This window comes from Chromohalobacter marismortui (genome assembly GCF_004364315.1).
Lineage (GTDB): Bacteria > Pseudomonadota > Gammaproteobacteria > Pseudomonadales > Halomonadaceae > Chromohalobacter > Chromohalobacter marismortui.
The window spans coordinates 519,044-576,714 of the sequence record NZ_SOBR01000002.1; the positions used below are offsets into that span (position 1 = coordinate 519,044).

Below are 57,671 nucleotides of genomic sequence, written 5' to 3' on the forward strand. Positions count from 1 at the left end.
ATCGTAGACCTCGCTTCTCGCCGGCAAGGTGGTACGCCGCTCGAAGCCCGCACGCCTGGCATGCACGGCATTCATGGTCATGAATGCCAGCGCCAGCAGCAGGCCCGGCACCACGCCGCCCAGGAACAATTGCCCGACCGAGGTGTTGGTCTGCGCACTATAGAGAATCATGAAGATGCTCGGCGGAATGATCGGGCCGATCAGTGAACTACCGGCGGTCAACCCGGCAGCGAAGGCAGTGGAATAGCCCTCGCGCGTCATCGCCGGTACCAGCAACGCCCCCATCGCCGACGCATCGGCAGCTGCCGAGCCGTTGATACCGGACATGAACACGCTTCCCACCACGTTGACGTGCCCGATACCACCGCGCAGATGGCCGACCAAAAGGCGCGCAACGCGCATCAGTCGCTCGGTCAAACCACAGGCGTTCATCAGATTACCGGCGAGGATGAACAACGGAATCGCCATCAGCGAAAAGCTATTGAGACCACCGAAGAACTGCTGCGGCATCATCCGCGCAATCATCCCAGGATCGACGAACGCGAACCCCATCAGGGCGGTCACGGTCAGCGTCAAGAAAAGTGGAATACCCAGTAAGGTATTGACCAGCAAGGTCGCGAACATCGCGGCAACCATCATGATGACGCCTCCGACACCGTGTCCGCATCATCGATACCAGGCTGCGGCAGCGGGCGTGGTCCGTAGATCAGCACCTGCAGTGCCAGCAACCCGAAGCCAATGGGCATGGCCAGCATGGGGATGGTACGGCTGATGCCCAGCCCCTGGGAGGTGAAATAACTCACCGACAAAGCGTAGTGCCAGCTCCACCAGGTCATCGCCAACGCCAGGCCCAGGGTCAGCAGCCACTGGTAGGCCAGCAGCACGCGCCGGGCGGTCGCGCCGAGATGCCGCTCGAGCAGCGCCACGCGCATGTGTTCGCCGCGCACCCAGACGTTGCCGGCAATCAGCAACGCCGAGGCGATCAAGCAGTAACGCGCAAGTTCATCGCTCCAGATCGGCGCCTGCCCGACCAGGTAGCGGGTAACGACGCCGTAGAGGATGTCGATCAGGGTCATCATGAGCGCCAGGCCGCCGAGGCCGGTGGTAAGCCGCCCCAGCAGCGTCAACAGGGTATCTCGAAACATGGACATATCATGCTCATGGCCGACTGCATGCCGGCCATGAAACACGCCTCGTCAAGTGAATGAAGAGCGCTCAATCGGCGAGCAGATCGCTCTGTCCGGCATCTTCGAGGGCCATCTTTATCCACTCGTCGCCGATGCCCTGTTCGCGCAACCAGTCGATATACGCCGGCTGTCCCTGCTCACGAAAAGCGGCCATGTCCTCGCTGGAGGGTTCGATCACCTGCATGCCATTATCGGCAAGGAACTGGATACGCTCGTCGACCCGCTTTTCGACACTCTCACGATTGAGTTCACTGGCCTTCTTCACGGCCGCATCAAGCGCCTGGCGGTTCTCCTCGGAAAGCCCCTCATACCAATCGCCGTTGGCGATCAGGAACTGATCCGAGTACTGCACATTGGCCAGTGTCAGATACTTCTGCACCTCGTAGAGGCTACCCATGATGATGTACATCGGTGGGTTCATCTGACCATCGGCGACGTTGGTCTTGAGTGCCATGTAGGTATCGGTCCAGGGGATCGGCGTGCCGGAGGCGCCGAAAGCCTCGTAGAGCGCCACCTGGCTGGGGTCCATGGCGCGAAAGCGCAACCCCTCGAAATCTTCCGGGTTACTGATGGGACGCTTCGAGTTGGTGAAATCCAGGAAACCACCCTCTTCGACCACCCCGAGCAGCTCGGCGCCGGTACGCTTCTTGAGAGTATCCTCGACCTTGTTCCAATAATCGCCCTCGTCGAAAAACTGATGGGCGGCTTCATAGTCGTCGAACAGGAAGGGGATCGCGCTGACGTAGATTTCAGGCACGATCGGCGACAAGCCGGCGAACGAAGCGATGTTCAAACTCGGCGTATTGATCACCTGCTCCATACGCGCCTGTTCTTCGCCGAGCATGGAGTTGGGATACAGCTTGAGCTGGATATCGCCGTCGGTTTTCTGCTCGACGAGCCGCTTGAGATTGGACGCAAACAGATGGACCGCGTTCTTGTCGGCATCAGGCGGTCCGTTATAGCTCAGATTCACGGTGGTGGCGGCATTCGCCAGGCTTGTCATTGCCAGCAAGCCACTCGCGACGGTGGCCAGCAAGACGGGACGCAACATTGAAGTACGCATGAAAGGCTCCTTGTTGTTATCGGCACGCGAGACGAGTCGCGCAAGGATCAGCCGTTGTTACTCGATCGCAAGTTTCCCTGGTCACAAGTTTCAAGCGGCGTCCCATGACGCTAATCGTTGCGCTGTTGACCTTTCAAGCGCACTAGCGTTGCCTTAAAGGCAACGTCCGTGCATCCAAGACGCGCGGTGCGTCGGCGCTGAAGAAACGCATGCTGTATCGCAAATGCTTGATGAAAGCTTGAGCAGCCACCGTCAAAGGCCGTTCGGCCTGACTGACGATGCGTGCCTGCGCCTGACACAGTACCTCGGCATCCACCTCACGCGTGACGATGCTCCCTTCATGGATTTCTTCCAGAACACTGAGCTCAGGCATGAACGTCACCCCCAACCCGGAGCGCACGAAATTCTTGAGCACCGATACCGAATTGGTCTTCATGCGCGGTCGGTAAGACAGCGTGGCCGTCCGCAATGCCATATCGACCAACTGCCCCATGCCGGTTTGTCCATCGATCAGCGCCAAGGAGTGCGCACCGATCTCGGTCAGCGTCAGCGGTGCCGTCGCACGCGCCAACGCATGTTCGGCAGGCACGATCAGATCCAGCGGTTGGCAGCGATCGACGTGCGATACCAATTGCTGATCGTCGGGTGGCGCATACAGCAGTGCCAGGTCGACCGTACCGTCCTTGACCAGTGCCATCGCATCGGTGAGCCCAGCCATGTGCACTTCGATTTCCAACCCCGGATAGGTGGCCAGAAAATTCTGCAAGGGCGCCGAGACCAGATCCGCGATGAACCCCTCGCCGACGGCGATGTGTACCTCGCCGTGTTCGAGGTTCTGCATGGCCTGCAACTGAGACAGTGTCGCCCGCTCGGCGGCACGCCGATCGCGATAGTGGCGCAGCATCAATTCACCGGCAGGGGTCAAACCGACCCGCGGTGAACGCACCAGCAGCGTGACACCCAGCTCTTCCTCGAGCGCGCGTAGTTGTCTGCTAAGTGCCGACGGATTGACCTCCAGGTGCGAGGCGGCTCGACGCAGCGAGCCATAGCATACGACAGCATCGAGATATTCAAGCGCGCGGGATTTGAATGGCGTCATGGCAAGCTCGATCAGTAGTCCGGTAAAGAGGCATCATCATACGAAAGGCCATGGGGATAGGATTGATTCCAATCCGCAACCGGCGTAGCGTGGAAGCGTCGAATTCATAGGAGACTGGATCATGGCGGAAGCCAAGAGTGTCATCAAACGTGTCTACGTTCCGACCTACGTCCGCGATCTGCCCAATGGCGAGCGCGTGACGGTGCCTGGACATTACAAGAAGACACCCACGCACTCACGCTGACGCTGGTGATTGGGTCGCGCCCGCCCGCTTGGCGGGTCATGCAAGAAACCGTGAACGCTCTGCAATCGGCAGGGCGTTTGTCATGGTACGCATACATCACGCGTCAACGGCTCAGATTGACTTCTCGCGTCTGGCCGGCGCCGATCTCGATCTGCTTGAGGATCAGCGGGCTGCGCGAGCCATCCGGCAAGCGCACGCTTCCGGCCACATAGAAGACGCCTGCAGGGAGGCCGGTAGCCTCGAAATACCCGTTGTCGTCGGTCTGGGCATAATGCGTGTATGCTCGGGCCCGTGGATCCGCCGGCTCGATACGCTTACCCGCCAATGCAACCTCGGCGGCTTCGGCGGAATAGCGCGTCGCCGGCGCGATCGACACGGTCTCCCCTTTGCCCGCCACCATGCCATATTGCGATGAGTCATATCGTAGCCGTCCCTTGACGACAGCGGTGCCGTGCTTGTTCAGCTTGGCATATTCTTCGGCAGGAAACGCGACCTGGCGCTCGACGGCGCCTACCGAGGCATCTTGGCCGGCTTCCTCGATCTCGACGGACTGCGTCGGCCCTCCCGTAGGAAACATCTCGCAGCCACTCAGCATCAGCCCCACCAGGGCCAGCCACCATCCCATGCGTTTATGTCTCATTCCATGCGCCACCTTATGCATGAACTTACCGCGTAAGTTCTGGATTGAGCGTGTAGGTCCCCATCACGCTGGCTTGCTCGATGATATGCCCCTGCATGGCGTCGAGCACCTCATCGCCGGTGAACTCGCCCTGCAAACCCAGTGACGCGATATCCAGCGCATAGACGGTGAAGTGGTAGCGATGTATCAAGGCATCGTTCCACGGTGGGCATGGCCCATCATAGCCCCCGTAGATACCTTCGAGTTGCTCGTCGTCGACGAAGAAGTCCGTGTAGCTATTGATGCCGCGTACTCCCTTGCCGGTTTCACCCGGTGCCTTGCCCATGAGCACGACACCGTCAGCATCTTCACCTTCGTCGATGCCGTTCACGTCCGCCGGGATATCGATCAATACCCAGTGATAGAAATCGGCGCGCGGCAGGTCGGCGGGCACGCTGCGGCCTTCCTGATTGACGTCGCTGGGGTCCGTGGGTGCATCCACATCGACCACCAACAGCGCAAGGCTGCGCGTCCCGACGGGGACATCATTCCACCGCACACACGGATTACGGTTGTCGCTGAAACGCAGATGTTGCTGGGAATCGGAAACGGCGAACGCAAAGCGTTCGGGGATGGGGCCCCCCTCGATGACGTCCTGCACGTCGATGCGCATGCGGCTTTCTCCTGATAAAACGTAGTGAAGATGGCACGTTCCTGAGTTTGGCACATTCATGAGCCGATGCGCATAGGACCAACGGCGTCCAGCATCGGTCGCGAACATCAGCCGTGAAGGGCCGATCCTCCTGTGAGGAATGTGAATTTGACCGATACTGTACGCACCCTCGATCCGAAAGGAGAATCATCATGCCACGCTGGATCCCGCTCGCCTTCATCGCTGGCTTCTTCGCCGTCCTGTGCTTTCATCAACCCATGGCGGGCTTGCTGCATGCCTACGCCATCATCCCGTTCGCCCCCTATGGCACGTCACCCGTTCCCCCCCTGGGGGTCCCTCAGTGGCTGTCGGCAAGCTTCTGGGGGGGTGTATGGGGGATCGTCATGCTGTGGGTATTCACACGTTTCCACGTCACGACCGGGCTATGGTGGAAAAGCATAGTGTTCGGCGGTATCGCCTTGACACTCGTGGCACTGTTCATCGTTTTTCCGCTCAAGGGACGCGGCCTCAACCTCGCCGGGTTTCCCATCGGCTTCCTGGTCAATGGCGCCTGGGGGATCGGTTTCTGGGTCTTCGCACGCTGCTTCGGGCTCTGGAAGACCGCGTCGCGACCGACGTCATCAACCCCATAGCAGGGTCACCAGCAAGGCCAAGGCCCCTACGCTCAAGGCGGTGAGCACAGCGACACTCACCAGCCGATCCAGCCAGATATCGACACGGCGTCTGGAGCGGCTCGCAGGGGCCGCTCTCCGGCGACGCGTGGCACCTTGACGTTGTCGTCTGATGGCTTTGGCCACTTGGGGCATTCCTCACTCCCGTGCATGCAATATCGCTTACCATAAGGGGTGACGCGCATTTCCACCAGCGTCAACGCAAAACGCCCGGCCGAGACCGGGCGTTACACCTAGCGTCACGTGAGACGCTATCCGCCTTCACGTGTATTGATGCGCCGGTTGACCACGTTCGGGGCACGCCGATAACGCTCGGCTTCTGCCAGCGTTTCCGCTTCGAAGGCGTCGGCACCGACCGGGGTTTCACCATGACGGTGATAAAGCGACGTCAGCATGGCCTTGCGGTCCGCCCGTAATTCCTTCACCAGCACGATGATCATGCCGTAGAGAATGAAGGTGAACGGCAATGCCGACAGCACTGCAGCGGATTGCAACCCGTTCAAACCTCCGGCAACCAGCAAGGTGAGACAGATCGCGGCGATCAACACACCCCAGATGATCCGTTTTAACAGCGGCGGGTTCAACGAGCCGCCATCGGTCATCTGTGACACGATGTACGTCGCCGAGTCCGCGGACGTCACCAGGAAGATGAAAATCAGAAACAGCGCCACCACCGACAGCACATTGGAGAATGGCATCAGATTGAACATCTGGAACAGTGCACCGGTGATGTTATCGGCCGTCGCCTGGGCCAGGCCGACATCGCCGGTCAGCTCCATATTGAGCGCCGCGCCGCCGAACACGCCGATCCACAGGCAGGCCAGTAACGGGGGCACGATCAGCACCCCGAACACGTATTCCTTGATCGTGCGGCCACGCGAGACACGTGCCACGAAGGTCCCCACGAACGGCGACCAGGCGATGACCCAGGCCCAGTAGAAGATCGTCCAGTTGCTGGCCCAGGTGCTGTCGCTATAGGGCGCGACCCGCAGGCTCATGCCCACGATATTCTGCAGATAATCGCCGATGCCCAAGGTGATGGTTTCGAGAATGGCAATGGTGGGCCCCGTGAACAGCACGTAAAACATCAGCGCGAAGCATAGCACCATGTTGAGATTGGAAAGGCGCTTGATGCCCTTGTCCAGTCCCGACCAGGTGGAGGCCATGTAACACAGGAACATGGCGCCCATGATGATGAATTGCCACTTGACGCCTTTCTCGACGCCGAACACCTCATGCAGGCCGCCATTGATCTGCAAGACCGCCAAACCGATGGACGTCGCCACCCCCATCACGGTAGCGACCACGGCGAACACATCCAGCGCCGGCCCCACCTTGCGCAACTTGGGCCGCTTGGCGGTCATGCTCGACAACACATTGGAAACCAATCCCGCCTGGCCCTTGCGAAACTGGTAATAGGCGATGATCAGACCGACCACGGAGAACGCCGCCCACTGGTGGATTCCCCAGTTGAAGAAACTGTATTGGATGGCGTAGCGTGCCGCCTCTTCGGTGCCGCCTTCAATATCACCGTAAGGCGGTTTCAAGAAGTGCGTCATGGGCTCGGCCATGCCATAGAACACCAGACCGACGCCAAACCCCGCCGCCAGCAACATACTGACCCACGAGAAGAAACTGTAGGAGGGTGAACTATCTTGGGGCCCCAGACGAATCTTGCCGTACTTGCTAAAGGCTAGCGTCAGCAAGAACACGACGAATCCGAAGACCGAGAATAGGTAGAACCACCCAAAGTAGTGTGAAATGGTGGATAATGCCGCCGATGCCGCCTCACCGAACTGATTGGGGAAGGCCGCGCCAATGGCGACCAGAACCGCAACGATCAGGGCGGAGACGATAAATACGTATTGCCTTCCAATATTGGCCATGCAGCTATCCCTCTTAGTCTCCGACGATACGGTGCCTCATGCACCTCCCGGGTTCTTATCACCGAGCTCGGCATGTCTGCAATGATCCAGGGAACCAAAGCCCGTGACATGAGACCAATCGATAACAGTGACAGAATCATGCCCGCATGGCTATAACCGTGTTTTATATTTAAGCAGTTCAATCATTAAATTTCACAAAGATCCCTCTATGCCACCACCAACCCGCCTGGCATCCGCCACCGCTTGGCTCGAGCGACTTTCGCATTCGCGACACGCCCTGACGCTTTTGTTTTTCGCCTCGGTGATGGAAACGCTACTGGTACCCATTCCCATCGAAACCATCCTGATTCCCTGGATGCTGGCTCAGCCGCGTCGCAAATGGCGACTGGCAGGGGTGGCGCTAGCCGGTAACCTGGCTGCTGCCTGCCTCGGCTACGTACTGGGTGCATGGGCGTTGAATACCTGGGGGACGACGCTCATTCCCTTGTTCGGTGGCCAGGACGCCTATAACGCCTTTCAGGCACGCATGGCCAGCGACGGTTTCATGGCGGTACTCGCGGTGGGCATCATCCCCATTCCCTTTCAGATCGCCATGCTCGCTGCCGGATCGACGGGGTATCCTTTTCCCTTGTTTCTACTGGCGTCCTTTTTTGCACGCAGCGTGCGCTATTTCGGCCTTGCTGTACTGGTGCATCTCGCCGGCGACGCGGCCCTGTCTCTATGGCAACGCCATGCGCGCCCCATCGGCTTGCTGGGGGTGGCGCTCTTCGGCGTCTGGGCCTTCCTGCAGGTCGCGGCATAAATGCCCTTCGATGCCGGAAAATCGTACATGGTGTTAAGCAAGCGTTAAGCGTGACGATGCAACGCTACCCTCGACTTCCTTCGTCGAGGGTAGAAAGTGATGCACGAACCACGCAGCCCCCGTTTCACCAGCGTCGCGCGACCGCCCCACGTCTGGCGCGAGGCCGATATCGCCGAGCGCACCACGCTGGAGGCCTTCATCGCCGATGGCTATGCCCGCCAGCATGGCGCCACCCTGACCCACTTTCAGCCGCGCCTTTTCGGCCTCTGGTGCGACGAGGAGCTCCAGGCCGCACTGGGGCTCTGCCATGCCGGCCATGCCTCGCTCTTCCTGGAGCGCTACCTCGAGGCCCCCATCGAACGGCGCCTCGCCGAGGTAGCGGGCGTCCCCTGCATCGCACGTCACCAAGTGATCGAAGTCGGCAACCTCGTCACGCTACGCCCCGGCCTGCTGCGTCCGCTGATCGTCATGCTGATCGGCACCCTGATCGACGAAGGGATGCAGTGGCTGACCTTTACCGCCACCATACAAGTCCGCAATGCGTTTCACCGGCTCGGCCTGGAAGCGTGGCCGCTGGCCGAGGCCGACCCGGCGCGACTGGGCCAGCAACGTCACGCCTGGGGCCGTTATTACACCCACGCACCGCAGGTCATGGGCGGTGATCTGCGTCGGGCCTGGCAACTGCTCGGCAGTGGCGCGCCCAACCAGGCCATCGTGACGCCACCCCCGGCACGCTGGACAGGCATGCGCTCGGGCGAGACGTCCGTCTCCATCGCGCAGGCACGGGGATGAACGCGACCATGACGGAACGCTTTCATCGTCACCTGGCGACCCTGGCGCACTCATGGCCGTCACCAGTGGCCCTGGAAAACGCACAACAACGACTCACCTATGCCGACTTGCATGATGCAGTCGAGAGCCGTGCCAGCCGACTGCGTGCCGTGGGCGCCAGGCGCGTCGGCCTGGCGCTGGACAACGGTATCGACTGGGCGCTGTGGGACTTGGCACTGCTGTTCGCCGGCAGCATCAACGTCCCGCTACCCGGGTTCTTCTCGGCATCGCAACAGGCACACATCGTCGAGCGCGCCGGGCTTGATGCGCTGATCGGCCCCCCCGAACTCGGTCAGGCGCTGGGCTTTGATCGCGGGCCGGACGCGACGCTGTGGCACCGACGCATCGACAGCGCACCGCCGGTGCCAGACGGCACCGCCAAGATCACCTTCACTTCGGGGACCAGTGGTACCCCCAAGGGCGTCTGCCTGAACGCCGAGGTGCAACTGCGTACCGCCGAAAGTCTGGCCGAGGTCGCCGCCGGATGCGGTGTGACGCGCCATCTCGCCATACTGCCGCTGGCCACCCTGCTGGAAAACATCGGCGGTCTCTACGCGCCGCTGTGGCTGGGCGGGCACAGCGTACTGCCCGGGCTGACCGCGCTCGGCTGGCAGGGCGCCAGCGGTTTCGATGTCGCCCGGGCCCGATGCCAGCTCGAGGCATACCGGCCCCACAGTCTGATCCTGGTGCCACGGTTGCTGGAAGCGCTGCTCGCCACCTCACGCCTTTCCCCGCCTCCAGAGGCGCGTTTCATCGCCGTGGGCGGCGCCCGGGTCTCGCCGCATCTTCTCGAGGCCTCGCACGACGCCGGCTGGCCGGTCTACGAAGGGTACGGCCTCTCCGAGTGCGCCTCGGTGGTGACCCTCAATCGCCCCGGCGACAACCGCCCCGGCAGTGTGGGCCGACCGCTGCCCCATGCGCGCCTGACGCTCGACGCGGATGGCGAGATCCATGTCGCCGGCACAACGATGCTCGGTTATCTCGGCGATGCCGCGCCGCCCCCCACGCTCTGGCCCACCGGCGACCTGGGGCGCTGGGAAGACGGACGTCTGGTCCTGACCGGGCGACGCCATCAACGCTTCATTACCGCCTATGGGCGCAACGTCGACCCCGCCTGGGTCGAGGCTGAACTCACCGCCGAGCCGGCCATCGCCCAGGCCTGGGTCCACGGCGAGGCACTGCCCGCCAACCGCGCCCTGCTGGTGCCGGCGCATGCCGATAGCGACGCTGCGCAACTCGAGGATGCCGTCGCCGCCGCCAATGCCCGCTTGCCCGACTACGCGCGCATCACGCACTGGCGCCGTGCCGCCCCCTTCACTGCCCCCGAGGGCCTGACCACCGCCAATGGCCGGCTGCGTCGCGAGGCGCTGGCGGCGCGCCATCGCGACTGGCTCGAGGCCCCGCTCGACAGTATCGCCACCCCCGTTCCCATCCATCACTCCCCGAAGGAGACACCATGAGCGCCTATCGCCATCTCCAGCAGGCCACCGCCGAGTCGCGCACCTGGCTGCTCGACACCCCGATCATCCAGCGCGCCCTGGACGGGCGCATCAGTCGCGACGAATACCTGGCCTTTCTCGGTCAGGCGTACCACCACGTCAAGCACACCGTGCCGCTGATGATGGCCTGCGGTGCGCGGCTTCCCGAGCGCCTTGAGTGGCTGCGCGGCGCCCTGGTCGAGTACATCGAAGAGGAGTACGGCCATCAGCGCTGGATCCTCGACGACATTCACGCCGCCGGCGGCGATCCCGAACGCGCCGCCGCCAGCCGACCGGCGCCGGCCACCGAGCTGATGGTGCGTTACGTGCGCGATGTCATCGGCCACGACAATCCGGTGGGGTTCTTCGGCATGGTCTTCGTTCTCGAGGGCACCAGCACCGCACTGGCCACCCGCGCCGCAGGGGCGATCCGCGAAGGCCTCGGGCTGTCCCAGGACGCGTTTCATTATCTCGAGTCCCACGGCGATCTCGATATCGGCCATCTGGCGTTCTTCGAGGGCCTGATCGATCGTCTCGACGACGAGGCCGATCTGCAGGCGGTGATCGACACCGCCCACATGGTCTACCAGCTTTACGGGGCGATGTTTCGCGGGCTGGAGACCAGCGAAGGCCCTGCCACGGAGGCATTCGCCCATGCACTGGTCTGAACGGCGCATCCTTCTCACGGGAGCCAGCGGCGGGATCGGCCGTGCCCTGGCGCTGGCCCTGGCGCGCCGGGGCGCGCGACTGCTGCTGGCAGGTCGCAAGCCGGTGGCACTGCAGGCACTGGCCGACGCGCTGCCGGTGCCCGCCGAGTGGCGAGCCATCGACCTGTGCGATACCGACGCCCGCCAGCGCCTGGTCGAAGCCGCCCGCGAGCTCGACATCGACATGCTGATCAACGCCGCCGGCGTCAATCACTTCGGATTGTTCGACGCTCAGTCTCCAGAGAGCGTGAGCGAGCTGATCGCGCTCAACGTGACCGCCACCCTGCAGCTCACCCAGGCCATGCTGCCGTTGCTCAAGGTCGCCGACGAGGCTTGGATCGTCAATCTCGGCTCGACCTTCGGCGCCATCGGCTACCCCGGCTACGCAAGCTACTGCACCAGCAAGGCCGCACTGCGCGGTTTCTCGCAGGCCCTGCGTCGCGAGCTCGCCGACACACGGGTCCACGTGCACTACGTCGCTCCGCGGGCCACCCGCACGGCGATGAACGACGTCACGGTCGATGCCCTCAACGCCGAACTGGGCAACGCCATGGACAGCCCGGCGCAGGTCGCCGACGCAGTCCTCCGCGCGGTCGAGCGGCGTGCCGTCGAGCGCCACCTGGGCTGGCCGGAGCGACTCTTCGTGCGTCTCAATGCCGTGGTACCCGGCGTCGTCGACCGGGCACTGCGGCGCCAGCTTGCCACCATCCAACGCTTCGCCGACCGCGCCTGACGCGCGGCAACAACTCCCGGAGACCGCTCATGTCCGCGACTTCCCGAATGGCCCGTCACGCGCGTCGCTATGCGACCATCATCTTCCTCATCGGCCTGACATCGACGCTCTCGTCCACCGCGTCGGCGATGAGCGGTGCCGTCGCCGGCGGTGTCCACGAACTGCAGAGCCGCTGGGCGCAGATCCAGTACCAGACGCCGGAGCGCCGACGTGCCGACGGCTTCGACCAGCTCTACCAACGCGCCCGGGCGTTGATCGACGCCCACCCCGAGGCCGCCGAACTCTACATCTGGGCGGGGATCATCCGCAGCAGCGAAGCCGGCGCCAAGGGCGGACTGGGCGCGCTGTCACTGGCCAAGGAGGCCAAGAGCGACCTGGAGAAGGCATTGGCAATGGACGATACCGCCCTCGACGGCTCGGCCTATACCAGTCTCGGGGCGCTCTACTATCAGGTCCCCGGCTGGCCGATCGGCTTCGGTGACGACGACAAGGCGAGAGCCATGCTGCAAAAGGCCCTGACCATCGACCCCGACGGCATCGACCCGCTCTATTTGTGGGGCGACTTCCTGCACGCGCAGGGCCACGACGCCGCAGCCCGCCAGGCGCTGGAGAAGGCCATGAAAGCCCCGTCCCGACCCGGCCGGGAGACCGCCGACCAGGGACGGCGCGAGCAGATCCGTCAACGTCTCGACGCGCTGGAATGACCGCAGTGTGGCCGGGGTTGAGTTGTCTCGTCCGTGCCCCAAGAGTGGATGAATATTGAGCCGACTAACGACTCACTCATTTCTCCCTCGAGGTTCCCATGAGCCGACTCTCGCAAATCCCTCTCTCCGTTCTCGATCTGGCGCCGATCACCCGCGACGGTACCGCCGCCGAGACGTTCGAGCGCACGGTCGATCTCGCCCAGCTCGCCGATACCCTGGGCTACAATCGCTACTGGCTGGCCGAGCATCACAACATCGACGGCATCGCCAGTGCCGCCACCTCGTTGCTGATCGGTCATGTCGCCGGGAAGACACAGCGCATCCGCGTGGGCTCCGGCGGCATCATGCTGCCCAACCATCCACCGCTGGTGGTTGCCGAACAGTTCGGCACCCTGGAAACGCTCTATCCCGGACGCATCGATCTCGGCCTGGGACGTGCCCCCGGTTCCGACGGCGTGACCATGCAGGCCATGCGTCGCAACCCACGTGCCGGGGTCAACGACTTTCCCGACCGCCTGGCCGAACTGCGTGGCTACCTCGCCGACGCCCTGCCCGATCAGCGTGTCAAGGCGATTCCCGGCCAGGGAACGCACGTGCCGATCTGGCTGCTGGGCTCCAGCGACTTCAGCGCCCGGCTCGCCGCGCAGCTGGGGCTGCCGTTCGCCTTCGCCGGCCAGTTCGCCCCCGGCTACATGTTGGAAGCCGTGAACCTCTATCGGCAGACGTTCCAGCCTTCCGAGGTACTGGACGCCCCCTACGTGATGCTCGGCATCCCCCTGGTCGCCGCCGACAACGACGCCCATGCGCACTACCTGGCCACCACCCAGCAGCAGAAGTTCCTCAACCTGATACGCGGCAAGAGCACGCGCACCCTGCCGCCTGTCGAGTCGCTCGACTGGTCGCCGCAGGAACGCGCCATGGTCAGCCAGAATCTCGGCGCCTCAATCGTCGGCGGTCCCGAGACGATCCGGGACGAACTCGAGAACCTGCTCGCGCACACCCAGGCCGACGAATTGATGATCAACGGCGATTTCTACGACCATGAAGACCGTCGCCGTTCGTATGAAATTCTCGCCGATGTCTGGAAAGGCTGAATCTCACGTCCCCGCCTCCCCAAACGCCAAAGGCCGGCATTCGCCGGCCTTTGGCATTCACGCGCTGTGAAGGTATTTTGATGCTCACCCCAGCCGTGCGGCGAGTTTTTCCTCCAGCGTCGCCTGATCGTCGGCGAAACGGCGAATACCTTCGGCGAGCTTCTCGGTGGCCATGGCGTCCTGATTGAGCCCCCAACGGAACTCGGCTTCATCGATCGGCGCGAGGCGCTCACGGGCGTCCCCGACATCGCTGATCTTGCGTTCGATGTCGCCTTCCTGGCTCTCGAGTTCCTCGAGCAGCGCCGGTGAAATGGTCAGGCGGTTGCAGCCGGCCAGTCCCAGGATCTGCCCTTGGGTACGGAAGCTGGCGCCCATGACCACCGTGTCGTAGCGGTAGCGGCTGGCGATGTCGCATACCTCACGCACGAACACCACGCCCGGATCTTCCTCCGGTGCGTACTCCTGCCCGGTTTTCTGCTTGTACCAGTCGGTGACGCGGCCCACGAAGGGCGAGATGAGATACACCCCGGCGTCGAAACAGGCCCGGGCCTGCGCCTTGGAGAACAACAGCGTCAGATTACACTGAATGCCTTCTTGCTCGAGCTGTTCGGCGGCACGGATGCCCTCCCAGGTGGAGGCCAGCTTGATCAGCACGCGTTCACGGCCGATCCCGTGCTGCTCGTAAAGCTCGATGAGACGATGCGCCTTCTTGATGCTCGCCTCGCGATCGAAGGACAGCTTGGCAGCCACTTCCGTGGACACGCGCCCGGGGATCAGTTGCGTGATCTCGCTACCAATGGCGACGGATAACCGATCCACCGCTTCGTCGACACGGGCCTGGGGGTCGGCGATATCGGCCTTGACCTGCGCCAGCGTCTCGTCGATCAGCGTTTGATAGCCGGGCAGCTCGAAGGCCTTGAGGATCAGTGAAGGATTGGTCGTGGCATCGTGCGGCTGATAGCGCCTGATCGCCTCGAGATCGCCGGTATCGGCGACCACCATCGAAAGTTGCTTGAGAGCCTCGAGTTGCGTCATGGCAAATATCCTGTAACGAAAAGGGTCATGGGTCGCGGCTCATGGCGCGACGTCGTAGCGTTCGGCCAGCGCCTGACGGTAACGCTGGTAGAGTTCCTGGTAACGGCGCACCGGCTCACCACGGGGGCGAGTCAGGGTGTCGAGATCCACTTCGACGAGCCGTTCGGTCAATGCCGCCAACGATTCACCCCGCCCACGCGTCTGGGTATCGCACCAGGCAGCCTGAATCGCCCCGCCCAGAGCGGCGGCTTCGGTGAGCCGTGGGCAGATCACATCGACATCCAGCACATCGGCAACGATCTGTCGCCATACCGAGCTCTTGGCGCCACCGCCGACCAGACGAACCTGACTCGCCTGTGATGCCAGCTCGCCCAAGCGTTCGAACCCATAGCGTAGCCCGAACGTCGTCCCTTCGACTACCGCGCGACACAGATTGTCCGCGGTCGTGTTGAGGCTCGTCATGCCCTCGAAGCTGGCCGTCGCATGCGGCAGCGCCGGCACCCGCTCGCCATTGAAAAAAGGCAACGCCATGATGCCCTCGGCGCCCAGCGGGGCGCTGGCCACTCGCTCGCCGAAAGTCGTCAGATCGAAACCGAACAACTCGCGCACCTTGGTCGTCGCCGAGGTCACGTTCATGGTGCAGATGAGCGGCAACCACCCGCCGTGACTGGCGCAGAAATTGGCGACCTGAGCGTCTTCAGCCTCCATCGGGACGTCTGAATGTGCGTATACAGTGCCCGAGGTGCCCAGGCTCAGAGTCACCATGCCGGGCGCGATGTTGCCGGTGCCGATGGCCGCCATCATATTGTCGCCACCACCGCTGGACACTAGCACGTCATCGCCGAGACCCAGCAGGCGTGCGACGTCGGAGCGTACCGTGCCCACCGGCGCATGAGAGTCGATCAAACGCGGCAATACCGCCTCCGGCGAGAGTTCGGGCGCCATGGCTTGGAACACGTCATGACGCCAGCTGCGCGTACGGGTATCGAAATACCCGGTGCCGGAAGCATCGCCACATTCGGCGACGCGCTCCCCGGTCAGCCAGAAATTCAGATAATCGTGAGGCAGCAGCAACGTGGCGATACGCTGGTAGGCGTCCGGGTGCGTATCACGCAACCAGGCAACCTTCGACGCCGTATAGCCGGTTTGCAGCACCAGGCCCAGCTTGTCCAGGCAGCCTACCCGACCGCCCAGGCGCTCGATCAACGCCTCGTTGTGCAGCGCCGTTTCGGTATCGCACCACAGCTTGGCGGGATGCAGCGGCTGGCCGTCGGCATCCAGCGCGACCATGCCGTGCTGTTGCCCCGAGACGCCAATCGCGCGAATCTCGCGCGCATCGATGCGTGCCTCGCCTACCGCCTCATGGAACGCCTCGGTCAACGCCGCGATCCATTCACTCACGTCCTGCTCTCGTTTGCCGTTGTCGCCTTCGATCAAATGATGCGGGCGACTCGCCTCACCCAGAATCGCCGCCTGATCGATATCGACCACCACGACCTTGGTGCTCTGCGTTCCACAATCCACGCCAACGTACATGCTCTCTCCTTCGGCTGCACCGCATTCTCCGACGGGGGATCGCGTATCTCCCCTTGGTCATGTCATGACATACGCCCCTCGACCAAGGCATGCAAGGTCGCGCGTGCTCCATCGGCATGCAAGGACGCCAGCGCCTGGAGATAAGCGTCGCGGAAACGTGCCTCTTTCGCCAGATCGCCGAACAGGGCGTGCTGCTCGATGAACGCCGCTGGATGGTCGCGATGGTTGCCGGCGACCGCCATCAAACGCTCCTTGAGCCGATCGACGATCTCGATCGGCTGGCCCTGCTCGTCGACGCCTTCTGCATAGCGCGCCCAGCTGGCCACTACGGCAGCACTACGCTGGATCTCACCGCCTCGCTCGAGTTGTTCGCGAATCACCGGCAGCAGCCACTTGGGAATGCGGTCCGAGCTTTCCGCACACAGCCGCGCCAGGGTGTCCTTGATCTCGGGATTGGCGAAGCGCTCGATCAGCGTGTGCTTGTAAGCGGCAAGGTCTACCCCCGGTACCGGCGCCAGCGTCGGCGTGGCCTCACGGTTCATGTAAGCGAGCAGAAAGTCGACGAACAGCGGGTCCTGGCATACCTCATGGGCGTAACGATAGCCGGCGAGGTAACCGAAATAGGTCAGCGCCTGATGGCTGGCGTTGAGCAAGCGCAGCTTCATCAGTTCATAGGGCACCACGTCGTCGACCATCTGCACGTCGACGCGTTCGTAGGGCGGACGTCCTTCCGGGAAGCGATCCTCAAGCACCCATTGAGTGAAGGGCTCGCAGACTACCGGCCATTGGTCCTCGACACCGAAACGTGTAGCGAGCGCGGCGATATCACCGGGGGTCGTCACCGGCGTGATGCGATCGACCATGGCATTGGGGAAGCATACGTCGGTCTCGACCCAGTTGCCCAGCTCGCTATCCAGGGCACGCGCATGGGCCGTGAACATCTTGCGGGCGACATCGCCATTGCCTTCGATGTTATCGCAGGACATCACCGTGAACGGCGCGATACCGCGCTCGCGACGTCGCTTGAGTGCCGCGACGACCAGCCCGAACGTGGTGCGTGGCACCTCGGGGGTCGCCAGATCCTGGCGTACCTCGGGGGTCGTCAGATCATACTCGCCGGTGACGTGATCGACGTTGTAACCGCCTTCGGTCACCGTCAACGAGACAATGCGAATCGCCGGGTCACTCATGGCCTCGATGACCACGTCAGGGGCCTCGGGCGCGTACAGATAATCGATGAGCGAGCCGATCACCCGCGCATCGTACTGCCCGTCGGGGTGCTTGACCATCAGCGTGTAGAGGTGGTCCTGCGCCGCCAGCGCATCGCGCATACGCACATCGCCCGGCATCAAACCCACGCCGATGATCCCCCAGTCCAGTGCCTCGCCACGGTTCATGAGCGTATCGAGATACATGGCCTGATGAGCACGGTGGAACCCGCCGACACCGATGTGCACGATGCCCGGCGTCACGCTATCGCGATCATAGGCGGGCACGGCAATATCGGATGTCAAGTGGTGCAGGGTGTCGTTATTGAGTCGCGTCATGGGTCTCTCCTGCCGTAGACGGCGAGTGCTTCGCCTGAAGGTCTTGAAAGGGTCAGTCGCTTACGGACCAGCGCAGATCGGCAGCGACGGAGTCGGTCTTGATCAAGCGGGCATTGAGCATGTCCTTGTTGCGCGCACGATCGAACGCACCGGCAGGATCCCACCCCATCTCTCCCCAGCGTTGGATGAGACGTGCTTCGAGCACCTCATCGGGCACCTCGATGAACAGCGTCATATCGAACAAGGGGCGCAACTCATGCCACGGTGACCGATCCAGCAAGAGGTAGTTGCCCTCGACGATGATCAGCCGGTGCTGCGGCGTCACCATTCGCCCCCCGGCGCGGGCCAGGTCGAGCGGGCGGTCGAATACCGGCACTGCGACGCTGCGCTCAGCGCGGCGTATACGCCTCAGGTCGTGCTTGAGGCCATCGCAATCGAAGGTCTCAGGAGCCCCTTTCGTGGCGAGCAGTCCCCGAGGCTCGAGCACCGCGTTGTCGTAGTGGTAGCCGTCCATCGGGACCACTACGGCCCCACCTTCCCGGCGCGCGTTGAGCTCGTGACACAACGCCTCCGAGAGAAAGGATTTGCCGGCCGCCGGCGGTCCCGCCAGCGCCACGATGAAGCGTTGGCGGTGTTGATCCGCCGCCGCGAGCAACCGCGTCGTCATCTCGTCGATAGTCGGCGTCACTGTTGTCCTCGCTTGGTCAAAAATTCGCCGCACGGCCTCGGCATCCCAGACGACGCGCAAGAGGCACGGCGCATGGGCATCTTTCAGCTCATCCAGTTGCCACCGTCGACATTCAACGTCTGCGCCACGACGTAGTCGCTGTCATCGGACGCCAGGAAGACCGCCGCTCCCGTGTGATCCTCGGGTCGCCCCATGCGGCCATAGGGCACCGCCTCGCCGACCAGGCGCTTCTTCTCGCCGGTGGGACGGTTCTCGTAGCGCGCGAACAAGGCATCGACCTCCTCCCACATCGGTGTGTCCACCACGCCAGGCGCGATGCCGTTGACATTGATACGATGCTTGATCAGGTCGAGGCCGCAGGACTGGGTGAGGCTGATCACCGCGGCCTTGGAGGCACAGTACATGCTGACCAGCGCCTCGCCGCGACGCCCGGCCTGCGAGGCCATGTTGATGATCTTGCCGCCCTCACCGCGCGCGACCATGTGTGCGGCGACCGCCTGCAAGGTAAAGAAGGTGCCTTTGACGTTGATGCCGAACTGCGTGTCATAGCTCGCTTCGCTGACCTCGAGTACCGGCGCCATGTCGAATATCGCCGCGTTGTTGACCAGGATGTCGATGCCGCCGAAACGCGCCTCGACGGTCGCGATCATCGCCTGCCGCGAGACGGCATCGGCCACGTCGAGCCGTACCGCCATGACCGGCGCCGCCTCGATCTCGGCTTGAATCTCGGCGACCGCCTGTTCCGCCGCGACGATGTCGATGTCGGCGATCGCCACGCGCGCGCCTTCCTGCACATAGCGCTTGACGATCGCCAAGCCGATGCCGCGTGCCCCACCGGTCACCACGGCCGTGCGTTTGTCGAGTTTCATCACTGAGGCTCCTTGTCCGGGTGAAATCGTCAGCAAGAGGCACGCACCTTCAGCGCATGGCGTGCCGCTCGCTGCGCCAGCGCTGTACCAAGGCCCCGAGTTCCGCCATATGCGCGATGACCTGCCAGGCGCCAGCGTCACGCAGTCGGGCCCCATGACCGGGGCCGATATGGCTAGCGCCGGTGAAACCGATCACTGTCATGCCGGCGGCACAGGCCGCACTGACGCCGGAGACGCTATCCTCGACCACCAGACAGTCGCTAGGCGCGATCTCCAGGCTCTCCGCCGCCAGCCGATAGACATCCGGCGCCGGCTTGGGATGCGCCACCTGCTCGGCGGTAAACATCGGCGCCTTGCCGAATTGCGCATCGAGCCCGGTATTGGCCAGTGACGCAATGACGCGTCGCCGGCTACTGTTGGACACGATCGCCAGTGGCAACTCGAGCGCTTCGATGGCTTCCTCCACGCCGGCCATGGCCTCGAGCTCCTCGCCCAGGCGCCGCTCGATCGCCGCCTCGATGTGGGTCAGGGCAGCGTCGGGCAAGGCGTTGGCACTACGGGCGCAGAGGTGATCGAGAATCGCCTGGGTGGTCATGCCCAGCGCGCGGTGTAACTCGTCACCGATCGCCAGATCGGGTAGCCAAGCCGCCAGCCGTTCACGCAGCACCAGCTCGGCGATCACTTCGCTATCGACCAGCACGCCGTCGCAATCGAAGATCAGCAACTCCTTGGGCGACGTCATCGCTGACCGCCCGACGCGGAGGACGCACGATTTTCCTTGCGATCGATGTCGACCAATGGATGCCGTTCCAGATGTGCCAGCGCCAGGCCATCGGCAGTGAAGAGATGCGCACGGGCGGGATCGAAGGTGAAACGCACATGGTCACGAACGCGATGCGCGACATCGCCGTCGGCGACCAGGATCCACTCGCTGTCACCGTGCTCGAGATACAGCGAGGTGACGCCACCGAGGCGTTCGATGACCTGGATCTGCCCCGTCAACGGACCTTGCTCATCGAGCGCCAGATGCTCGGGACGGATGCCAAGCGTCACGACATCGCCAGCGCTGACGCCGTCGCCCGCGACCGGCACCCGGCAGTCGCCGCCGGGCAGCGCCACCTCGACCCCCTCGGCGTCGGCGCCGCGCACCTCGACCTCCAGGAAGTTCATCTTCGGCGAACCGATGAAACCGGCCACGAAGCGGTTGCGCGGGTGATGATAGAGTTCCATCGGCGAGCCGATCTGCTCGACCACGCCGTCCTGCAGCACGACGATCTTGTCGGCCATGGTCATGGCCTCGATCTGGTCGTGGGTGACATAGATCATCGTGGCGTCGAGTTCTTCGTGCAGCTGCGCCAGTTCGATGCGCATCTGCACGCGCAGCGCCGCGTCCAGGTTGGAGAGCGGCTCGTCGAACAAAAAGATGCTCGGGTTGCGCACGATCGCCCGCCCGATGGCCACGCGCTGACGCTGGCCGCCGGACAGTGCCTTGGGCTTGCGGTCGAGCAGGGGCTCGAGCTGCAGGATGCGCGCGGCGGCGAGCACCTTCTCGCGGCGCTCGGCCTTGGGCACCTTGGCCAAGCGCAGGCTGAAGCCCATGTTGTCCTCGACGCTCATGTGCGGGTAGAGCGCGTAGCTCTGGAAGACCATTGCCAGGCCGCGGTCGGCGGGTCCGACCTCGTTGACGCGCTCGCCGTCGATGGCGATCTCGCCGCTGGTGGTGCTCTCGAGCCCGGCGATCATCCGCATCAGGGTCGACTTGCCGCAGCCCGAGGGGCCGACGAAGACCACGAATTCGCGGTCCTTGACCTCGAGATCGACGCCCTTGATGACCTGGGTGCCGCCGAAGTCCTTGACGATGTTGTTGAGGTGTAGCGTTGCCATGACGGTTTCCTTATTTGACGGCGCCGAAGGTGAGACCGCGAACCATCTGTTTCTGGGTCATCCAGCCGAAGATCAGGATCGGCGCGATGGCCAGCGTCGAGGCAGCGGAGAGCTTGGCCCAGAACAGCCCTTCGGGACTCGAGAAGGAGGCGATGAACGTCGTCAGCGGAGCAGCATCCGAGGTCGTCAGGTTGAGGCTCCAGAACGCCTCGTTCCAACTCAGGATGACCGCCAGCAGCCCGGTGGAGGCGATCCCCGGCAAGGTCAGCGGCAGCAGCAGATAGACGACTTCCTGGAACGTCCTGGCGCCATCCATGCGACCCGCTTCGAGGATGTCCTTGGGCACGTCCTTGAAGAAGGTGTAGAGCATCCACACCACGATCGGCAGGTTCATCAGCATGTAGATGATGATCAGGCCAGTACGTGTGTCGAGCAGTCCCAGATCGCGGGAAAGCAAGTAGATCGGCATCAGCACGCCCACCGGCGGCAGCATCTTGGTGGAGAGCATCCACAGCAATGTACCGCGGGTACGCTTGGTGGGCAGGAACGCCATCGAATAGGCCGCGGGAATCGCCACCAGCAACGCCAGCAGCGTCGAACCGAACGCGATCACGATGCTGTTCAGGGCAAACTTCAAGTAATCGGCACGCTCTATGACGGTGTTATAACCCGCCAGGGTCGGATCGAAAATCAGCGTCGGCGGCGCAATGGCCTGGACCTCGGTCTTGAAGCCGGTCACCACCATCCAGAAGATCGGAAAGAACACGATCACCGCGATGCCCCAGGCGAGCAGCGTGAGCAGCAGTTTCTTGGTCGTCGTAGGGTTCATGCAATGCGCCTCAGGTTTCGAGATTCTTGGCCACGGTGCGAACCAGGAAGATCGCCACGATATTGGCGAGGATGATGGCAATGACACCCCCCGCCGACGCCGCGCCCACGTCGAAATCCAGCAACGCGCGGATATAGATGAAGTAAGCCAGATTGGTCGAGGCCAATCCCGGACCGCCGGAGGTCGTCACGAAGATCTCGGCGAACACGGTGAGCAGGAAGATCATCTCGATCATGATCACCACGCTGATCGCCCGCTTCAGGTGCGGCAGGGTGATGAACCAGAAGATGGCCAGCGGGCCGGCGCCGTCCATGCGTGCCGCTTCGACCTGGTCGTCATCCAGGGACTGGATGGCGGTAAGCAGGATCAGCAGAGCAAAAGGCATCCAGTGCCAGGCCACGATGATGATGATCGAGATCAATGGCATGGCCGAGAACCAGTCGATCACCGGCAGACCGAGCAACTTGCTCAGCCAGGCGAACACCCCATAGACCGGGTGCATCATCATGTTCTGCCAGATCAGTGCACTGACCGTCGGCATGACGAAGAACGGCGCAATGACCAATAACCGAGCGATTCCTCGCCCGAAGAATTCCTGCTGGAACAGCACCGCCAACAAGGTGCCGCCGATCACGCTGATCGCCAGTACCGACCCGACCAGCAGCAGGGTGTTGCCCATCGCCGTCCACAGCGCCGGGTCGGTGACCAGATAGTAGTAATTTTCCCAACCCGCGAAGCCCGAGACGCTGGGCATCATCAGGTTGTAACGCTGGAAAGAGAACCAGATGGTCATGCCCAGCGGTACGAGCATCCATAGCAGTAATAACGTGACCGCCGGGCCCTGCAGGAACAGGTTGCGGAAACCGCCGACGGTTCGTCCGGACGTTCTTTCGCGCATGGGGATACCCATTCAGATCGGAGGAGTCGGTCGAAGCGGCCGGATCATGACGACCCGGCCGTCGCGAGACGCGTCTCAGTCGTAGTAACCGGCCTGACGCATGGTGCGCTCGGCGGCGCGTTGGGCGGCACTGAGGGCTTGATCGACGCTGCGCTGCCCGGCAAGAGCGGCGGCGATCATCTGTCCCACCTGGGTGCCGATGGCCTGGAACTCGGGAATGCCGACATACTGCACCCCGGTATAGGGGACCGGCTTGGCGCTGGGATCGTTGGGATCCGCCGTCTGAATGGCATTGAGCACGAAATCAGCGAATGGTGCGGCCTGCTGATAATTGGGGTTCTCATAGGTGGAGTGACGCGTTCCCGGCGGCACGTTGGTCCAGCCTTCTTGTTGCCCCACCAGCTTCACGTAGTCTTTGGAAGTGGCCCAGGTAATGAACGTCTTGGCGGCCGGCTTGGCATCGGAGGAAGACGGAACGGCCAGCGACCAGGCCCACAGCCAATTCGCGCCTTTCGGTGTCTCGGCGACCGGCGCCGGCGCAAAGCCTACCGTGTCGGCCACCTGTGACTGGTCGGTATCGTATAGCTTACCGGCCGCGGACGTGGCATCCACCCACATGCCGCACTTGCCACCGGCGAACAGCGCCAGGTTCTCGTTGAAACCGTTGGAGGTCGCGCCCGGCGGGCCATACTGGTTCATCAGATCGACATAGAAATTGATCGCCTTGTGCCAGGCCGGCGAGTCGATCGTCGGTTTCCAGTCTTCATCGAACCAACGGCCGCCATAGGTATTGACCAGCGTCGACACGAAAGCCATGTTCTCGCCCCACCCCGGCTTGCCACGCAGGCAAATGCCATAGACACCATTGTCGGGATCGTTGAGCTTGCTCGCCCACGCCTCGACCTGCTGCCAACTCGGCTGCTCGGGCATGGTGATGCCCGCTTTCTTGAACAAGTCCTTACGGTAATAGAGCATCGAACTCTCACCGTAGAACGGCAACGCATAGAGAGAATCCTTGTAGCTCAGCGCCTGACGAATCGGCTTGAGCAGATCATCCTTGTCGTAGGACGCGGGCAGATCATCGAGCGGCGTCAGCCAGCCATATTCCGCCCAGATGGGCACTTCATAGGTGCCGACGGTCATGACATCGAACTGACCGCCCTGCGTCGCGACATCGGTGGTCAGGCGCTGACGCAAGACATTCTCTTCCAAGACCACCCATTCCAGGTTGATATCGGGATGCGACTTTTCGAATGCCTCGGTCAGACTTTGCATGATGATCATGTCATCGTTGTTCACCGTGGCCACGGTGACGGTCTCGGCTTGAGCGGCGAACGAGGCCAGCGTTGCGGCCCCGGCCAGGGGTAAAACGTGGGTGAGACGCATGGCGAGCTCCTGGAAGAAGATCATTGAATTTGTTTTGATCAATCTACTCATTGAGTATTCAAATGATCATTTGAAGCGCCAAAAAAAGCAAACCTTGCAGGCTTATACTTTGGCCTAACCATGCGCCAGATTCGCCACCACATAGCGTGCCGCCGCTTCGTCGGTGACCAGCCCTCTGAGCCAGTTGCCCCGCAGCGCGCTCAAAATCGCGGGCCCCTTGTCGCGCCCGCCCGCCAACCCCATCAGGCGCTGTCCCCCCAATGCCGACAGCGGCAAGCTGGTGATACGGCGCGTGATGGGACAATCGATGAGCCGTCCTTCAGCATCCAGTGGCCAGCCGAGCAGCTCCCCCACCGCGCCGGCCTCGAGCAGCTCATTGAGCTCGGCTTCGCTGATGAAATGATCCTGAAACAGGGTCGCACGCGGATCGATACGCCCAATGCCGATGACGCCGACCTCGGCTTCTCGCGCGACACGAAACACCGCCTGCACAAGCTGCTGGCCAAGCAGCGCTTCCTTTTCGGCCACCGAGGCGGCCACCACCGGTGCCGGCAGCAAGAAACGCTCCGCCCCGGTCTTGTCGGCCAGGACCATCACCCCATCGTAACGGTTGGCGGAGCCGTCGCGGGCCACATTACCCACCAGCGAGACGATACGATGCTGCGAACGATCCAAACGACTCAGCGCCTCCACCGTGGCGCGCACCGATCGCCCGGTGCCCAACGAGAGCGTCAGCGCTTGCTGACGATCGAGGACCCCGCTCAGACGCTCTGCCCCCGCCTGGGCGAGAAAGCGTGGACTGCTCTCCGGCATCTCGGGGTCACTGGGCACCACATCGCAATAATCCAGCCCAAAATGCGTGAGGATCGCCTCGCCCATCGCCATGCAATTGGAAATGGGATGATCGACATGCACTTTGACCAACCCCTCCTGACGCGCCAGGGCCAACAAGCGCTGGACGCCAGGACGCGAGACACCCAGCAGGCGTGCGATATCGTCCTGGGTACGCCCGCCCACATAGGATAGCCAAGCCGCGCGTGCCGCCTGCTCGCGCTTGAGTTCGTACTTGTCCATCACCGCAACTCCTGACCGGAAGGGGAAATCTCGTCATCATCGCAATCGCCCGCGACGCGCACAATACGCCCCCGGCGATGCCATTATCGCCACGCACGACGATCAGGCCTCGGCGTCACTGGGGGCCAGCGGAGATCCAGGCAACCAGACACGCGCGGCAAGACCGCCAAGCGAGGCACGTGACAGCGAGAGCCGACCGCCGTACAAGGTCATCAGGTCCTCGACAATGGATAACCCCAGGCCGGCGCCGGAACGCTGCTCATCGAGACGCATGCCGCGGGTCAGGGCGGCATCACGCTGCTGCTCACTCATGCCCGGGCCGTCATCCTCGATCAGCAGCTCGGCGCCGCCGGCCTGCGGATAAAAGCGCAGCGTGACCCGACGGTCGGCCCAGCGCATCGCATTCTCCAGCAGGTTGCCGACCACTTCCTGCAAGTCTTGTGCTTCCATGCGCACCTTGAGGTCGTCGGACACCGATTGCGTCAACTGGATACCCCGCCGCTGTCCCATACGCGTCAAGCCTTCGAGCACCGGCGTCAGGGCTTGCGCGGCATCGATCTTATAGGTAAGCACGCCACCCCCGGCCGCCGAGGCACGGGCGAGATGATGGCGCACGGCATCATCGATGCGCCCCAACTCACCACGCACCCGATCCCGTGTATCCGGCGGAAAGCGCTCAGCGAGGGTAGTGAGCACGCTGACCGGCGTCTTGAGCGCATGCGCCAGGTTGCCGGCCGCGTGACGCCCACGCTCCATCAAGTGCTTGTCGCGTTCCAGCACCCCGTTCATCGCACGCGCTAGGCGGGCCAGCTCGTCGGGCAGAAAATGCGTCTCGAGGCCATCGGCGTCACCGGATTCGACCGCACGCAGATTGGCGTGCATGCGGCGCAATGGCGCCAGTCCCCAGCGAACCTGAATCGCCAGCCCCATGAGCAGCAACGCCCCAAGCGCGAGCAGCGACAATCCCAGCAGCCACTCGAAACGCGCCACTTCCGTATTCAGTTCCTCGCGAGGGGCCGCCACACTGACATGCAATGGCGCGGCATGCCCCGGTAGACGAATGTCACGTTCGATGACACGCAAGTGCTTGCCCCGCGGCCCTTCCACGTTCCTGACGTTGAGTCCCGAGACGTTATCCACCGCGAGTCGTTGATCCCACAACGAGCGCGAGGTCAGCGTGTTACCGGTCCCGTCGCGAACCTGCCAGTACCAGCCCGAAAAAACACGCTCGAAGCGTGGATCACCCAGCGAGCGCGTCATGCGCAGGTCGTTGTTCTGAGCGTCGAGCTGCACCCCCGCCAGCAAGACATTGAGCCATGATTCGAGACGGGCATCGAAGGCAGTGGTGACGGCATCGCGGAAGTTATAAGCCAGCCCCGCACCCGCCAGCGGCAGCGCCACCATGACCAGCAATAGTGACGTGATCAGTAGCCGGGCACGGATCGAGGTACGGGCAAGACGTTGGCGCCAGGCGCGTCGCCTCATTGCTCACCCTCGGGTGCCACGAGCCGATAACCTTGCCCGCGCAAGGTCACGATGCGCTGGTTGCCGAGCTTGCGGCGCAAACGGCTGACTTGCACGTCGATGACGTTGGAATCGGGCTCGTGATCGCGATCATAGACATGTTCGGACAGTTCGGTGCGGGTCACGATGCGCGGCGCGGCGTGCAACAGGTACGCCAGCAATCGCGATTCCTGGGCCGTCAGCGTGATCGGGCGTCCTGCCAGCGTGACACTGCCGGCATGCGTGTCCAGCGCCAACTCGCCCAGCCGGAGAATGGGATGAGCGTGTCCATGGCTACGTCGCACCAGGGCACGCAGACGAAACAACACCTCGGCAGTCTCGAAGGGTTTGGTGACGTAGTCATCGGCGCCGGCGGAAAAACCGGCGGCCTTGTCCGACCAGCGCTCGCGCGCCGTGAGCACCAACACCGGCAGATCGATGCCATCCTCGCGCCAGGCTGAGAGCCAACGCGTACCGTCACCATCGGGCAGCCCCAGGTCGAGTATCACGGCGTCATAGGATTCGACACGCACCAGATAATCAGCGTTTTCGCCGGTCGCAGCATGCTCCCACAGCAACCCCGCTTCACCGAGTGCCTCACCGAGCGCCTGCGCGAGCGCCGTATCATCCTCGATCAGCAACACTTTCATGGACGCGTCATCCCATCGATGTTGACCCCTTCGATGCCCAACATCTCGCCGGTCGTGGCATCGAATTCGAACGCCACCACCTGCCCTTGCGGGCCGATCATCTCGATTTCATAGCGCGGGAGATCAGCGTCGCGCGCAAGCTCCACTTCCAGCACCTGGCCGATGTAGTGGCGCTCGAGCCAGTCGAGCACCTCGGACAACGCCACCACGTGCCCCTGTTCCACCTCACGGTGCAGAGAGCGCCATTCGTCATCGTCTGCCGCCACCAGCGACTGGCAGGCCATGAGCCCCACTGCCACCAGCGTCAGCGCTTTGATACAGCGATTGAAGCGTTTCATGGGCACAAGTTTGCCTCAGCCGACATGAATGCAGCATGAATAATTCACGGACTCGGCGCCGGATGCCTTTTAACCGTCGAACATGCCCGGCACTCGGTAACATGAATGAAAGATGAACATCGTTTTCAGGTGACTGCAAGGTAGACGGCGTTAGCGTACCTCTGAGCGCAATCGCGGTATCGACATACCGGCTTTGAGACGACAGTGAGGAGTGATCATGAAAACGATGCATATGCTGATGATGCCGATGGTTCTCACGGGCGGCCTATCCACCGCCGCATTCGCCAATGATGGCAGCCTAACGCCCAGCGAGCTCGAGTCACTGCTCAACGATGCCGACGCCTATGGCGTCACCCATTACGACGAAATCGCCATCGATGACAATAATCGTCTCGAGGTGGAAGGCTGGCGTGACGATGGCTGGCAGCTCGATATCGACATGCTGGTCAAGGACGGCAGTCTGGTGCACGAGAAACGTCACCAGGACACCATTCCCGACTGGAGCCTGAACAGCGCCGAATTGCGCCAGGCACTGGACAATGCCCGGGACGCCGGCATGAAACGCTTTGCCGAATTGGATGTCGATGGGAGAGGGCATGTGGATATAGAAGGCTACGACACCCAGAATAGTGAGCTGGACCTTCGCCTCGAACGCGACGGCCTCACCATCACCGGAGTGGAACATGACTGATCGACAGCACAATGCCGCCTGGCAGGCGGCGCAGCAATGGCGAGAACGGGCGCGTCAGTCGCGTCCCTCACAGGGGGCGGGAGGGCTCAAGTTGCTCGCCACCTGGTTAGTGGTCGGCGTCATGATGATCGTCGGCACTCTGCTCGGCCTGTTTTTCCTGATCGTCGGCTGGGCGATGCTACCGTTTCTGCGCCACCGCATGAAAAAGCGTGCCGAGACCTTTCGCGCCGAGCATGCGCGCCCGGTCGGTGGCAGCGGCGCGCAGGACGGCACACAGACGCGAGACGACGCACATTCGTCTCATGTGCTCGAAGGCGATTATCGGGTCAAGTCCGACGACTGAGCGTGTGTTCCAAAGCGGCGTCTCTCGTCGCCTGCGAACATTCAGGCGTCACGGGACAAAAAAATGGCACGCCAGGCGTGCCAGAAACGACTGCTTGCCTGTCGACACGCACAGGTATAGCCGTCAAGGAAGGGAAAACATGCACCGAGACGAAAAAGCCCGCCCCCGTATGAGGGGCGGGCTTGGAATTTGGCGCGCCCGGGAGGATTCGAACCTCCGACCACCTGATTCGTAGTCAGGTACTCTATCCAGCTGAGCTACGGGCGCTAAACGCGATGACGGTCGACGACCGTTGTTTCGCATAGAGAGCGACTTGCTCTCGCATTGCTGTGTGACGATTCCGCCAACATAAAGTGGCGCGCCCGGGAGGATTCGAACCTCCGACCACCTGATTCGTAGTCAGGTACTCTATCCAGCTGAGCTACGGGCGCGAAACTTCGATGCAATGCATCGGGTTGAATGGCGGAGAGAGAGGGATTCGAACCCTCGATGGGGCTACAAACCCCATACTCCCTTAGCAGGGGAGCGCCTTCAGCCACTCGGCCATCTCTCCCTCATCAACACGGCGCGTATGTTACCGATTATACTGGGGTCTTGTCTAGAGAGGATTGAAAATCTTTTGATATCAATCCATACCGCAACTGCTTGCTTGGCGAGCGGCTCGCTGATCGCGCTGGGCGAGTGACAAACTGCTCAATCTAGAAGGCATGCCTGACATACATAAGCCCGAGCCGATAAAGGGGACGACTTCACCAGCTCAGACGGTCTCACGCATGCACCACTTCAAACGCTTGAACCGCCGTCTTCACCATCGGTTTTCTCGCGCTGAATGCGCTGGTAAATCTCTTCGCGATGTACGGCTACGTCCTTGGGTGCATTGACACCGATACGGACCTGATTTCCTTTCACTCCTAGGACCGTAACGGTAATGTCGTCGCCAATCATCAGTGTTTCACCGACGCGACGGGTCAGGATGAGCATGTCTGATCTCCTTCTCAGGCTTTCTTCCAACGGGATGCATGCACCGCCAAGCGACAGTACGGGGGTAAATTATGCTTCATAGACGCCCCGAGAGCCAATCACGCGAGCACGCATCCAAGAGCGCACTGAACGGAAGATGCCATATGGCCTTCCGGCGTCGTCCTGACGCAACTCTCAGCGTAGAAGCCGATGAGCCGAGAAGGCCAAATTTCTTTTTTTATTCGCCCTGTATGCTGTCTTTATCGAGCCCGAAAGCAGTGTGTAGCGCGCGCACGGCCAGTTCCATCTGCTTCTCATCGATCACCACGGAAATCTTGATCTCCGAGGTGGAGACCATGCGGATATTGATGTTTTCCTCGGCCAGCACACGGAACATCTTGGACGCCACACCGGCATGCGAGCGCATGCCCACGCCGACCAGCGAGACCTTGGCGATATTCTCGTCGCCACGCAACTCGCCACCGCCCAGCGCCGGGATCACCTGATCTTGCAGGATGCTGTGCGTCTGTTTGAAATCGCTTTTGGCCACGGTAAACGTGAAGTCGGTGTAGTCACCGGCCGGGGCCACGTTCTGCACGATCATGTCGATTTCGATGTTGGCATCGGCAATGGGCCCCAGGATCTTGGACGCCACGCCCGGCACATCGGGGGTGTTGAGCAACGTCAGCTTGGCTTCACTGGAGGTGAAGGCAATACCGGAGATCAGCGGTTCTTCCATGGAGGCCTCTTCTTCTTCAGCGACGATCAGGGTACCGGGGCCGTCCTCGAAACTGGACAGCACACGCAACGGTACATTGTATTTACCTGCAAACTCGACGGCGCGAATCTGCAATACCTTGGAGCCCAGGCTGGCCAGCTCGAGCATTTCCTCGACGGTGATGGAGGACAAGCGCCGAGCCTTGGAGCAGACCCGCGGGTCGGTGGTATAAACGCCGTCCACATCGGTGTAGATCTGGCATTCATCGGCCTTGAGCGCCGCCGCCAGGGCCACACCCGTGGTATCCGAACCGCCGCGCCCCAACGTGGTGATGTTGCCCTCGTCGTCGACACCCTGGAAGCCGGCCACGACCACGACCTGACCGTCGTCGAGATCGGCCTGAATGTCGTCGGTCTCGATACGCTGGATACGCGCCCTGGTGTAGGCACTGTCGGTCTGGATGCCGACCTGACCGCCGGTATAGGACGTCGCCGCCACCTCCAGCTTATGCAAGGCCATGGCCAGCAGCGAGCTGGTGACCTGCTCGCCGGTGGACACCAGCATATCCATCTCGCGCGGCGTGGGCTCATCATTGATCTGGCTCGCCAGATCGATCAGCCGGTTGGTTTCCCCGCTCATTGCCGACACCACGACGACCACTTGGTGGCCCTCGTCGCGGAATCGCTTCACTTTTTCGGCGACGGCCTTGATGCGCTCCACCGAGCCCACCGAGGTCCCCCCGAACTTCTGTACGTATAGCGCCATGGCTGCCTATCCGTGGTGGTTTTCCCAAGCATGAATGAAGAAAAGGGCCGGCGCCATGCGCACGACCCTTTTCACACGATCTTACTCGCCGAGCCGAGCCTCGACCCAACGCGGCACACTCGCCAGGGCATCGGGCAATGCCTGTGGCCGCGAGCCGCCCGCCTGGGCCATGTCGGCCCGGCCACCGCCCTTGCCGCCGACCTGCTCGGCGACATGCTTGACCAGATCGCCGGCCTTGAGGCGCGCGGTCAGATCATCGGTGATGCCGGCGATCAGGCTGACCTTCTCGTCGCCGGCCACGCCCAGCACGATGACGCCCGAGCCCAGCTTGTTCTTGAGCTGATCGAGCAGGCCGCGCAGTTCCTTGCCACCGATACCTTCGACCTGCTTGGCGAGCACCTTGACGCCCGCCACCTCGCGCACCTCGGCCAGCATATCGCCGCTCGCGGCACTCGCCAGCTTGGCCTTGAGCCGCTCGAGTTCCTTTTCCAGGCTGCGATTGCGCTCGAGCGTGGCGTCGAGACGCGCCTCCACCTGCTCGGGTTTTGCCTTGAGCTGCTCGGCGACACGCAGGACCTTGGCTTCCTGATCGCGGAAATACGCCAGCGCGCCTTCGCCGGTCACGGCTTCGACGCGGCGCACGCCCGCGGCGACCCCCGCCTCGCTGAGAATGTGGAAACACCCTATATCGCCGCTGCGTGCCACGTGTGTGCCGCCACACAGCTCGATGGAGAAATCGTCGGCCCCGATGGTCAGCACGCGCACATTATCGGCATATTTGGCCTCGAAGAGCGCTGCAGCGCCCTTCGCCTTGGCCTCGTCGAGGGTCATTTGCTCGATACGCGTGTCGGCGTTGGCGAGGATCTGGGCATTGACGATACGCTCGACCTCCTCGAGCTGTGTCGGCGTCATCGCCTCGAAGTGGCTGAAGTCGAAGCGCAGGCGCTCCGCCGTCACCAACGAGCCCTTCTGCTGTACGTGCTCGCCCAATACTTGCTTGAGCGCCTCGTGCAGCAAGTGCGTCGCCGAATGATTGCGCATGGTCGCCGCCCGCAGATCGGCATCGACCTGCGGCGTGACGCTGTCGCCCACTTCGAGGCATCCCTCGACGAGCACCCCATGATGCAAATGATGACCGCCCTGCTTCTGGGTATCGGTCACCTGGAAACGCGTGCCGTTGGCGTTCAAGTAACCGGTGTCGCCGGCCTGTCCACCCGACTCGCCATAGAACGGCGTACGATCCAGCACCACGACACCCTGCTGCCCAGCTTCGAGCGCCGCCAGGGCATTGCCTTGGCGATCCACCAGGGCGGTGACACGGGCCTCGTCTTCCAGCCGCTCATAGCCGGTGAACGCCGTCTCACCCTCCAGGTCGAGCGCCGCCGTATAGTCGGCGCCGAACTGGCTGGCTGCACGGGCACGCTCGCGTTGCGCCTCGAGCTCACGCTGAAAGCCGACTTCATCCGGCGTCACGCCACGCTCACGGCAGACATCCGCCGTCAGGTCGAACGGAAATCCATAGGTATCGTAGAGTTTGAAGACGGTTTCGCCCGGCAGCACGTCGCCTTCGAGCGTATCCAACGCATCCGTCAACAGGCCCATGCCGTGATCCAGTGTCCGCGCGAACTGCTCTTCTTCCTTGAGCAGTACCTTCTCGATCTGTACGCGGGTCTTGCGCAGTTCCGGGTAGGCATCGCCCATTTCGGCATCCAGCGCTGCCACCAGCTTATGGAAGAACGGCGCGCGCGTACCGAGCTTATGGCCATGGCGGATGGCGCGACGGATGATGCGCCGCAACACGTAACCGCGCCCTTCGTTGGACGGCAATACGTCGTCGGTGATCAAGAAAGCACAGGAACGGATATGATCGGCGATCACGCGCAGTGACGGCGCACTGGTGTCCGCATAGCCCGTGGCTTGTGCCGCGGCATCGAGCAGATTCTGGAACAGGTCGATCTCGTAATTGGAATGCACGCCCTGCATCACCGCCGCGACACGTTCCAGGCCCATGCCGGTGTCGATGGACGGCTTGGGCAACGGATTCAGCGTGCCCGCACTATCGCGGTCGAACTGCATGAACACCAGATTCCAGATCTCGATGTAGCGATCGCCGTCCTCGTCGGGGCTTCCCGGCGGGCCACCCGCAACCTCGGGCCCATGATCGTAGAAGATCTCCGAGGACGGGCCACAGGGGCCGGTATCGCCCATCTGCCAGAAGTTGTCCTCGTCGAGCTTGGAGAAGCGCGCCGGATCGACGCCGATTTCCTCTTTCCAGATGTTCTCGGCTTCGTCGTCACTGACGTGAACGGTGACCCAAAGCTTCTCGGCCGGCAGCCCCAGACGCTCGGTCAGAAATGTCCAGGCAAAGCGAATGGCGTCACGCTTGAAGTAATCCCCGAAGCTGAAGTTCCCCAGCATTTCGAAGAAGGTGTGGTGACGCGCGGTGTAGCCGACGTTATCCAAGTCGTTGTGCTTGCCCCCGGCACGCACGCAACGCTGCGGCGAGGTGGCGCGTACGTAGGGGCGCGGATCGCGTCCCAGGAAGACGTCCTTGAACGGCACCATGCCGGCATTGGTGAACAGCAACGTCGGGTCGTTGCTGGGCACGAGTGAACTCGACGGCACGATGGTATGGCCGTGCTCCTCGAAGAACGTCAGAAAGGCTTGTCTGATGTCTGCGCTTTTCATAGAAATTCCGTGGCGGTGTGCGTTAGGCGCTGCGGGCACGCGCGGCCCGACCGGACAAGCGGTGGGCGAGAAACGCGAAAGTCGGCGAATGACGGAAAACGAGTCGCCCCGAACCATCGCAAGGCGCACTAGTATAACGCGTTCGACGGGGGACTAAAGAGGTGCCGCGACAGCAGCAGGAAGGGAGGTCATGCATGGCGTGCGCCCCGCGAAGGCCTAGCGAGTATCCTCCCAAGCATGCGCCATGGCATGACGCACCTGATCGAAACCGAACCCGCGTGACGCCAGAAACCGCTCGCGCTTGGCGCGTTCTCGCGGCTCGCGGCCGGGTGAGTCGAAGCGTTTGGCCAAGGCTTCGCGTGCCAGGCGATGCCAATCGGGGGACTCGCTTTCGAGCGCCTCGCGCGCCATCTCGTCGCTGACACCCCGCGCGCTCAACTCGGCGCGAATCTTCATTTCCCCTTGGCCACGAAACAAACGCGAGCGGACGAACTGCTCGGCGAAGCGCGCATCGGACTGCAAACCCTCCTCGGCCAGCGCATCCAGCGCCAACGCGATGTCGGCACGCTCATGCCCACGCGCCGCCAGTCGCGACACCAGCTCAGCCCGCGAATAGTCGCGACGAGCCAACAAGCGGATGGCATCGTCGCGAGGTGTCGTCTCGTGCTTATCCATGGTTACAGCAGGCTATCGTCGTCCTGAGTCGCCGCGGCCTTATCCTTGCTTGCGTCTTCCGCCGGCTTGTCGTCCTCTGTCTTGGGCGTGGACAACAACCGCGCGCGAATCTCGCTTTCGATCTCGTCCATGATCGCCGGATTGTCCTCGAGGAACTGCGCCGCATTGGCCTTGCCCTGACCGATCTTGTTGCCCTGATAGCTGTACCAGGCGCCGGCCTTGTCGACCAAGCCTTGCTGCACCCCAAGGTCAATGACCTCACCCGCATGATAGATCCCCTTGCCATAGAGGATCTGGAACTCTGCCTGGCGAAACGGCGGGGCCACCTTGTTCTTGACCACCTTGACGCGGGTCTCGTTACCGGTCACCTCGTCGCCCTGCTTGACCGAGCCAGTCCGGCGGATATCGAGGCGCACACTGGAGTAGAATTTCAGTGCGTTGCCGCCGGTGGTGGTTTCGGGGCTACCGAACATCACGCCGATCTTCATGCGAATCTGGTTGACGAACATCACCATGCAGTTGGCGTTCTTGATGTTGCCGGTCACCTTGCGCAGCGCCTGAGACATCAACCGAGCTTGCAGGCCGACGTGGGAGTCTCCCATCTCGCCTTCGATCTCGGCGCGCGGCGTGAGCGCCGCGACCGAGTCGACAACGATGACATCGACACCGCCCGAACGGACCAGCATGTCGCAGATTTCCAGTGCCTGTTCGCCGGTATCCGGCTGCGAGACCAACAAATCATCGAGATTGATGCCCAACTTTTCGGCGTAACTCGGATCCAGCGCGTGCTCGGCATCGATGAAGGCACAGGTCTTGCCCTGTTTCTGCGCCTGGGCGATGACCGACAGTGTCATCGTGGTCTTGCCCGAGGACTCGGGGCCGAAGATCTCGACCACGCGGCCCATCGGCAGGCCGCCCACGCCAAGCGCGATATCCAGCCCCAGCGACCCCGTGGACACGGCGGGAATAGCCACGCGCGGCGTATCGCCAAGACGCATCACGGCGCCCTTGCCGAACTGGCGCTCGATCTGGGAAAGCGCTGCGTTGAGCGCCTTGGAACGGTTGTCGTCCTGTGCCATGAAGATCTCCTATCGAAGGACGTCGAAGCTCGCACGGCGGTGCCGACGCATGTCGGCACCGACCGCAAAATACTGTATGACCAGACAGTAGTATGACGAAAAAATTTCTCGCCGCCTACCTCTGTTTACGACCCGGTCTCACGTCGGCGATAGTGTCTTTTCAAGCCTCTCGATCAGCCCGATCAGGGCCACGCGCACCGCTTTCTCACGCACGATGTCACGTCTGCCCGTCAAAGAATGACACTCGCTTTCCTGCGTTTGCGCATCGCCCCAGGCGAACCAGACCGTGCCCACGGGCTTGGCGGGACTGCCGCCGTCAGGCCCCGCGATACCGCTGATCGCCACCCCCAGCGTGGCGCCGCTATCGCGACACGCCCCGGCGACCATCTCGCGCACGGTCTCGGCGCTGACCGCGCCATGCTCGGCAAGGGTTGCATCGCGCACCCCGAGTAGACGCTGCTTGGCGCCATTGGCATAGGTCACGTAGCCGGTCTCGAAATACGCGGAGCTACCCGCGATCTCGGTAATGGCACTGGCCACACCGCCTCCGGTGCAGGACTCCGCCGCCGTCACGCTGGCATGCACCGCCAGGCATGCGTGCCCCAGGCGCTCGGCCAATGCCGCGAGTGAAAAGGCTTGCCATGCTGTCAGCGTCACCGCCATGTCGCATCTCCCAGTCGTCATGGTGAGTAGCATAACGCTGACGCCACCCACCCGAATGCGTAGAATAGAGGCTTTGGCGAACGTTTGCAGGCACATCCAACGCTGCGTCGTCTCACTCCCATTTGGCAACATCAGCCACCGGCACGACAAGGATTCGCATGAGCCAGGCGTCTGCCCAACATACCCCGATGATGGTCCAGTACCTGAAGATCAAGCGCGAGCATCCCGAGGTGCTGCTCTTCTATCGCATGGGCGATTTCTACGAGCTGTTCTACGACGACGCCAAGCGCGCCGCGCAATTGCTCGACATCACTCTGACCCAGCGCGGTCAATCCGCCGGCCAGCCGATTCCCATGGCCGGCGTGCCCTATCATAGCGCCGAGAGTTACCTGGCACGACTGGTCAAGTCGGGAGAGTCGGTGGCCATCTGCGAGCAGATGAGCGATCCCAGTACCGCCAAGGGCCCCGTGGATCGCCAGGTCGTGCGCATCGTCACGCCCGGCACCCTGCATGACGAAGCCTTGCTCGACGCACGCCGTGACAATCTCGTGCTGGCCGTGCATCCCCACGGAGAACGCTGGGGCATGGCCTGGCTAGAGCTTTCCAGCGGCCATTTCAGCGTGCTCGAAGTCGATGGCGAGAGCGATATGCTCTCCGAGATACAGCGCCTCGATCCCGCCGAACTGCTCGCCGCGGAAAGTCTGTCACTACCGCCCAGCCTGGTGGAGCGTCCCGGTTTTCGCCGCCAAGGCGACTGGCTGTTCGATCTGGAGAGCGCTCAGCGCTTGTTGTGCGATCAATTCGGCGTAGCCGACTTGCGCGGCTTCGGTTGCGCACATCTCACCACCGCGCTGACCGCTGCCGGCGTGCTCATCGACTATGCCCGCGACACCCAGCGCTCGCGCTTGCCACATGTCACCGGCATCGCCGTGGAGACACGCGACGAAGCCGTGGTGATCGATGCCGCCAGCCGCCGCAACCTCGAGATCGACATCAATCTCGGTGGCGGCTTCGAGAATACGCTGGCCAGTGTGCTGGATACCACCGCCACCGCCATGGGCTCGCGTCAGTTGAAGCGCTGGCTCAACCGGCCGCTGCGCGATACCGTTCAGATTCAGGCGCGCCAGGCAGCGGTACAATGTCTCATCGACGGCGAGCGTCATGCCGCCCTGCGCGACCCCCTCAAGGCCATCGGTGACATCGAACGCATTCTCGCCCGGGTAGCGCTCTACAGCGCCCGGCCGCGCGACCTGGCCCGTCTGCGCGATGCCCTCAACGCCCTGCCCGCGCTGGAGCGCGACTTGGCCGAGCTCGACGACGGCACCGCCATCGACGAACTCAAGCGCCACATCCAGCCGTACCCCGAACTCGCCGAGACGCTGACCCAGGCGCTGGTCGACAATCCGCCCGTGGTGATCCGCGACGGCGGCGTCATCGCCACCGGCTTCGACGAGGAACTCGACGAATATCGTGGCCTGGCCGAGCACGCCGGGGACTATCTGGTCGAGCTCGAGACCCGTGAGCGCGAACGCACCGGCCTGGCCGGTCTCAAGGTCGGCTACAACCGGGTGCATGGCTACTACATCGAGATTCCGCGTGCCCAGGCCCGCGAGGCCCCAGCCGAGTACATCCGCCGCCAGACGTTGAAAAACGCCGAGCGCTTCATCATCCCCGAGCTCAAGGAGTTCGAGGACAAGGCACTGTCGGCCAAGTCGCGCGCACTGGCCCGCGAAAAGCTGCTCTACGACGGCTTGCTGGAAACGCTCAACGTCGACCTCCAAGCACTCCAAGGCACCGCACGCGCCCTGGCGACCCTCGACGTGCTGGCATGTTTCGCCGAACGTGCCTTGGCGCTGGATTTCGTACGCCCCCGCCTGAGCGATCAGCCCGGGCTGCGCATTCGCGGAGGGCGTCATCCGGTGGTCGAACATGTCAGCGATCACCCGTTCGTGCCCAACGACCTGATGCTCGATGAAACGCGGCGCCTGTTGGTCATCACCGGGCCCAACATGGGCGGCAAGTCCACCTACATGCGCCAGGCGGCCTTGATCGCGCTGCTCGCGCATACCGGCAGTTGCGTGCCCGCCGACGAGGCAGAGATCGGTCCCGTGGACCGGATCTTCACGCGCATCGGTTCCAGCGACGATCTCGCCGGCGGCCGCTCGACCTTCATGGTGGAGATGACCGAGACCGCCACCATCCTGCACAATGCCACCGAACATAGCCTGGTGCTGATGGACGAGATCGGGCGCGGCACCAGTACCTTCGACGGCCTCTCGCTGGCCTGGGCCAGCGCCGAGCATCTGGTCGAACGGCGCGCCTTCACGCTCTTCGCCACGCACTACTTCGAAATGACCGCGTTGACGGAGCCCTATGACGGCGTGGCCAACGTGCATTTGACCGCCGCCGAGCACCGCGATGGCATCGTCTTCATGCACCGCGTCGAGGAAGGGCCGGCGAGCCAGAGCTACGGGCTGCAGGTGGCACAGCTCGCCGGCGTGCCGCCTCGGGTCGTCGCCCGGGCACGTGAAAAACTCGCCACCCTGGAACAACAGGAAGTGCATCAAGCCGGCACGCGTGGCGGCATGGGTGACAGCGACGCTGCCACGCCACAGCAGGCGGACCTGTTCGCCAGCGCGCCACATCCGGTCGTCGAGGCACTGGAAAAGCTCGACCTCGACGAGATATCCCCGCGTCAGGCCATGGCCTTGCTCTATGAGTGGCGCGAACAATGCTGAGGGGGCGTTTGGCTATGAGGCCATTCCAAAACGTTTGCGGCACCGGCTTGCCCGCACGCCGGGCGCGCGACTAAAATGTGGCGCCATTAGAATATGCCATTATAAATCGCTGCCTCGTTTATAACCTTGCTGTCAGTTCCGGGCACCGCCGCGACCGAGATTCAGGAGACCCCCCATGACATTCGTCGTCACCGAAAACTGCATTCGCTGTAAATACACCGACTGCGTCGAAGTCTGTCCGGTGGACTGCTTCTACGAAGGCCCCAATTTTCTGGTGATCCACCCCGACGAGTGCATCGACTGCGCACTGTGCGAGCCGGAATGCCCCGCCGAAGCGATCTATTCGGAAGACGAATTACCCGACGACCAGACGTCTTTTATCGAGCTCAACGCCGAACTTTCCGAAGTCTGGCCCAATATCAGCGAGAAGAAGGACCCGCTTCCCGACGCTGAGCAATGGGACGGTAGCGCTGACAAGCTGCAATACCTCGAACGCTGATCGGGTCGCAACATCCTCGGCGCGCCACGCAACGCCGGCCTCTCGACGAGGCCGGCGTTTTTCGACCCGTCAGAAAAGCACACACAAAAAAAGCGGCCCGAAGGCCGCTGCATCCCATTCATCCCTGAGCGGGTCCCTCCGCTCGACTCTCTGAGTGCGCTCCATGCCTGCCATGGGCTCCCTCCACGACAGGCGCACCCTGCTGCATCCCAATCTGCCTCCAGGTAAGCAATGCCTTTGCTCATCCTGTGCAGACGCATTGTTGCGGAAGCCGTGGCAGGCCTCAACCGGGCCCATCCCCTGACGTTTCCCCGAGAGCGTCGGGCAGGGAATATAAAAACCTTTTAAAAACAACGAACTAAAATAAACAAGGAACGTTTATCGCACCTATTGCTCTTGTTTATCGCCGATGGATGGCATTCTTTGTACGAAATGTCTTACAAACAAAGAATCCCAAACTTACACACTTCCCGCAGAGCACCGCCCGCACGAGGCATCAAACAAAACGGCGGCCCTGTGGCCGCCGCGAAGCTGCAAACGTCATGTCATAAGGACGAGTAGTGTACCGGTATCAGCCCTGTCCCTTGATCGCCGCCAGCCCCGGATACACGGCCTGGCCTTCCAGCGCCTGCTCGATGACCAGCAGGCGGTTGTACTTGGCCACACGGTCGCTGCGGCAGAGCGATCCGGTCTTGATCTGACCGGCGGACGTGCCCACGGCCAGGTCGGCGATGGTGGTATCTTCGGTCTCACCGCTACGGTGCGAAATGACCGCGGTGAAACCGGCGTCCTGCGCCATCTTGATGGCGTCCAGCGTCTCGGAGAGCGAGCCGATCTGGTTGAACTTGATGAGGATGGAGTTGCCGATGTGCTCGTCGATGCCGCGCTTGAGGATGCGCGTGTTGGTCACGAACAGATCATCGCCGACCAGCTGCACCTTGTCGCCCAGCTTCTCGGTCAGAGCCTTCCAGCCCGCCCAGTCGGACTCGTCCATGCCATCCTCGATGGAGACGATCGGATACTGATCGCAGAGTGCCGCGAGGTAATCGACGAAGCCGGCCGCGTCATAGGACTTGTCTTCGCCCGAGAGGATGTACTGGCCGTCCTGATAGAATTCCGAGGCGGCGCAGTCCAGGGCCAGGGTCACCTCCTTGCCCAGGGTATAGCCGGCCTTTTCCACGGCCTCCTGGATGACCGCCAGCGCCTCGGCGTTGGATGCCAGATTGGGCGCGAAGCCGCCCTCGTCGCCCACCGAGGTCGACAGACCGCGCGCGGCGAGCACCTTCTTGAGGGTATGGAAGACCTCGGCACCCATGCGCAGCGCTTCGCGAAAGTCGGGCGCGCCCACCGGTTGAATCATGAATTCCTGAATATCGACATTGTTATCGGCATGCTCACCGCCATTGAGGATATTCATCATCGGTACCGGCATGCGGAACTGACCCGGCTGGCCGTAAAGCTCGGCAACGTGCGCATAGAGCGGTACGCCCTTCTCGATGGCGGCGGCCTTGGCGGCCGCGAGCGATACAGCGAGGATGGCGTTGGCGCCGAGTCCCGCTTTATTGTCAGTGCCATCCAGCTCGAGCATGGCGTTGTCCAGGCCACGCTGGTCGAGCGCGTCCTTGCCCACCAGGGCGCCGCGTATCCTGCCATTGACGGCGTCGACTGCCTTGAGCACACCCTTGCCCAGATAGCGCGACTTGTCTCCGTCACGCAATTCCAGCGCTTCGCGGGAGCCGGTGGAAGCGCCGCTCGGCGCGCACGCCGTGCCACGCACGCCACTCGCCAGCACGACATCGGCCTGAACGGTCGGGTTGCCGCGGGAGTCCAGCACTTCGAGCGCGTGGATATCTTTGATCTCAGCCATTGCGAGTCATCCTCGTGTTAACGATGGGTCGTTTCAGCATATCGAGAGGGTAGCGGTCGCGTTGACCGCTACGGGCGGCTCCGCTCGTCGTGTACTCGACTATCGCATGCGTCGGTGTCTCAGTCGATTTCCAGGGGCGCGAATCCCTTGACCAGGTCGTCGATCGACTTGAGCTGACTCAGGAACCCTTCGAGTCGGTTCAGGGGCAGCGCGCATGGACCGTCGCACTTGGCGTTATCGGGGTCGGGATGCGCCTCGAGGAACAGCCCTGCCAGCCCTACTGCGACGCCCGCGCGTGCCAGCTCGGCGACCTGCGCACGACGCCCATCGGCACTGTCGGCACGGCCACCAGGCTGCTGCAGCGCATGGGTGACATCGAAGAAGACCGGGTAGCCCGTCTTTTTCATTTCCCCGAAGCCCAGCATGTCGACCACCAGATTGTTGTAACCGAAGCTGGCACCACGCTCGCAGAGTATCAGCCGCGAATTGCCGGCTTCCTCGCACTTGCGGATGATATGACGCATCTCATGCGGGGCGATGAATTGCGGCTTCTTGATATTGATCGCTGCGCCGGTCTCGGCCATCGCCACCACCAGATCGGTCTGGCGGGCCAGGAAGGCCGGCAGCTGAATCACGTCGGCCACCTCGGCGACGGGCTTCGCCTGCCAGGGCTCGTGCACGTCGGTGATCACCGGCACGTTGAAGCGTTCCTTGATCTCGGCCAGCCATTCGAGCCCCTTCTCCAGGCCCGGGCCACGATACGAGTGGATCGAGCTGCGATTGGCCTTGTCGAAGCTGGACTTGAAGACATAGGGCATGCCCAGGCGTCCGGTGACCTCGACATACGCCTCGGCTACTTCCAGGGCCATCTCGCGGGATTCGAGTACGTTCATGCCGCCGAACAGCGTCAGCGGCAATGAATTGCCGGCCCTCAGGCCGGCAAACTCAATCTGCTTGGATATCTCGGCCATAGTGCTTCCTCAGCTCTGCTGTTGTGCACGTGCCCGCGCGGCCGCAGCTTTATACTCCAGCGCGGCGTTGACGAAACCGGAGAACAAAGGATGCCCATCGCGCGGCGTGGAGGTGAATTCCGGGTGGAACTGGCAGGCCACGTACCAGGGATGATCAGGCAGCTCGACCATTTCGACCAAGGAGTGGTCGGCGCTCTTGCCGGAAATCACGAGGCCGGCGTCTTCCAGGGCATCGACGAACTGGTTGTTGACCTCGAAGCGATGCCGATGGCGCTCGGTGATGTCCTCCAGACCATAGGCCGCATGTGCCCGCGTGCCCGGTTTGAGATGGCATATCTGGCCACCGAGCCGCATGGTACCGCCCAGATCCGAGGCCGCATCGCGCAGCTCGATCTTGCCTTCGGCGTTGACCCACTCGGTGATCAGCCCCACCACCGGGTGCTGGGTATCATGAGTGAACTCGGTGGAATTGGCATCCGCCCAGCCCGCGACATGACGGGCATATTCGATGACCGCCACCTGCATGCCCAGACAGATCCCCAGATAGGGCACGCCGTTCTCGCGGGCATAACGCGCGGTGGCGATCTTGCCTTCCACGCCTCGCTCGCCGAAGCCGCCCGGCACCAGGATGGCGTCCTTGCCGGCCAGACGCTCGGTGCCGTGGTGTTCGATGTCCTCGGAGTCGATGTAGTCGATGTTGACCTTGACCCGCCCCTGGATACCGGCATGGATCAACGCCTCGTTGAGCGACTTGTAGGCGTCGAGCAGCTCCATGTACTTGCCGACCATGGCGATGTTGACCGACTTAAGCGGATTCAGCTTGGCATCCAGCACCCGCACCCACTCGGCGAGATCGACCTCGTCGGCCTCGATACGCAGCTTGTCGCAGATGATGTCGTCCAGGCCATGCTCGTGCAGCATCAACGGGATGCGATAGATGGTATCGGCGTCCTGCAAGGGCACCACCGCGCGTTCCTCGACGTTGGTGAACAGCGCGATCTTGCGTCGCTCGCTTTCCTCCAGCTCGACTTCGCTGCGGCAGATGAGAATATCCGGCTGAATGCCGATGGAGCGCAGTTCCTTGACGCTGTGCTGGGTCGGCTTGGTCTTGGTTTCGCCGGCGGTCTTGATATAAGGCACCAGCGTGAGGTGCATGAAGAGTGCCTGGCTGGCGCCCTTCTCGCTACGAATCTGACGCGTCGCCTCGAGAAACGGCAGCGATTCGATATCGCCCACCGTGCCGCCGATTTCCACCAGCGCGACATCGAACCCATCCCCGCCTTCATAGACCCGGCGCTTGATCTCGTCGGTGATATGCGGAATCACCTGCACGGTGCCGCCGAGATAATCGCCGCGACGCTCCTTGCGCAGCACGTGCTCGTAGACGCGGCCGGTGGTGAAGTTGTTGCCCTGCGTCATCTTGGTGCGGATGAAGCGTTCGTAATGGCCCAGGTCGAGATCGGTCTCGGCGCCATCTTCGGTGACGAACACCTCGCCGTGCTGGAACGGACTCATCGTGCCGGGATCGACATTGATGTACGGATCCAGCTTGAGAATGGTGACCTTGAGGCCGCGCGCCTCGAGGATCGCCGCGAGGGAAGCGGAGGCAATGCCCTTGCCGAGTGAGGACACAACACCGCCGGTCACGAAGATATATCGCGTCATGGAAAACCTGTCGAAACGTGATCTGAAGGCCGTGGAGAGAACCGGGCCTGGATGGGACGCCAGAATAGCAGATTCCCCACGAGCGCTCAATTTGAGCTTCGAGCGGAAGCATATCGAAAGCGGTACAAGGGAACAGGTCGTCGCAAGGGGCTTTTGCCAGGGAGGACAAAAGTAGCGCGCCAGGGATGTATTTACAGCCCCCGCGTAGACCCGTTGCCGAAGAAGCCAGTAGAGCAAAGCTACCGACACCGGTAGCCTTGCCCCATCAAGCGTTACACGCCGAGGTAGTCGAGGATGCCCTCGCCCGCCTGACGGCCTTCATAGACGGCGGTGACCACCAGGTCAGAGCCACGCACCATGTCACCACCGGCGAAGACTTTCTCATGGCTGGTCTGGAAGGCAAAGCCACGCTCGAAGTCACGCTGTGCCGGCGCCTTGACGCGACCGCGTTCGTCGAGGTCGATGCCCACCGTGTCGAACCAATCGGCAGGGTTGGGCTGGAAACCGAAGGCGATGATCACCGCGTCGGCGGCGAACACTTCTTCCGATCCCGGCACTACCTCGGGCCGCTGACGCCCATTGGCATCCGGCTCGCCGAGACGCGTGCGCACCAGCTTGACGCCCTCGACCTTGTCCTCGCCGACGATGGCCACCGGCTGGCGATTGAACAGGAACTCCACGCCTTCCTCGCGAGCATTGGCCACTTCCTTGCGCGACCCAGGCATGTTGTCCTCGTCGCGACGGTAGGCGCAGGTCACGCTGGTCGCACCTTGGCGAATCGAGGTGCGATTGCAGTCCATCGCCGTATCGCCGCCGCCCAGCACTACCACGCGCTGGCCCTCGAGTGACACGTAATCGTCGGGCGTCTTCTCGAAGCCCAGGCAATGGTTGACGTTGGCGACCAGGAAATCCAGCGCCTTGTGCACGCCGGGCAGATCCTCGCCGGGGAAGCCGCCCTCCATGTACTTGTAGGTGCCCATGCCCATGAACACGGCATCGAATTCGTCGAGCAACACCTCATGCGACACGTCGGCGCCAATTTCCACGCCCAGACGGAATTCGATCCCCATCTCCTCGAAGACCGCGCGGCGACGCTTCATGACGTTCTTCTCGAGCTTGAACTCGGGAATGCCGAAGGTCAGCAGCCCGCCGATCTCGGGATGCTTGTCGAACACCACCGGCTTGACGCCGTTGCGCACCAGGATATCGGCACAGCCCAATCCCGCCGGCCCGGCGCCGATCACCGCGACGCGCTTGTCGGTCCACTCGACCTTGGACATGTCCGGCCGCCAGCCCATGGCGAAGGCGGTGTCGGTGATGTACTTCTCCACCGAGCCGATGGTGACCGCACCGAAGCCATCGTTCAGCGTACAGTCACCCTCGCAGAGGCGATCCTGCGGGCATACACGACCGCACACCTCGGGCAGCGAGTTGGTGCTGTGCGATAGCTCGGCGGCGGCGAGGATGTTGCCCTCACTGACCAGCTTCAGCCAGTTGGGAATGTAATTGTGGACCGGGCACTTCCACTCGCAATAAGGGTTGCCGCAATCCAGGCAGCGATGCGCCTGGCTGGCCGCCTCGCCGGGCTTGTAGGGCTCGTAGATCTCGGCGAATTCGCGGGCGCGGGCACGCGCGTCCTTCTTCTGCGGATCTTGCCGACCGACATCGATGAACTGGAAATCGTTATTCAGACGGGTTGCCATGATCGTCTCTCCTGTTATTCAGCGAGTAGCAGGCGCTACTCAGGCCGCCGACGGCGCTTATTCCGGCTGACGCCGAGATTGCGCCAGCAGGCCGTTGAGGCTTGCCGCCTTGGGCTTCACCAGCCAGAAATGGCGGATGAAGTCGGAGAAATCCTCGAGGATCGCCTGCCCCCGTGCAGAGCCGGTTTCGGCGACGTAGTCCTCGATCATCTCCCGCAGATGGCGCCGGTAGGCTTCCATGACCTCGGTATTGATGCGGTGGATCTCGACCAGTTCGTGGTTGTACTTATCGACGAAGGTGCGATCTTCGTCGAGCACATACGCGAACCCGCCGGTCATGCCCGCCCCGAAGTTGATGCCGGTCTCGCCAAGCACCGCGACCAGGCCACCGGTCATGTATTCGCAGCAGTGATCGCCGGCGCCTTCGATGACCGCGTGCACCCCGGAGTTGCGCACCGCGAAGCGCTCACCCGCCGTGCCTGCCGCGAACAATTTGCCGCCGGTCGCACCGTACAGGCAGGTATTGCCGATGATCGCCGTCTTGTGGCTTTCGAAGCGGCTCTCGCGGGGGGGCACGATGACGACCTTGCCACCGTTCATGCCCTTGCCGACATAGTCGTTGGCATCGCCTTCGAGATAGAGCTGCAGGCCACGCGCGTTCCACACGCCGAAGCTCTGCCCGGCCACGCCGGAGAAGCGCGCGGTAATCGGCGCGTCTTCGAGCCCCGCTTCGCCATAGCGCTTGGCGATCGCGCCGGACACCCGGGCACCCACGCTGCGGTCGCAGTTGGTGATCCGGAAGCTGAACTCCCCGCCCGACTTGGCTTCGATGGCCGGCAGCAACGCCTCCAGCACTTCCTGATTCTTGGCACCGGGATCGTGCGGCTCGTTGCGACCGACCTGGCAAAATTGCGGCGCCCCCTTGGGCACATGATCGTTCTGCAGTAACGGCATCAAGTCGAGCTTGCGCTGCGACGCCGTCTCACCCTCGAGGATCTCGAGCAGGTCGGTACGCCCGATCAGGTCGGTCAACTGGCGCACGCCCAGCAGTGCCATAAGCTCGCGTACTTCCTCGGCGATGAAGCGGAAGTAGTGCTTGACCATGTCCACGGTGCCGCGGAAATGCTCGTCGCGCAGATGCTGGTGCTGGGTCGCGACGCCGGTGGCGCAGTTGTTGAGGTGGCAGATGCGCAGGTACTTGCAGCCCAGCGCCACCATCGGCGCGGTGCCGAAACCGAAGCTCTCGGCGCCCAGGATCGCCGCCTTGACCACATCGAGACCGGTCTTCAGGCCGCCGTCGGTCTGCAGGCGAATCTTGTCGCGCAGACTGTTGATGCGCAGCGCCTGATGCACCTCGGGCAGCCCCAGTTCCCACGGGCTGCCGGCATGCTTGATCGAGGTCAGCGGACTCGCCGCGGTACCGCCATCATAGCCGGAGACGGTGATCAGGTCGGCGTAGGCCTTGGCCACGCCGGTGGCGATGGTGCCGATGCCGGGCTCGGAGACCAGCTTCACCGACACCTGGGCGGCCGGGTTGACCTGCTTCAAATCGAAGATCAGCTGGGCCAGATCCTCGATGGAGTAGATATCGTGATGCGGCGGCGGCGAGATCAGCGTCACGCCCGGCACGGCGTAGCGCAACCGTGCGATCAGTTCGTTGACCTTGCCGCCGGGCAACTGGCCGCCCTCGCCGGGCTTGGCACCCTGCGCGACCTTGATCTGCAGCACCTCGGCATTGACCAGATAGGCCGGTGTCACACCGAAACGCCCGGAGGCGATCTGCTTGATCTTCGAGGAGCGAACGGTACCGTAGCGGGCCGGGTCCTCGCCGCCCTCGCCGGAGTTGGAGCGTCCGCCGGTCTCGTTCATGGCCTGCGCCAGTGCCTCGTGGGCTTCCGGCGACAACGCCCCGAGCGACATGCCGGCGCTGTCGAAGCGCGGCAGCAGGTTCTCGACCGGTTCCACCTCGTCGAGCGGCAACGGCTCGGGGGCCGGCTTGAGCATCAGCAGGTCGCGAAGGGTCGCCACCGAGCGCTCGTTGACGGTCTGTGCGAACTGCTTCCACTTGGCGTAATCGCCGCTTTGCACCGCACCTTGCAATTGCATGACCACGTCGGGGTTATAGGCGTGGTATTCATGGTCGTGCACGTACTTCACCAGACCGCCCTGACGGATGCCCTTGCGTGGGATCCAGGCATCGCGGGCCAGCAGTTCCTGCTGGAGCTGCAGCTCGGCGAAACCGGCGCCCTCGATGCGCGAGGCCATGCCGGTGAAACACATGTCCATGACCTCGGAGGACAGCCCCACGGCCTCGAACAACTGCGACCCGCGGTACGATGCCAGCGTCGAGATCCCCATCTTGGAGAGGATCTTGTAGAGCCCCTTCTGCAGGCCCTTGCGGTAATTCTCGCGGGCGTCCGCCGGGTTGCCGGTCAGCTCGCCGGTGTTATGCATGTCGGCCATGACCTGATAAGCCAGGTACGGATACACCGCCGTGGCCCCCACGCCGAACAGTACCGCCATCTGGTGGGCATCGCGGGCATAGCCCGTCTCGACCACCAGGTTGACGCGCGGCCGCAGGGTCTTGCGGCCCAGGTGATGATGGACCGCGCCCACCGCCAGCGCAGGGTGAATCGGCAGCTTGCCGCGCGTCAGATCGGCATCCGACAGCACCAGAATCACCTTGCCGTCGCGGGCGGCATCCTCGGCCCGCTGACATAGGGCGAGCAGCGCCTGCTTGAGCGTGTCGTGCTCGGGGTCGTATCCCAGGCTCAGCGTGTGGCTCGTGAACGCCGGATCGTCCTGCGTCACCAGCGCGGTGAACTTGCGCGGCGAGAGCACCGGCGTGGTCAGAATCAGGCGGTGCGCATGCTCGGGCGTCGCCTCGAAGACGTTGAGCTCGGCGCCGCAACAGGTTTCCAGCGACATCACGATCGCTTCACGCAGCGGATCGATCGCTGGATTGGTGACCTGAGCGAACTTCTGCCGAAAATAATCTGTCAGCAGGCGTCCATGACGCGAGAGCACCGCCATCGGCGTGTCGTCGCCCATCGACCCCACCGCCTCTTGGCCGCCTTCGGCCAAGGGTCGCAGCAATTGACCGCGCTCCTCGGACGTCACCTGAAACATCTTCTGATAGACGTTGAGTTCATCGCGCGCCATAGGCTGGAAGCGTGCCAGCTCGGTGAGTGCCGACTCCAGATAATGCGCATGCTGCTTCAGCCAGCGCCGATAGGGATACGCCGAGCGCAGGCGTTCATCGACGTCAGGCGTGTGCAGGAGTTCGCCGGTCTGGGTGTCCACCGCGAGAATCTGTCCCGGCCCCACGCGCCCCTTGGCGACGACATCCTCGGGCTTGTAATCGTAGACGCCGATCTCGGAGGAAAGCGTGATGTAGCCGTTCTCGGTGATCACCCAACGCGCCGGACGCAGCCCATTGCGATCGAGCATGCACACTGCGTGGCGACCATCGGTCATCACCAGGCCGGCCGGGCCGTCCCAGGGCTCCATGTGCATGGAGTTGTACTCGTAGAAGGCGCGCAAATCGCCATCCATGGTTTCGACGTTCTGCCACGCCGGCGGCACCATCATGCGCACCGCGTTGTAAAGGTCCATGCCCCCGGTCAGCAATACCTCGAGCATGTTATCCATGCTCGAGGAGTCGGAGCCCGAGGTATTGACGATCTCGTCGAGCTCGGTGATCTCCGGCAACAACGGCGACAGGAAGTTTTCCTTGCGCGCATTGGCCCAGCCACGGTTGGCCTCGACCGTATTGATCTCCCCATTGTGCGCCAGGAAGCGAAAGGGCTGCGCCAGCGGCCAACGTGGCGCGGTATTGGTGGAGAAGCGCTGATGGAAGACGCAGATCGCCGTGTGCAGTCGCTCGTCACCCAGATCGCGATAGAAGGTGGGCAGGTCCGCCGGCATCATCAGTCCCTTATAGGACACCACCTCGGAAGACAACGAGCAGATATAGAAGTCTTCTTCTGTCTTGAGCGCTTGCTCGGCATAACGCCGCGCCATGAACAGATCGACATTGAACGCCTGGGTGTCGCGCGCGTCGTCCGCCTCGACGAAGACCTGGCGAATGCGCGGCAGACATTCCAGCGCCATGGGACCACAGACCGACGCGTCGGTGGGCACCTCGCGCCAGCCGCTGACACGCAGACCGCGCGCCGTCAGTTGCGTCTCCAGCACCTCGCGCGCATGCGCCTCACGCGCATCGTCATCGGGTAGAAACACACTCCCCACGGCGAAGCGCTCGCCAAGTTCGATGGCCAATTCCTCGCGAGCCACGATGCGCATGAAATCGCTAGGCATCTTGAATAGCAGACCGCAGCCATCGCCGGTCTTGCCGTCGGCGGCGATACCACCACGGTGGGTCATGCAAGTCAGGGACTCGATCGCGGTCTTGAGCAGGTCATGACTCGCCTGCCCTTCCATATGCGCAATCAGGCCGAAGCCGCAGTTGTCACGGAACTCGCCAGGCTGGTGAAGGCCTCTCATCATGGGCGTGCCTCACAATTTTTGAAAACTTGTGTCCAGAAATAATCGTGTTATGCTTAACGGTTATCTTTTATTTTTGAAGGTCGAAAAGCACATCATTCGGTGGCGCTTTGGGGTGAAAAAGGCCAATCAGCATAGCCCCTGCCCCCCACTCAAGCAATTCCAGTGCCTACCACGCCCCTCCAAAACCGTGCGACATCGCGGATCCAACTCGCACCCTCCCCAAAAAACACCCTTTTATCAGTTAGTTACGTAAAAAACGCGTGAGAAAGCGCCACCATGCGACTTTAGTCGAATATTTTACGCCACCCCATGCCGATTACGCATGAGGCATGCCGATATGGAAATATTGTCGCGCGAAATTCCCCTGTGCACAAACGTGCGGACCCTCGCTGCGCCACCAGCAAAAACGCCTGCCGAAGGTGGCAGGCGTCATGGTCGTTCATCGTTCAGGTCCAGGCAGGATCAGCGACGCGGGAAGTCCGTGAGCAGCGCGTCGAGCATGTCGGAGGGCGTCGCATCGTGAATACAGGCGTCACCCAGTCGTGACAGCAATACCAGGCGTAACCGCGCATCGATGTTTTTCTTGTCCAGCCGCATGATGGAGAGAAAGTCGTCGCCGCTCATCGACGCCGGCGCCGTCACTGGCAGACCGGCATGCGCAATGAGCGCCTCGACGCGTAGCACCTCGTCAGGCTCGAGCCAGCCGAGCCGCTGCGATAACGCAGCGGCCATCAACATGCCCGCCCCTACGGCCTCGCCGTGCAACCAGTTACCGTAACCCTGATGCGACTCGATGGCGTGACCGAAGGTATGCCCCAGGTTGAGCAGCGCTCGCTGCCCCTGCTCGGTTTCGTCGGCGGCGACGATCTCTGCCTTGATCGCACAGCTTCTGAGGATGGCGTCGGTGAGCGCGTCGGCGTCGAGCGCCCGCAATGCCGACATGCGCGCCTCCAGCCAGGCGATGAAGTCGACATCCTGTATCAGGCCGTATTTGATGACCTCGGCGAGCCCGGCGGATAACTCTCTGGCCGGCAGCGTGGTGAGCGTCCGGGTGTCGATCACGACCGCCCGCGGCTGCCAGAAGGCACCGAGCATGTTCTTGCCACGCGGATGATTGACGCCAGTCTTGCCGCCCACCGAAGAATCCACCTGCGACAACAGCGTGGTGGGAACCTGCACGAAAGCCACACCGCGCTGATAGCACGCCGCGGCGAAGCCTGCCATATCGCCGATCACGCCACCGCCGAGTGCCACCAGCGTGCAGCGACGATTGAAGCCGGCAGCGAGCAGCGCATCCCAGATGCGCTCGACACTGGCCAGTGTCTTGGTGTGCTCGCCATCGGGCAGCACGATCTCCCGCACGTCACGACCATCACCGCTCAACGCATGCTTGAGACGCTCCAGGTACAACGGCGCCACCGTTTCGCTGGTGACGATCATCACTTGCTGGCCGGCAAGATAGGGCACCAGCATGTCCGGGTCGTCGAGCAGCCCCGGCCCGACATGAATCGGATAGCGCCGCGCATCGAGTTCGACATGCAGACGTTGATAAGGCAATGCAGACGAGGCGGTCATGATCAAGCCTTTAGATCGAGTGGATCGGACAAACGCTTGGTACGGCGAATGATCTCGTTGACCACCGCCCGTGGGCCGCGCCGATCGGTGCGTACCGTCAGGTCGGCGGTGGCGCGATAAAGCGGATCGCGCTTGGCGAACAGCTCGCGCAGCACCTGCTCGGGATCGCCATGGCGCAACAGCGGACGGTTGCGATCGCGGGCCGTGCGCCGAATCTGCTGCTCGACGGACGTTGCCAAGTACACCACCGTGCCACGCTCACGCAGCGCCTGGCGGTTATCTTCGCGCAGCACCGCACCGCCACCGGTCGCAAGGACGATGGCTTCGCGGCCTGCCAGCTCACGCAGCATGGCCGTTTCGCGATCGCGAAAACCGCGCTCGCCTTCGACATCGAAAATCCAGGCAATATTGGCGCCACAGCGCGCCTCGATTTCGTGATCGCTATCGAAGAACGCACGCTTCAACTCGGCTGCCAGCAGGCGTCCGATGGTACTTTTCCCCGCGCCCATGGGGCCGACGAGAATAATCGTGGGCAGACCCTGCATCAGCGATTCGCCTGTTCGTCTCCGATGATCTTGGGGGTGATGAAGATTAACAATTCTACCTTTTCACTGGATTCCTGGGTATAGCGGAACAACGAACCGATGAACGGCAAATCGCCGAGCACTGGCGTTTTATAGAGATTGCGCAATTGTTCGGAGGTCAGTATGCCGCCCAACACCACCGTTTCGCCATCATCCACCAGCACCTGGGTCTCGATGGAATTGGTATCGATCGCCGGGGCACCGGCAAAGCTGTTGTCGGCGACAGTATCATTGTTGATCTTGAGATCCATGACGATGCTGCCATCAGGCGTGATCTGGGGCGTGACATTGAGCTCGAGCACCGCTTCCTTGAACTCCACGTTGGTGGCCCCCGAAGACGTCGACTCCTGATAGGGAATCTCCTGCCCCTGCTTGATGATCGCCGTCTTCTGGTTGGCGGTGATCACCTTGGGCTGGGAGATGGTCTGGCTCTTGCCTTCGCTTTCCAGGGCACGCAACTCCAGGTCGAGCAGGACATCGCCGGAGAGATACCCAAAACTGAAGGTGGAGCCGCTGCCATCGCTATCGCCCAGGTCGACGGACAGGCCGGCGGAAGCTTGATTGGCGCCACTGGGGTTGCGATCGACCACGCTGCCCACGCCATTCTCGTTGAAGCTGACCCCTTCGCGTTGCGAAACGCCCCAATTGATACCCAACTCCTGGGAGGCGGTATCGCGGGCGATGACGATGCGCGCTTCGATCTGAACCTGACGGACCGGCACATCGAGCTTGGCAAGCATATTACGGATGCTGGCCAGCTGCTCGGGGGTATCGCGCAACAACAAGGTGTTGGTTCGCTCGTCGACCACCACTCGCCCGCGCTTCGACAGCAAGCCAACCCCTTCACTGCCACGCAGCATTTCTGCCAGATTGGCGGCCTTGGCGTAGCGCACCTTGACGTATTCGGTCTCCAGAGGCGCCTGCTCCAGGCTTTCCTGCGTCTGCTGCTCCATCTGAGCCAGCTCGGCGGCGGGCGCCACCATGATGACATTGCCCTGGCGCCGGCTCGCCAGCCCATGGCTCTTGAGAATCAAGGCCAGCGCCTGATCCCAGGGCACCTGATCGAGGTTGAGCGTCACGCTGCCCGTGACGCTATCGCTGGCAACGATATTGACCCCGCTAAAATTGGACAGCACCGACAACACTTCGCGCACCTTGATGTTCTGGAAGTTGAGGCTGATCGGTTTGCCATCGTATTGCGGTACGCCGTTCACTGACGTTGACGCCTGCTCATCGCCTGGCTGCACCTCCACGATCAGCTTGTCGCCGCGCTGCGTGACCAGATGCTGAACGTCCTCGCGATTGTCGAACGTCAACGTCACCCCCTTCTCGGTCTCATCGGGCACGATGCGCGATACCGGGGTATCGAAATCACTCACGTCGAGGATATTGTTCAATTCTTCGGGCAGACGTACGCCGGGCAACGTGACCGTCAAGGTGTCGCCCTCGGTATTCGTTTGCGGCGTCACGCCGCCCTGATTGAGTGTGACCACCAAACGCCCGCCACCGCTCTCGCCGCGCCGGAAGTCGAAATCGCGGATGCGCGGTGCCGCGCCGCCCTGCATACCGGCCTCGCCCCCCAGGCGTACACGCAGACGCTGCCCCTGACGCTGGACCGAATAAGACTGAGGCTCCTCGAGATCGAAGACCAGACGCGTTCGCGCAGGTGTCTCGGCCACCCGCACTTCCTGCAAACCGCCTTGCCCCACCTCGAAGCGTTGTCGTTCGAGCCGACTGCTCGTCTCCGGCAGGTCGAGTACGACTCGCGGCGGCGATGCGTTGCGATAGCCATTTGGCTGGGGCGCCGGTCCATCGAATGCCAGCAGCGCATTGATCCCGCCGTCCCCACGCTGGACGAATTCAAGCGACGTCAACGCCGCCGCCTGTACGTGGGCACAGACGACCAGCCCGGCGAGGAAGAACCCGCCGATCAGCCAGTCGCGCAACGTCCGCATCATGTGGTTCTCCTGCCTTTACGTGGCCGCCATCACTCGGCGGCTTGCGATGATTCGTTGAATGCCAGGGTGCGACGCCGCTGACGCCAGGCGTCGCCGCCGTCCCGCACCCGCTCGACCAGTTCGATGCTGGCGTCATTAATCGCCGTGATACGCCCGTAATCGGTTCCCAGATGATCCCCCTCGAACAGACGATAGACGTTGCCATCCGGCGCGCGAATCAAGGCCGAGGGTTGCCCATCCACCGTCAATATCCCCACCAGCTCGAGTTGCTCCAGCGGGAAGCGTTCCAAGGGGTCGCGAGGACGCTGACGATCGGGACCGTTATCCTGAGATGAAAGCGCACTCTCCGCCTGCATACGGCGTTCGGCGTTGAAAGGACTCCGCTGCTGAGCCTGCGTGTAATGCGCCGTACGATACGTGGGTGAAGGCGGCAGTGCCTCGATGCTTCCTTCAGGACGCTGACGCAGATTATCCAGGCGCGCGTCCAAGGCATTCAGATCGGCATCACGGCAGCCGCTCAGCATCGCCAAGGCCATCAGCCCGATCAGCGGACCACGCCATCGCCGCCACATCGTCGACCACTCACTCATCGCCACCTCCCCCTGCCTTGGGGGCGGTGTCTTGGTGATAGCTGTAGGTGCGCGCCAGCAACGACAGGCGCAGCGTATCGCCATCGTCAACGGGCACTAGCGAGAAGTCATGCAGGGTGACGATGCGCGGCAAGGCTGACACGTTGGCCAGGAAGGCGGCGATATCGTGATAAGCGCCCCGCACCTGGATATCGAAGGGCTGTTCGACGTAGAAGTCTTTGGGCACCGGAGAGCGCAGCTTGATCGACTCGATGGCGAGCTGGTGGTCTTGCGCCGCATCGCTGATGTCGTCGAGCAACGCGGGCACCTCCGTATCGGTGGGCAGCATCTCCAGCAACGTCTGCATGCGCGCATCGAGCTCCGCCATCTGCATGCGCATCTGCTCTAGGTTCGCGGCCTGATAAGCGCGGCTCTCGTATTCCTGGAGCAACTGATCTTCGCGTGCCTGCAAGCTCTCGAGAGTCGCCTGGCTAGGCGCGGCGAAGAACCACTGGGCAACCCAGAAGACGGCCACAAACAGTGCCACCAGGCATATCGCCTGCAGCAACGCCGGCCACGTACCGGCCTCCTTGAGGTCCAGGTCGCGCCATTCGACCTCGCGTAATTGTCGCCACTGTGAGCGCAGACTCATGGCGCCTCCTGTGCATCACGACGTGGCGTTTGCGCCTCGACGCTTAGCTGGAAACGCTTCACCGCAGCATCCCCCTCGCTCGACTGCACGCTGGAAAGCGCCGGCGTGCCAAACACCGGCGACGCCGCAAGTTGCCGAAGCTGCTCGGAGACACGGCGGTTGGAGCGTGCCAGGCCACTGAGCTCGAGTCGATCCCCCTTGCGGACCAGACGCTCGTAATACACGCCATCGACCAGCGTCGCCGCCAGTTGGTCGAAGATGCGCACCGTCTGCGGACGACTGAATTGCAACTCACGAATCAGGCCAATCTGTTCAAGCATCCGCGCGCGCAATGCGCGATAGTCCTTGACCGTGGCGATGTCCTGCTCGAGGGCTTGCATGCGACGCTCGATCAGCGCCAGGCGGCCACGCTCGGCATCGATACCGGCCTGATACCAGCGCGCTACTCCCAAGGCGCACATCAGCGCCAATACCGCCACACTCAGCAGTCCGATATAGAAACGCCGCGTGCGTCGCTGCCGATGCGCCTCTCGCCACGGCAACAGGTTGATTTCGATGCTCATCGCCGCCCCCTCATCGCCAGGCCGCACGCGGTGAGCATGGCCGGCGCATCACTGGCGAGCGCCTGCACATCGACGCGTGACGCCACGCGCATGCGCTCGAACGGATTGGCCATCACCACCTCTAGTCCGCTTTGTGCCGCAAGCCGTTCACGCAGCCCCGGGATGACACTCGAACCACCCGCCAGCACCAGGCGTTGAATGTCACGGGGCTTACCCGAGGTATGATAAAGCTGTAGCGAGCGGCCGACTTGCTGAATCAGCATGTCGATGAATGGCATCAGGACTTCATGCTCATAATCCTCGGGCAAGCCGCCACGCTTCTTGGCCAGCCCCGCCTCCTCAAGACTCAAGCCATAGCGTTTGCGGATTTCCTCGGTCAGGTGACGCCCGCCCAGCACGTTATCGCGGGTGTAGGCAATGCGGCCGTCGATCAATACATGGAAAGCGTTCATGTTGGCGCCGATATCGACCAAGGCAACACACGCGCCCGCCTGGCCGGATGGCGCCTCGTGACGCAGCAGTTCGCTGGCCGCACGCTCCATGGCGAAGGACTCCACATCGACGGCGGCGGGCTCGAGACCGGCGCGGCGAAGAACGTCGGCCAGGTGGTCGACGTCCTGCAAACGGCACGCCACCAGCAGGATATCTTGCTGATCAGGATAACGCGCGTTGAGCCCCAGGCGCTGGAAGTCGAAGGCCACCTCATTGAGCGGGAACGGGATATGGCGCTCGGACTCGAGCTGAATGCGGGCCTCGATTTCGTCGTCACTCAAGGTGACCGGGTACGTCAGCGTCTTGGTGATAGTGGCACTGGCAGGCACCGCCGCCACCGCACGCCGCGAATGGGGACGCGCATGCTCGACCGCGCGCTTGAGCGTCGCGGCCACCTCGTCGAGGTCTCGAATGCGCCGTTCCACTACCGCGCCTTCGCGCAACGGACGAACGGCATAGCTGGCGATGCGCTGGCCCATCCCCGCGCGTTCGAGCTCGATCAGCTTGACGGTGGCCGAGGTGATATCCACCCCCACGAGACCTGGCTGGGACTTTTTAAACCGCCACAATGTCATACCCCTGCGAGATTCATCGGCATGGCACGGCGCTCGGTCTCGTCATGCGCCGAGTCAACCCGCTGCCCCACTGCTGGGCAAGCCGTTTTATTGTCAGCATGCCACACTATCGTATGAGGCATGCCACATTGCGCAAGGTTA

General features: G+C 62.7%; 53 protein-coding genes and 3 tRNA genes (1 of these 56 cut by a window edge). 13 read left to right on the plus strand and 43 right to left on the minus strand.

From position 1 onward, the window contains the following. The 4 genes from C8E00_RS05620 to C8E00_RS05635 form a co-directional block, all read right to left on the minus strand. Window positions 1-639, minus strand: partial view of a TRAP transporter large permease gene (locus C8E00_RS05620; protein WP_133695511.1) — the beginning only. It extends 642 nt beyond the left edge of the window; 639 of the gene's 1,281 nt are visible here — the first part of the coding sequence; the start codon lies at window positions 637-639; its stop codon lies beyond the left edge, outside the window. Then, window positions 636-1,151 (minus strand): TRAP transporter small permease, encoded by a 516-nt coding sequence (locus C8E00_RS05625; protein WP_243833119.1) that lies wholly within the window; start codon window positions 1,149-1,151, stop codon window positions 636-638. The genes C8E00_RS05620 and C8E00_RS05625 overlap by 4 nt, the downstream gene beginning before the upstream one ends. Before the next feature lie 64 nt (window positions 1,152-1,215). Next, window positions 1,216-2,250 carry a TRAP transporter substrate-binding protein gene (locus tag C8E00_RS05630; protein WP_133695513.1) on the minus strand — a complete coding sequence of 345 codons (1,035 nt, stop codon included), beginning with the start codon at window positions 2,248-2,250 and terminating at the stop codon, window positions 1,216-1,218. 142 nt (window positions 2,251-2,392) lie between these two features. Continuing rightward, entirely contained in the window at window positions 2,393-3,349 is a 957-nt protein-coding gene (locus C8E00_RS05635; protein ID WP_133695516.1) for a LysR family transcriptional regulator, read from the minus strand. Between the two features lie 121 nt (window positions 3,350-3,470). Here C8E00_RS05635 and C8E00_RS16795 point away from each other — a divergent pair, with 121 nt between their 5' ends. Then, entirely contained in the window at window positions 3,471-3,593 is a 123-nt protein-coding gene (locus tag C8E00_RS16795; protein WP_263433926.1) for a hypothetical protein, read from the plus strand. Window positions 3,594-3,696: 103 nt separating this feature from the next. Here C8E00_RS16795 and C8E00_RS05640 read toward each other — a convergent pair whose 3' ends face one another. Next, on the minus strand, window positions 3,697-4,233 hold the full coding sequence (locus C8E00_RS05640; protein ID WP_243833120.1) for a carboxypeptidase-like regulatory domain-containing protein: 537 nt from the start codon (window positions 4,231-4,233) through the stop codon (window positions 3,697-3,699). 25 nt (window positions 4,234-4,258) lie between these two features. After that, window positions 4,259-4,885, minus strand: coding sequence for a YbhB/YbcL family Raf kinase inhibitor-like protein (locus tag C8E00_RS05645; protein ID WP_133695518.1), 627 nt, complete (start codon window positions 4,883-4,885; stop codon window positions 4,259-4,261). Between the two features lie 191 nt (window positions 4,886-5,076). On the opposite strand from C8E00_RS05645, the gene C8E00_RS05650 reads away from it, so the two are divergent. After that, entirely contained in the window at window positions 5,077-5,517 is a 441-nt protein-coding gene (locus C8E00_RS05650) for a hypothetical protein (protein WP_133695521.1), read from the plus strand. On the opposite strand, the gene C8E00_RS05655 is transcribed toward C8E00_RS05650, so the two are convergent. Both C8E00_RS05655 and C8E00_RS05660 read right to left on the minus strand, forming a co-directional pair. Then, window positions 5,506-5,691, minus strand: a complete 186-nt coding sequence (locus C8E00_RS05655; protein WP_133695524.1) for a hypothetical protein — start codon at window positions 5,689-5,691, stop codon at window positions 5,506-5,508. The genes C8E00_RS05650 and C8E00_RS05655 overlap by 12 nt on opposite strands. Before the next feature lie 116 nt (window positions 5,692-5,807). After that, window positions 5,808-7,442: a BCCT family transporter gene (locus C8E00_RS05660; RefSeq protein WP_133695526.1), complete on the minus strand. Its 1,635-nt coding sequence runs from the start codon at window positions 7,440-7,442 to the stop codon at window positions 5,808-5,810. Window positions 7,443-7,650: 208 nt separating this feature from the next. On the opposite strand from C8E00_RS05660, the gene C8E00_RS05665 reads away from it, so the two are divergent. From C8E00_RS05665 to C8E00_RS05695, 7 genes are all read left to right on the plus strand, one after another. Next, a complete protein-coding gene (locus C8E00_RS05665; protein WP_133695529.1) occupies window positions 7,651-8,244 on the plus strand; it encodes a YqaA family protein in 594 nt (197 codons plus the stop codon). A 99-nt stretch (window positions 8,245-8,343) separates the two neighbouring features. Further along, window positions 8,344-9,036 carry a thermostable hemolysin gene (locus C8E00_RS05670; protein WP_133695531.1) on the plus strand — a complete coding sequence of 231 codons (693 nt, stop codon included), beginning with the start codon at window positions 8,344-8,346 and terminating at the stop codon, window positions 9,034-9,036. Between the two features lie 8 nt (window positions 9,037-9,044). Beyond that, window positions 9,045-10,535 (plus strand): AMP-binding protein, encoded by a 1,491-nt coding sequence (locus C8E00_RS05675; protein WP_133695534.1) that lies wholly within the window; start codon window positions 9,045-9,047, stop codon window positions 10,533-10,535. Further along, window positions 10,532-11,221 (plus strand): iron-containing redox enzyme family protein, encoded by a 690-nt coding sequence (locus C8E00_RS05680; protein WP_133695536.1) that lies wholly within the window; start codon window positions 10,532-10,534, stop codon window positions 11,219-11,221. The genes C8E00_RS05675 and C8E00_RS05680 overlap by 4 nt, the downstream gene beginning before the upstream one ends. Further along, on the plus strand, window positions 11,208-11,993 hold the full coding sequence (locus C8E00_RS05685; RefSeq protein WP_133695539.1) for an SDR family oxidoreductase: 786 nt from the start codon (window positions 11,208-11,210) through the stop codon (window positions 11,991-11,993). The genes C8E00_RS05680 and C8E00_RS05685 overlap by 14 nt, the downstream gene beginning before the upstream one ends. A gap of 29 nt (window positions 11,994-12,022) precedes the next feature. Next, on the plus strand, window positions 12,023-12,697 hold the full coding sequence (locus C8E00_RS05690; RefSeq protein ID WP_208291887.1) for a tetratricopeptide repeat protein: 675 nt from the start codon (window positions 12,023-12,025) through the stop codon (window positions 12,695-12,697). 98 nt (window positions 12,698-12,795) lie between these two features. Then, a complete protein-coding gene (locus tag C8E00_RS05695; RefSeq protein WP_133695541.1) occupies window positions 12,796-13,791 on the plus strand; it encodes an LLM class flavin-dependent oxidoreductase in 996 nt (331 codons plus the stop codon). 84 nt (window positions 13,792-13,875) lie between these two features. Here the strand turns inward: C8E00_RS05695 and tal are convergent, their stop codons facing one another. From tal to C8E00_RS05765, 14 genes are all read right to left on the minus strand, one after another. Further along, on the minus strand, window positions 13,876-14,826 hold the full coding sequence (gene tal / locus C8E00_RS05700) for a transaldolase (RefSeq protein WP_133695544.1): 951 nt from the start codon (window positions 14,824-14,826) through the stop codon (window positions 13,876-13,878). Window positions 14,827-14,865: 39 nt separating this feature from the next. Next, a complete protein-coding gene (xylB, locus tag C8E00_RS05705) occupies window positions 14,866-16,362 on the minus strand; it encodes a xylulokinase (RefSeq protein ID WP_133695546.1) in 1,497 nt (498 codons plus the stop codon). 62 nt (window positions 16,363-16,424) lie between these two features. Continuing rightward, window positions 16,425-17,909, minus strand: a complete 1,485-nt coding sequence (locus C8E00_RS05710) for a mannitol dehydrogenase family protein (RefSeq protein ID WP_133695547.1) — start codon at window positions 17,907-17,909, stop codon at window positions 16,425-16,427. Between the two features lie 52 nt (window positions 17,910-17,961). Next, complete coding sequence (locus C8E00_RS05715) at window positions 17,962-18,597, minus strand: nucleoside triphosphate hydrolase (RefSeq protein ID WP_133695549.1); 636 nt, start codon at window positions 18,595-18,597, stop codon at window positions 17,962-17,964. 83 nt (window positions 18,598-18,680) lie between these two features. Continuing rightward, a complete protein-coding gene (locus C8E00_RS05720) occupies window positions 18,681-19,466 on the minus strand; it encodes an L-iditol 2-dehydrogenase (protein ID WP_133695552.1) in 786 nt (261 codons plus the stop codon). Window positions 19,467-19,515: 49 nt separating this feature from the next. Next, window positions 19,516-20,208 carry an HAD family hydrolase gene (locus C8E00_RS05725; RefSeq protein ID WP_133695555.1) on the minus strand — a complete coding sequence of 231 codons (693 nt, stop codon included), beginning with the start codon at window positions 20,206-20,208 and terminating at the stop codon, window positions 19,516-19,518. Further along, window positions 20,205-21,350 (minus strand): ABC transporter ATP-binding protein, encoded by a 1,146-nt coding sequence (locus C8E00_RS05730; RefSeq protein WP_133695557.1) that lies wholly within the window; start codon window positions 21,348-21,350, stop codon window positions 20,205-20,207. The genes C8E00_RS05725 and C8E00_RS05730 overlap by 4 nt, the downstream gene beginning before the upstream one ends. A gap of 10 nt (window positions 21,351-21,360) precedes the next feature. Beyond that, window positions 21,361-22,179: a carbohydrate ABC transporter permease gene (locus tag C8E00_RS05735; protein ID WP_133695559.1), complete on the minus strand. Its 819-nt coding sequence runs from the start codon at window positions 22,177-22,179 to the stop codon at window positions 21,361-21,363. Between the two features lie 10 nt (window positions 22,180-22,189). Continuing rightward, window positions 22,190-23,077 (minus strand): carbohydrate ABC transporter permease, encoded by an 888-nt coding sequence (locus C8E00_RS05740; protein ID WP_133695561.1) that lies wholly within the window; start codon window positions 23,075-23,077, stop codon window positions 22,190-22,192. A gap of 75 nt (window positions 23,078-23,152) precedes the next feature. Further along, a complete protein-coding gene (locus C8E00_RS05745) occupies window positions 23,153-24,463 on the minus strand; it encodes an ABC transporter substrate-binding protein (protein ID WP_133695563.1) in 1,311 nt (436 codons plus the stop codon). A 114-nt stretch (window positions 24,464-24,577) separates the two neighbouring features. Further along, window positions 24,578-25,537 (minus strand): sugar-binding transcriptional regulator, encoded by a 960-nt coding sequence (locus tag C8E00_RS05750; RefSeq protein ID WP_133695566.1) that lies wholly within the window; start codon window positions 25,535-25,537, stop codon window positions 24,578-24,580. A gap of 102 nt (window positions 25,538-25,639) precedes the next feature. After that, entirely contained in the window at window positions 25,640-27,022 is a 1,383-nt protein-coding gene (locus tag C8E00_RS05755) for a sensor histidine kinase (protein ID WP_133695568.1), read from the minus strand. Further along, a complete protein-coding gene (locus tag C8E00_RS05760) occupies window positions 27,019-27,690 on the minus strand; it encodes a winged helix-turn-helix domain-containing protein (RefSeq protein WP_133695570.1) in 672 nt (223 codons plus the stop codon). The genes C8E00_RS05755 and C8E00_RS05760 overlap by 4 nt, the downstream gene beginning before the upstream one ends. Continuing rightward, a complete protein-coding gene (locus C8E00_RS05765) occupies window positions 27,687-28,028 on the minus strand; it encodes a PepSY domain-containing protein (protein WP_133695573.1) in 342 nt (113 codons plus the stop codon). The genes C8E00_RS05760 and C8E00_RS05765 overlap by 4 nt, the downstream gene beginning before the upstream one ends. Window positions 28,029-28,245: 217 nt before the next feature. On the opposite strand from C8E00_RS05765, the gene C8E00_RS05770 reads away from it, so the two are divergent. Beyond that, the gene (locus C8E00_RS05770; protein ID WP_133695576.1) at window positions 28,246-28,719 is read left to right on the plus strand and encodes a PepSY domain-containing protein; all 474 of its coding nucleotides are present in this window, start codon (window positions 28,246-28,248) and stop codon (window positions 28,717-28,719) included. After that, window positions 28,712-29,062, plus strand: coding sequence for a hypothetical protein (locus tag C8E00_RS05775; RefSeq protein WP_133695579.1), 351 nt, complete (start codon window positions 28,712-28,714; stop codon window positions 29,060-29,062). Before C8E00_RS05770 ends, C8E00_RS05775 begins: the two co-directional genes overlap by 8 nt. 190 nt (window positions 29,063-29,252) lie before the next feature. On the opposite strand, the gene C8E00_RS05780 is transcribed toward C8E00_RS05775, so the two are convergent. From C8E00_RS05780 to C8E00_RS05820, 9 genes are all read right to left on the minus strand, one after another. Continuing rightward, window positions 29,253-29,329: transfer RNA gene (locus C8E00_RS05780), tRNA-Arg, on the minus strand. Window positions 29,330-29,416: 87 nt separating this feature from the next. Continuing rightward, window positions 29,417-29,493 (minus strand) — tRNA-Arg (locus tag C8E00_RS05785). Window positions 29,494-29,522: 29 nt separating this feature from the next. Next, window positions 29,523-29,615 (minus strand) — tRNA-Ser (locus C8E00_RS05790). Between the two features lie 230 nt (window positions 29,616-29,845). Then, a complete protein-coding gene (csrA, locus tag C8E00_RS05795) occupies window positions 29,846-30,043 on the minus strand; it encodes a carbon storage regulator CsrA (protein ID WP_133695582.1) in 198 nt (65 codons plus the stop codon). A 217-nt stretch (window positions 30,044-30,260) separates the two neighbouring features. Next, the gene (locus C8E00_RS05800) at window positions 30,261-31,505 is read right to left on the minus strand and encodes an aspartate kinase (RefSeq protein ID WP_133695584.1); all 1,245 of its coding nucleotides are present in this window, start codon (window positions 31,503-31,505) and stop codon (window positions 30,261-30,263) included. Window positions 31,506-31,586: 81 nt separating this feature from the next. Beyond that, window positions 31,587-34,193, minus strand: a complete 2,607-nt coding sequence (gene alaS / locus C8E00_RS05805) for an alanine--tRNA ligase (protein ID WP_133695586.1) — start codon at window positions 34,191-34,193, stop codon at window positions 31,587-31,589. A gap of 216 nt (window positions 34,194-34,409) precedes the next feature. Further along, complete coding sequence (locus C8E00_RS05810) at window positions 34,410-34,868, minus strand: regulatory protein RecX (RefSeq protein ID WP_133695589.1); 459 nt, start codon at window positions 34,866-34,868, stop codon at window positions 34,410-34,412. A gap of 2 nt (window positions 34,869-34,870) precedes the next feature. Then, entirely contained in the window at window positions 34,871-35,947 is a 1,077-nt protein-coding gene (gene recA, locus C8E00_RS05815) for a recombinase RecA (protein ID WP_133695592.1), read from the minus strand. A 138-nt stretch (window positions 35,948-36,085) separates the two neighbouring features. Further along, entirely contained in the window at window positions 36,086-36,610 is a 525-nt protein-coding gene (locus tag C8E00_RS05820; protein ID WP_133695594.1) for a CinA family protein, read from the minus strand. A gap of 158 nt (window positions 36,611-36,768) precedes the next feature. Here C8E00_RS05820 and mutS point away from each other — a divergent pair, with 158 nt between their 5' ends. Beyond that, entirely contained in the window at window positions 36,769-39,348 is a 2,580-nt protein-coding gene (gene mutS, locus C8E00_RS05825; protein WP_133695596.1) for a DNA mismatch repair protein MutS, read from the plus strand. Between the two features lie 175 nt (window positions 39,349-39,523). Continuing rightward, entirely contained in the window at window positions 39,524-39,847 is a 324-nt protein-coding gene (gene fdxA / locus C8E00_RS05830) for a ferredoxin FdxA (RefSeq protein WP_133695599.1), read from the plus strand. 571 nt (window positions 39,848-40,418) lie between these two features. Here the strand turns inward: fdxA and eno are convergent. From eno to pilM, 12 genes are all read right to left on the minus strand, one after another. Further along, entirely contained in the window at window positions 40,419-41,714 is a 1,296-nt protein-coding gene (gene eno, locus C8E00_RS05835; protein WP_133695601.1) for a phosphopyruvate hydratase, read from the minus strand. A 119-nt stretch (window positions 41,715-41,833) separates the two neighbouring features. Then, window positions 41,834-42,685 (minus strand): 3-deoxy-8-phosphooctulonate synthase, encoded by an 852-nt coding sequence (gene kdsA, locus C8E00_RS05840; RefSeq protein ID WP_133695604.1) that lies wholly within the window; start codon window positions 42,683-42,685, stop codon window positions 41,834-41,836. A 9-nt stretch (window positions 42,686-42,694) separates the two neighbouring features. After that, complete coding sequence (locus C8E00_RS05845; RefSeq protein WP_133695607.1) at window positions 42,695-44,350, minus strand: CTP synthase; 1,656 nt, start codon at window positions 44,348-44,350, stop codon at window positions 42,695-42,697. Window positions 44,351-44,622: 272 nt separating this feature from the next. Continuing rightward, on the minus strand, window positions 44,623-46,053 hold the full coding sequence (locus C8E00_RS05850) for an FAD-dependent oxidoreductase (RefSeq protein ID WP_133695609.1): 1,431 nt from the start codon (window positions 46,051-46,053) through the stop codon (window positions 44,623-44,625). A 57-nt stretch (window positions 46,054-46,110) separates the two neighbouring features. Next, window positions 46,111-50,562: a glutamate synthase large subunit gene (gene gltB, locus C8E00_RS05855; RefSeq protein ID WP_133695611.1), complete on the minus strand. Its 4,452-nt coding sequence runs from the start codon at window positions 50,560-50,562 to the stop codon at window positions 46,111-46,113. Window positions 50,563-51,024: 462 nt separating this feature from the next. Beyond that, a complete protein-coding gene (aroB, locus tag C8E00_RS05860) occupies window positions 51,025-52,137 on the minus strand; it encodes a 3-dehydroquinate synthase (RefSeq protein ID WP_133695613.1) in 1,113 nt (370 codons plus the stop codon). A 2-nt stretch (window positions 52,138-52,139) separates the two neighbouring features. Then, window positions 52,140-52,682: a shikimate kinase AroK gene (gene aroK / locus C8E00_RS05865; RefSeq protein WP_133695616.1), complete on the minus strand. Its 543-nt coding sequence runs from the start codon at window positions 52,680-52,682 to the stop codon at window positions 52,140-52,142. Continuing rightward, a complete protein-coding gene (locus C8E00_RS05870; RefSeq protein WP_133695619.1) occupies window positions 52,682-54,679 on the minus strand; it encodes a type IV pilus secretin PilQ in 1,998 nt (665 codons plus the stop codon). The genes aroK and C8E00_RS05870 overlap by 1 nt, the downstream gene beginning before the upstream one ends. A gap of 29 nt (window positions 54,680-54,708) precedes the next feature. Beyond that, window positions 54,709-55,269, minus strand: coding sequence for a pilus assembly protein PilP (locus C8E00_RS05875; RefSeq protein ID WP_243833121.1), 561 nt, complete (start codon window positions 55,267-55,269; stop codon window positions 54,709-54,711). Continuing rightward, entirely contained in the window at window positions 55,262-55,900 is a 639-nt protein-coding gene (locus C8E00_RS05880; protein WP_133695621.1) for a type IV pilus inner membrane component PilO, read from the minus strand. The genes C8E00_RS05875 and C8E00_RS05880 overlap by 8 nt, the downstream gene beginning before the upstream one ends. Continuing rightward, entirely contained in the window at window positions 55,897-56,463 is a 567-nt protein-coding gene (locus tag C8E00_RS05885) for a PilN domain-containing protein (RefSeq protein ID WP_133695624.1), read from the minus strand. Before C8E00_RS05885 ends, C8E00_RS05880 begins: the two co-directional genes overlap by 4 nt. Further along, entirely contained in the window at window positions 56,460-57,530 is a 1,071-nt protein-coding gene (gene pilM, locus C8E00_RS05890) for a type IV pilus assembly protein PilM (RefSeq protein ID WP_133695626.1), read from the minus strand. The genes C8E00_RS05885 and pilM overlap by 4 nt, the downstream gene beginning before the upstream one ends. Between the last annotated feature and the right edge of the window lie 141 nt (window positions 57,531-57,671).

Excerpts from the sequence above, each read along its gene's own strand:
- C8E00_RS05625 (WP_243833119.1), bottom strand. The coding sequence starts at position 1,151 with ATGTCCATGTTTCGAGATACCCTGTTGACGCTGCTGGGGCGGCTTACC.
- C8E00_RS05630 (WP_133695513.1), bottom strand. The coding sequence starts at position 2,250 with ATGCGTACTTCAATGTTGCGTCCCGTCTTGCTGGCCACCGTCGCGAGT.
- C8E00_RS05635 (WP_133695516.1), bottom strand. The coding sequence starts at position 3,349 with ATGACGCCATTCAAATCCCGCGCGCTTGAATATCTCGATGCTGTCGTA.
- C8E00_RS16795 (WP_263433926.1), top strand. The coding sequence starts at position 3,471 with ATGGCGGAAGCCAAGAGTGTCATCAAACGTGTCTACGTTCCGACCTAC.
- C8E00_RS05640 (WP_243833120.1), bottom strand. The coding sequence starts at position 4,233 with ATGAGACATAAACGCATGGGATGGTGGCTGGCCCTGGTGGGGCTGATG.
- C8E00_RS05645 (WP_133695518.1), bottom strand. The coding sequence starts at position 4,885 with ATGCGCATCGACGTGCAGGACGTCATCGAGGGGGGCCCCATCCCCGAA.
- C8E00_RS05650 (WP_133695521.1), top strand. The coding sequence starts at position 5,077 with ATGCCACGCTGGATCCCGCTCGCCTTCATCGCTGGCTTCTTCGCCGTC.
- C8E00_RS05655 (WP_133695524.1), bottom strand. The coding sequence starts at position 5,691 with ATGCCCCAAGTGGCCAAAGCCATCAGACGACAACGTCAAGGTGCCACG.
- C8E00_RS05660 (WP_133695526.1), bottom strand. The coding sequence starts at position 7,442 with ATGGCCAATATTGGAAGGCAATACGTATTTATCGTCTCCGCCCTGATC.
- C8E00_RS05665 (WP_133695529.1), top strand. The coding sequence starts at position 7,651 with ATGCCACCACCAACCCGCCTGGCATCCGCCACCGCTTGGCTCGAGCGA.
- C8E00_RS05670 (WP_133695531.1), top strand. The coding sequence starts at position 8,344 with ATGCACGAACCACGCAGCCCCCGTTTCACCAGCGTCGCGCGACCGCCC.
- C8E00_RS05675 (WP_133695534.1), top strand. The coding sequence starts at position 9,045 with ATGACGGAACGCTTTCATCGTCACCTGGCGACCCTGGCGCACTCATGG.
- C8E00_RS05680 (WP_133695536.1), top strand. The coding sequence starts at position 10,532 with ATGAGCGCCTATCGCCATCTCCAGCAGGCCACCGCCGAGTCGCGCACC.
- C8E00_RS05685 (WP_133695539.1), top strand. The coding sequence starts at position 11,208 with ATGCACTGGTCTGAACGGCGCATCCTTCTCACGGGAGCCAGCGGCGGG.
- C8E00_RS05690 (WP_208291887.1), top strand. The coding sequence starts at position 12,023 with ATGTCCGCGACTTCCCGAATGGCCCGTCACGCGCGTCGCTATGCGACC.
- C8E00_RS05695 (WP_133695541.1), top strand. The coding sequence starts at position 12,796 with ATGAGCCGACTCTCGCAAATCCCTCTCTCCGTTCTCGATCTGGCGCCG.
- tal (WP_133695544.1), bottom strand. The coding sequence starts at position 14,826 with ATGACGCAACTCGAGGCTCTCAAGCAACTTTCGATGGTGGTCGCCGAT.
- xylB (WP_133695546.1), bottom strand. The coding sequence starts at position 16,362 with ATGTACGTTGGCGTGGATTGTGGAACGCAGAGCACCAAGGTCGTGGTG.
- C8E00_RS05710 (WP_133695547.1), bottom strand. The coding sequence starts at position 17,909 with ATGACGCGACTCAATAACGACACCCTGCACCACTTGACATCCGATATT.
- C8E00_RS05720 (WP_133695552.1), bottom strand. The coding sequence starts at position 19,466 with ATGAAACTCGACAAACGCACGGCCGTGGTGACCGGTGGGGCACGCGGC.
- C8E00_RS05725 (WP_133695555.1), bottom strand. The coding sequence starts at position 20,208 with ATGACGTCGCCCAAGGAGTTGCTGATCTTCGATTGCGACGGCGTGCTG.
- C8E00_RS05730 (WP_133695557.1), bottom strand. The coding sequence starts at position 21,350 with ATGGCAACGCTACACCTCAACAACATCGTCAAGGACTTCGGCGGCACC.
- C8E00_RS05735 (WP_133695559.1), bottom strand. The coding sequence starts at position 22,179 with ATGAACCCTACGACGACCAAGAAACTGCTGCTCACGCTGCTCGCCTGG.
- C8E00_RS05740 (WP_133695561.1), bottom strand. The coding sequence starts at position 23,077 with ATGCGCGAAAGAACGTCCGGACGAACCGTCGGCGGTTTCCGCAACCTG.
- C8E00_RS05745 (WP_133695563.1), bottom strand. The coding sequence starts at position 24,463 with ATGCGTCTCACCCACGTTTTACCCCTGGCCGGGGCCGCAACGCTGGCC.
- C8E00_RS05750 (WP_133695566.1), bottom strand. The coding sequence starts at position 25,537 with ATGGACAAGTACGAACTCAAGCGCGAGCAGGCGGCACGCGCGGCTTGG.
- C8E00_RS05755 (WP_133695568.1), bottom strand. The coding sequence starts at position 27,022 with ATGAGGCGACGCGCCTGGCGCCAACGTCTTGCCCGTACCTCGATCCGT.
- C8E00_RS05760 (WP_133695570.1), bottom strand. The coding sequence starts at position 27,690 with ATGAAAGTGTTGCTGATCGAGGATGATACGGCGCTCGCGCAGGCGCTC.
- C8E00_RS05765 (WP_133695573.1), bottom strand. The coding sequence starts at position 28,028 with ATGAAACGCTTCAATCGCTGTATCAAAGCGCTGACGCTGGTGGCAGTG.
- C8E00_RS05770 (WP_133695576.1), top strand. The coding sequence starts at position 28,246 with ATGAAAACGATGCATATGCTGATGATGCCGATGGTTCTCACGGGCGGC.
- C8E00_RS05775 (WP_133695579.1), top strand. The coding sequence starts at position 28,712 with ATGACTGATCGACAGCACAATGCCGCCTGGCAGGCGGCGCAGCAATGG.
- csrA (WP_133695582.1), bottom strand. The coding sequence starts at position 30,043 with ATGCTCATCCTGACCCGTCGCGTCGGTGAAACACTGATGATTGGCGAC.
- C8E00_RS05800 (WP_133695584.1), bottom strand. The coding sequence starts at position 31,505 with ATGGCGCTATACGTACAGAAGTTCGGGGGGACCTCGGTGGGCTCGGTG.
- alaS (WP_133695586.1), bottom strand. The coding sequence starts at position 34,193 with ATGAAAAGCGCAGACATCAGACAAGCCTTTCTGACGTTCTTCGAGGAG.
- C8E00_RS05810 (WP_133695589.1), bottom strand. The coding sequence starts at position 34,868 with ATGGATAAGCACGAGACGACACCTCGCGACGATGCCATCCGCTTGTTG.
- recA (WP_133695592.1), bottom strand. The coding sequence starts at position 35,947 with ATGGCACAGGACGACAACCGTTCCAAGGCGCTCAACGCAGCGCTTTCC.
- C8E00_RS05820 (WP_133695594.1), bottom strand. The coding sequence starts at position 36,610 with ATGGCGGTGACGCTGACAGCATGGCAAGCCTTTTCACTCGCGGCATTG.
- mutS (WP_133695596.1), top strand. The coding sequence starts at position 36,769 with ATGAGCCAGGCGTCTGCCCAACATACCCCGATGATGGTCCAGTACCTG.
- fdxA (WP_133695599.1), top strand. The coding sequence starts at position 39,524 with ATGACATTCGTCGTCACCGAAAACTGCATTCGCTGTAAATACACCGAC.
- eno (WP_133695601.1), bottom strand. The coding sequence starts at position 41,714 with ATGGCTGAGATCAAAGATATCCACGCGCTCGAAGTGCTGGACTCCCGC.
- kdsA (WP_133695604.1), bottom strand. The coding sequence starts at position 42,685 with ATGGCCGAGATATCCAAGCAGATTGAGTTTGCCGGCCTGAGGGCCGGC.
- C8E00_RS05845 (WP_133695607.1), bottom strand. The coding sequence starts at position 44,350 with ATGACGCGATATATCTTCGTGACCGGCGGTGTTGTGTCCTCACTCGGC.
- C8E00_RS05850 (WP_133695609.1), bottom strand. The coding sequence starts at position 46,053 with ATGGCAACCCGTCTGAATAACGATTTCCAGTTCATCGATGTCGGTCGG.
- gltB (WP_133695611.1), bottom strand. The coding sequence starts at position 50,562 with ATGATGAGAGGCCTTCACCAGCCTGGCGAGTTCCGTGACAACTGCGGC.
- aroB (WP_133695613.1), bottom strand. The coding sequence starts at position 52,137 with ATGACCGCCTCGTCTGCATTGCCTTATCAACGTCTGCATGTCGAACTC.
- aroK (WP_133695616.1), bottom strand. The coding sequence starts at position 52,682 with ATGCAGGGTCTGCCCACGATTATTCTCGTCGGCCCCATGGGCGCGGGG.
- C8E00_RS05870 (WP_133695619.1), bottom strand. The coding sequence starts at position 54,679 with ATGATGCGGACGTTGCGCGACTGGCTGATCGGCGGGTTCTTCCTCGCC.
- C8E00_RS05875 (WP_243833121.1), bottom strand. The coding sequence starts at position 55,269 with ATGAGTGAGTGGTCGACGATGTGGCGGCGATGGCGTGGTCCGCTGATC.
- C8E00_RS05880 (WP_133695621.1), bottom strand. The coding sequence starts at position 55,900 with ATGAGTCTGCGCTCACAGTGGCGACAATTACGCGAGGTCGAATGGCGC.
- C8E00_RS05885 (WP_133695624.1), bottom strand. The coding sequence starts at position 56,463 with ATGAGCATCGAAATCAACCTGTTGCCGTGGCGAGAGGCGCATCGGCAG.
- pilM (WP_133695626.1), bottom strand. The coding sequence starts at position 57,530 with ATGACATTGTGGCGGTTTAAAAAGTCCCAGCCAGGTCTCGTGGGGGTG.